This window comes from Pseudomonas sp. LBUM1679 (assembly GCF_059695565.1).
Map to the genome: position 1 here is coordinate 5,685,115 of NZ_CP166774.1, position 54,271 is coordinate 5,739,385.

Here is a 54,271-nt window from a genome sequence, read left to right on the forward strand (position 1 = left end):
CTCCCGGCGCAAAACCGGCCTCCGTTGCCCCGATCACAAAACGCAGTGCGTAGAACTGCCATTCGCTGTTGACGAAGACCATGGCCGCGGTGGCCAGGCCCCAGGACATCATGATCCGGGCGATCCAGCGTCGTGCGCCGACCTTGTAGAGCATCATGTTGCTTGGCACTTCGAAGATCACATACCCCACCACGAACAATCCGGCGCCGAGGCCGTAGGCGGTGTCGCTCAGGCTCAGGTCGGTCTGTAGCTGGAACTTGGCGAAGCTGATGTTGATGCGATCGAAAAACGCGAACAGGTAGCAGACCATGATCAGCGGCATCAGGCGCCAGGCGACTTTGCTGACCAGGGCTTTTTCTTCGTCGTGGCTAACGGACGGGCTCGCGCCCGCCTCCAGTACATTGAGGCTCATGGTGGTTCTCCAGGCGGACTTCCCGTGGGTGTCCGATTGTTTTTGTTGTCTGGTTGAGATGCTGCTTTCTGTAGGAGCCGGCTTGCTGGCGAAGGGGCCAGCACATTCAATATCGATGGCGACTGACCTACCGCTTCGCCAGCAAGCCGGCTCCTACAGGGTTTGTGATGGGCTCAGGAAGGCGTCGGATGCAGGTCGCAATTGCGTCCGGCCTTGGCCAGCTGACCAGGCACTTCATGGCCCAGCAGCGCTGGCAACCCTCGGGACAACTTCAGCAACAGCGGCAGATCAATGCCGGTATGAATGCCGATTTCATCGCACAGGTTGACCAGGTCTTCGGTGCAGATATTGCCCGACGCGCCCGGTGCAAATGGACAACCACCGAGACCACCCAGTGCCGCATCGAAGCGTCGGGCACCGGCCTCATAGGCGGCCAGCACGTTGCACAGGCCAAGGCCGCGGGTGTTGTGGAAATGCAGGGTCAGGTCCGCTGGCGAAACCCGTTGCAACACTCGTCGCACCAGCCGATCGACCTGCCGCGGGTTGGCCATGCCAGTGGTGTCGGCCAGGGTAATGCCCTGGATGCCGAGTTCCTGATAAGCCTCGACGATCTGCAGGACGCGGTCCTCATCGATCTTGCCTTCGAACGGGCAGCCGAAGGTGGTGGCGATGCTGCCATTGAGCCGCACCGTCGAGCCGCCCACGTATTGCACGATCTCGCCGAACGCCGCCAATGAGGCTTCGCAACGCATGCGCATGTTCGCCAGGTTGTGGGTCTGGCTGGCGGACATCACCAGGTTCAGCTCGTCGGCCTCGGCCTCGGCCGCCAGCGCCCGTTGCGCACCTTTGAGGTTGGGGATCAACGCGACGTAGATCACCCCCGGTTGCCGGGCAATCCCCTTGAACACCTGCTCACCATCGCGCAGCGCGGGAATTGCCTTGGGCGAGACGAACGAACCGGCCTCGATGCGGCTGAAACCGGCCCGTGACAGCTGATCGATCAGCGCAATCTTGTCGACGGTTTCGACCCAGGTCGGCTCGATTTGCAAGCCGTCGCGCGGGGAGACTTCCTGAACGATCAGGGTCTCGGAAAAATCAGTGATCATTGCACCACCCCTTCAGTTTTCAGCCGCTCGATATCCGATGCCGTCAGGCCCAGCCCTGCGAGAATGCCGTCGGTGTGCTGCCCCAGACTCGGTCCGGACCAGTTCACGCCGCCGGGGGTTTCCGACATTTTCGGCACGATTCCCGGCATCTTCACCCGGGTACCGCCAGGCAGCTCGGCACTGAGCAGCATGTCCCGCGCCTGGTAATGCGGATCGGCGACGATGTCGGCCACCGAGTAGATGCGCCCGGCAGGCACTTCGGCAGCCTCGAGCGCCGACAGGACTTCATCGATCGGCAGGCTGCTGGTCCAGTGGGTGATGGCCGCGTCGAGCAGGTTGCTCTTGGCGGCACGACCGTCGTTATGGGCGAACTCCGGCGCTTCGGCCAGGTCATTGCGACCGATGACGTGCATCAGGCGCTTGTAGATCGGGTCGCTGTTGCCGGCGATCACCACATAGGCGCCATCGGCCGTCAGGTAAGTGTTGGACGGTGCGATGCCCGGCAAGGCTCCGCCGCTGCGTTCACGCACATGGCCGAGCATGTCGTATTCCGGCACCAGGCTTTCCATGACGTTGAACACGCTTTCGGCCAGCGACACATCAACCACCTGTCCGCCGCCCTGCCCGGTCTTGACCCGCAGCAGCGACATCAAGGCACCGATCACCGCGTGCAGCGACGCCAGGGAATCGCCGAGGCTGACACCGACCCGGGCCGGTGGCGAACCGGGGGTGCCGGTGGTGTAGCGAATCCCGCCCATGGCCTCGCCGATCGCACCGAACCCCGGGCGATCGCGGTACGGCCCGGTCTGGCCGTAACCGGAAATCCGCACCAGGGTCAGGTTGGGATTGAGGGCATGCAACACATCCCAGCCCAGGCCGAGTTTTTCCAGGGCGCCGGGGCGCAGGTTTTCGATCAGCACGTCGGCACTGGTCGCCAGTTGCTTGACCAGTTCGATGCCTTCCGGGGATTTCAGGTTCAGCGCCAGGGATTTCTTGTTGCGCGATTGCAGGTACCACCACAACGAGGTGCCTTCGTGCAGCTTGCGCCATTTGCGCAGGGGATCGCCCTGGCCCATGGCTTCGATCTTGATCACCTCGGCGCCGAACTCGGCGAGCATGCGCGCGGCGAACGGCGCGGCGATCAGCGTGCCGATCTCGATCACCTTGATTGCACTTAAGGGGGCAGTCATCGCGGGGTACCTCGTGTTGTTCTTGGAATATGAGCCAAGGCTAGAGGACCGGGGGGCGATGAATCCAACCCTCAATGGGCAACGGGCGTTCGTGAAACGCGAACGCTCCCGGAGATTGTTGCGACCTCAGGTCAGTCATCGCGGGCAAGCCCGCTCCCACAGGATTAGTGAACGCCGCAGATCCGTGTGGGAGCGGCGGTGCGACGATTCGACTTGCCCGCGATGAGGCCGGCTCATTCAACAAAGAACTGTCAGACCGCCCCACGCAAATGCTCAAACAACATCCGACTCACCGGCGACAACGACGCTTCATCGCGCACCACCAGAATCAACGCCCGATCCGACCAGTCATCCGTCAACGGCACCGCATGCAAACCCAGCGCCCGGCCAAACAGTTCGTAAGCCTTGTGCGGCAGAATGCCAATGCCCATATTGGCCTGGACCATCCGGCACATGGCATCAAAACCCGGCACATGAATCCGCAGCCGCAGCACTTTGCCGGCCTTGCGCGCCGCGGCATGGGTGCGCATGTTGATCGAACTGGCGGCGTGCAGGCCGACGTAATCGCTGTCCAGGGTGTCGGCAAACGCCAGTGCGCAGCGGCTCGCCAACGGATGATCGGGCAGCATCAGCACCACCAGCTTGTCCTGTCGATACAGCACGCTGTGCAGGCCTTTGACGTCGCTATCACTGGAGCAGATCCCCAGGTCGGCCACACCATCGAGCACCCCCTGAATCACCCCGGCACTGGGGCGCTCCTCAAGGTCGGTCTTGACCTGGGGGTGCCGCTCGGAAAAATCCCGCAGCTCCTCCGGCAGAAACTGGATGATCGCCGACAGGTTGGCCAACATCCGCACATAGCCGCGAATCCCATGGCTATGTTCGCCCAGCTCAAGCCCCATTTTTTCGACGTTGAACAGCATCTGCCGCGCATGGTGCAACAGGGTTTCGCCAGCCGGCGTCAGGGTCATGCCCTTGGCCTGGCGCACGAATAGGCTGATGCCCAGCGCCTCCTCCAGCTCCATCAGCCGCTTGCTGGCCGCCGACACCGCAATCGCCTCGCGTGTGGCGGCACGGGTCAACGTACCTTCTTCGTGGACGGCGACAAACAGCTGGAGAGTGATCAGGTCGAGACGGCGGATCAGGCTTTTTTGCAGCATGGAGGGCTCGATGACTTCGGTTCGACTGAATCGGCAATATAGACCTGTTTTAGCCCGCAACATCACGAGTAAGCGTCCTACACATAAATCTCTCGTAACACTCAAGCTTCCCGGAAACGGCCGATTCAACGCCTCAGGCGTGTTCTGTAAAGTCTTGCACAAGGTAACGCCGCTATCAGAATCACTCTGCGTGCCGATATGGATCCGTCGCTTATCTGCCAATTCTGTGAACTCGTCATCGAGCTTTTACGCACACACGCCGGGAGCGTCAGCGACTGAAATCCAGGGAAGACTCCATGAATAACGGCACCACCCTCCTCGTCACCTGCAGCACGGTTTTTCTCGCCCAATTGGGCATGAGCATTTATCTGCCCGCGCTAACGGAGATGGCTCAAAGTCTCGGCGCCGACGCCTCGCAGCTTTCATGGGGACTGGCGGTGTACCTGATCGGCATGGCCCTGCCGATGCTGTTCTGGGGCAGCCTGAGCCAGCGCATTGGCCGAAAACCCGTGTTGCTCGCCGCACTCGGTATCTATGGAGCGGGCAATCTGGCGCTTCCACTGAGCCAGTCGCTTGAATCGTTCCTGATGTTGCGACTGGTTCAGGGGATCGGCCCAGCGGGATTTCGGTGATGGCGCGGGTGCTGATCCGCGACAGTTTCCGCGGTGACCTGCTGGCCAAAGCGCTGTCCTGGATTTCTATTTCCTTTGTGGTGGCATTGGGGATCGGTCAATACCTGGGGTCGATCATTCAAGTTGCGCTGGGCTGGTCGGCGATTTTCTACCTGCTGGGGGGTGCGAGTCTGTTGATGGCGGGGGTTGTAGTACGGGTTACATTCCCGAAACTGACCGAGGACAACGTCCGATCGTCGGCCTGGCCGAGCTACTGGCGCATTCTGGGTGATCGAGCCTTTCTGTTGCCGGCCCTCGCCGGCGGTCTCGGCTACGGTGTGATCATCGCGTTCAACACAGCCGCGCCGCTGATTCTGCAAGGACCGTTCAATTGGTCGGCCGTCGAGTACGGGTTGTTGGGCTGGCCCATCAGTGCGGCGTATTTTCTGGGGGCGCTGGGGGTCAATGCCTTTGTGCTTCGTACCGGTCAACGCAGGCTGATGACAGCTGGCGCAGGGCTGGTGCTGGCTGGCAGCGCAGCGATGTTGCTGGGGAGCATTGCGGGCACTTCAGTGGCCTCGCTGTTCTGGCTGCCGTATTGCCTTGCCGTATTCGGCCAGTCGTTGAATTACCCGATCAGTTTGTCGCTGGCCAACGCCGGTTCGCCGGTCGGCGGCGCTTATGCGATGGCGTTGAGCGGTTTCATTCACCAACTGATGGCTGCCGCCATCGGCGGGATCGCCAGCCTGATCGCCAGTCCGCAGGCCTGGTCACTGTCGCTGTTATGCACCTTGCTGGCGGTGGGCGCGATGCTCTGCGTGTTGCTCGCGCCCAGGGGTAATTCCATTTAGAACGCGCTGCGGAAAATCTCCTCGATCTGCCGCTGATCCGCCACCCGAGGATTGGTCAGGCCACAGGCATCTTTCAAGGTATTGCTGGCAAGCATTGGGATGTCGTTGAGTTTGGCACCGAGTTCACGCAAACCGGCGGGGATGCCCACGTCCCTGGACAGGCTGCGGATGGCCGCGATGGCGGCTTGAGCGCCCTTTTCCGGGCTGAATCCATGAGTGTCGGCGCCCATTGCCACGGCGACATCGGTCAGGCGATTGGCGCACTGCAGCGCGTTGAAGCTTTGCACATGAGGCAACAGCACGGCATTGCATACCCCATGGGGCAAGTCGTAGAACCCGCCCAGTTGATGCGCCATGGCGTGGACGTAGCCCAGCGACGCATTGTTGAACGCCATGCCGGCGAGGAACTGTGCATACGCCATGTTTTCCCGTGCCGCCAGGTCGCTGCCGTCGCTGACGGCCAGGCGCAGGTTGTTGCTGATCAAGGTGATGGCCTTGAGTGCGCAGGCATCGGTGATCGGGTTGGCGGCGGTGGAGACGTAGGCTTCGATCGCATGGGTCAACGCATCCATGCCGGTGGCCGCGGTCAGGCCTTTGGGCATGGCGACCATCAGCGCCGGGTCGTTCACCGACAGCAGCGGCGTGACGTTGCGGTCGACGATGGCCATTTTCACGTGACGGGATTCGTCGGTGATGATGCAGAAGCGGGTCATTTCGCTGGCCGTGCCGGCGGTGGTGTTGATGGCGATCAGCGGCAGTTGCGGTCGGGTGGACTGATCCACGCCTTCATAGTCGCGGATCTGCCCGCCGTTGGTCGCGCACAAGGCGATGCCTTTGGCGCAGTCATGGGGCGAACCGCCACCGAGGGACACCACGAAATCACAGCGGCTTTCCTTGAGCAGTCCCAGGCCCAGCTCGACGTTGGCGATGCTCGGGTTAGGCTTGGCGCCGTCATAGATCACCGAGTCGATGTCCAGCGTCGCCAGCTTCTGGGCAATCATCTTCGCCACGCCGGCTTTGGCCAGCCCGGTGTCGGTGACGATCAGTGCCTTGCGAAAGCCGTATTTGCCGATGGCGACCATGGCTTCGTCCAGGCAATCGATGCCCATGATGTTCACGGCGGGGATGAAAAACGTGCTGCTCATGAGCGAATTTCCAGTGTGGGGCCGAATCGGAGGGCCGATCCAGCGGATACCCACAGGATCGACCCTTCGGTTGCGCAGCAACTTGATCTGGCTCAAGTCCCGGTCGTGATAAAGTCGCCGCCCATCAGACCTTTTGCTTTGAGACGCCGACTGCAATGACCGATTTCCAGGATGTCGATGCCCAACTTGAAGACTGGAACGCCTTGCGCGCCACCGCCTCCTTCAGCGGCCTGCTGGTGGGCAATGGCGCCAGCCGCGCAGTGTGGGATGACTTCGGTTATGACTCGCTGTTTGAAAACGCCCGCACCGTCGAAGAAAAACCCCTGAGCCAGTCCGAGCTGAGCGTGTTCGACGCCCTGCAGACGCGCAGCTTCGAGCAGGTGCTCAGCGCGCTGAAAACCACCAGCCGAGTGAACAAGGCCCTCGCCGTCAGCTCCGCCGCACCGCGCAATCGCTACTACGCGATCAAGGAAGCGCTGATCAACACGGTGCACGCGGTGCACATCCCGTGGCGGCTGGTGGTGCCTTCGACCCTGGCCACGATCAATCAGGAACTGGGCCGCTACCGGACGGTGTTCACCACCAACTACGACTTGCTCAACTACTGGGCGACCCAACACCAGCCTGACTCGATCACAGATCTGTTCCAGGGTGCCGAGCCAAGCTTCGACCTGAGTACCACGGCCACCGATAAAACCCGGCTGCTGTACCTGCACGGTGGCCTGCATCTGGTGCGCAACCAGGACGGCACCGCGCGCAAGCTGATGTCGACCGAGGGTACCTTGCTCGGCAGTTTCGCCATCAACAACACGATCAAGACCCTCGACAATGTACCGCTGTTCGTCAACGAAGGGCCGGCTCAGGACAAGCTCAAGACCGTCCGCAGCTCGGATTATCTGTCGTTCTGCTATGACCAGTTACTGGGGCATGGCGAGGGGTTGTGCATCTTCGGTCATGCCTTGGGTGAGCAGGACAGCCATATCGTCCAGGCGTTGCGCCACGGGAAACCGACGGTGGTGGCGATCTCGATCAATCCACGCAACAAGGCGTTCATCCAGCATCAGAAGCGGCATTACGCGAAGGTGTTTGAGGGGACGGGGAGTGAGCTGCGGTTTTTTGACTCCAAGACCCATGCGCTCGGTAGCCCGAAGCTGAACGTGCCGGTCGAGGTTTAGCCTCGGTCTGTAGGAGCCGGCTCGCCGGCGAAGCGAACTCGAGCCTTTTACGGCCGCATTCGCTGCGGTGCGGCGATCCGACAAGCCAGCTCCCACAGGGGGTGCGATCAGAGCACCGGCAAGGTCTTGTCCTTGATCACCGTGGTCGGGCCATTGGCCTTGACACTGGCGATGCCTTTGTCCATCGCGGCATCGGAGGCGTAAGCCTCGCTGCTGCCAATCGTCTCGTGGTTACCGGCCTTGAGGTTGAAGTAAGGATGGCCATCCCGGGTGGTTTTCTTTTCGTAGCGTACATCCAGCGGGCTATTGGCCTGAACGGATGCGATGCCTTTGTCGGCGGCCGCACGGGTGGTGTACAGCTCGCTGGTCAGAATGGTTTCGGCGTTGGCGGCCTTCAGGACAAATTTGAACTGACCATTGCTGCTTTTGCTCACTTCGTACCATCCAGACATGTTCGTTCTCCTTGGCGATTGAGAGGTTTCGCGTTTCAGAGTAAAGACCACGCCGAGGTGTCTGTCGCCTGTTCGGCCCTCATCGCGGGCAAGCCCGCTCCCACAGGATTTGCGCAAATCCTGTGGGAGCGGGCTTGCCCGCGATGAGGCCTGCATGATCACCGCAAAACGAATCTACTTCACCACCGCCCGCACCACCGATAACGCCGGCATCTGCCCCCGTCGCTGACTCAGGTATCGCGTACAGCTCACCCGCAAAAACGAAGCGAAATTGACCACCTCACCGCGATAATCCATCACCTCTTCATACAGCTTGGCGATCAACTGATTGGTGGTCATGCCGTCGACTTCGGCGATTTCGCCGAGGATGTCCCAGAACTGATTTTCCAGGCGCAAGGTGGTGACCACCCCGCAGATACGCAGCGAGCGGGAGCGCGATTCGTAGAGAATCGGATCGGCCTTGACGTAGAGCTCGCACATGCACAGGTCCCTCGTTACAGCGTTATTTGGGTGCCCAGCAAGCCGAGGAAACCGGCCAGCCAGCTCGGATGGGCGGGCCAGGCCGGGGCAGTGGCCAGATTGCCTTGAACGTGACCTTGCGTCACCGGGATATCGATGAACGTACCGCCCGCCAGGCGCACTTCCGGGGCACACGCCGGGTAGGCGCTGCACTCGCGACCTTCCAGAATGCCCGCCGCCGCCAGCAATTGCGCGCCGTGACACACGGCAGCGATCGGTTTGCCGGCCTTGTCGAACGCTCGCACCAGCTCCAGGACTTTTTCGTTCAGGCGCAGGTACTCTGGCGCACGACCGCCCGGCACCAGCAGTGCGTCATAATCCGTTTCGGCAACCTTGGAAAAATCGAAGTTCAGGGCAAACAGGTGGCCGGGTTTTTCACTGTAGGTCTGGTCGCCTTCGAAGTCATGGATCGCCGTGCGCACGGTCTGGCCGGCGGTTTTGTCCGGGCAAACGGCGTGCACCGTATGACCGACCATCAGCAGTGCCTGGAAGGGCACCATCACTTCATAGTCCTCGACGTAATCGCCGACCAGCATCAAAATTTTCTTGGCAGCCATGGGGTGGACTCCTCTGGGGAACAGGTGGGCTCGCAGGAGTATTCAAGGTAGCCCTTAATCTGCATGGCAGGTAATACCCGACTACTACGCTGATCACCCTGTAGGAGCTGGCTTGCCAGCGAAAGCGGTGTGTCAGCCAGTAAAATGTTGGCTGGAAGGCCGCTTTCGCTGGCAAGCCAGCTCCTACGTTGGGGGGATTACCCCCAACTGTACGGATAACTCTGCACCTAGCTGTAACAGCGCAGACACCACGGTTTATGGCTAGATGAAGGCTCTTCCCGCCACCTTCGATTCCGGTTGCCATCATGTCCTCGCGCGAAAACACCGGCATGGCCCTCGGCCTGCTCGGCGTTGTGATCTTCAGCCTCACCCTGCCCTTCACACGGATCGTCGTGCAGGAACTCCATCCGTTGCTCAACGGCCTGGGCCGTGCGCTGTTCGCGGCGGTTCCGGCGGCGCTGTTGTTGCTGTGGCGCCGGGAACAATGGCCAACGTGGAAACAGGTCAGAGGCCTGAGCCTGGTGATTGCCGGGGTGATCCTCGGCTTCCCGGTACTCTCGGCCTGGGCCATGCAAACCTTGCCGGCGTCCCACGGTGCGCTGGTCAACGGCCTGCAACCGCTGTGCGTGGCGCTGTATGCCGCCTGGTTGTCCCATGAACGACCGTCGAAAGCCTTCTGGGCCTGTGCCGCACTGGGCAGCGCGCTGGTGCTCGGGTATGCGTTGATCAGCGGTGCCGGCAGCATTCAGACCGGTGATTTGCTGATGCTTGGGGCGATCGCCGCAGGCGGCCTGGGTTACGCCGAAGGCGGCCGGCTGGCCAGGGAAATGGGCGGCTGGCAGGTCATCTGCTGGGCGCTGGTGCTGTCGACCCCGCTGCTGATCGGACCGGTGCTGTATCTGGCGCTGCAACATCAAGGCGAGATTTCGGCCAAGACCTGGTGGGCGTTCGGTTATGTCTCGCTGTTTTCGCAGTTCATCGGCTTCTTTGCCTGGTACGCCGGGCTGGCCATGGGCGGCATTGCCCGGGTCAGTCAGATCCAGCTGTTGCAGATCTTCTTCACCATCGCGTTTTCGGCATTGTTCTTCGGTGAACACGTCGAGCCGATCACCTGGCTGTTTGCCGCCGGCGTGATTGTGACGGTGATGTTGGGGCGCAAGACGGCGGTCAACCCCGCACGGATTGCCACCGCATGATCCTGTAGGAGCCGGCTTGCCGGCGAAGGCGTCCTCGCGATCGCCTTCGCCGGCAAGCCGGCTCCTACAGGGTTAGAGGTAACCGTCAGCCCGCAGCAAGGTTTCGAGGCAGTGTTCCGTGATGTGGTAGAAATCCTTCAGCTCCTGAATCTTCACCAACAGCTGAGCCGGGTCCACCGGTTCGGCGCGCTTGACCGCGAGGATCATCTTGTTCTTGTTGGTGTGCTCCAGTGAAATGAACTCGAAGACCTTGGTCTCGTAGCCGCAGGCTTCCAGAAACAAAGCGCGCAAACTGTCGGTGACCATTTCCGCCTGTTGGCCCAGGTGCAGGCCGTATTGCAGCATCGGCTTGAGCAGCGCCGGGCTCTGGATCTGCAGGCGGATCTGCTTGTGGCAGCACGGCGAGCACATGATTATCGAGGCCCCGGAACGAATGCCGGTGTGAATCGCATAGTCGGTAGCGATGTCGCAGGCATGCAGCGCGATCATCACGTCCAGTTCACTCGGCGCGACGCTGCGCACATCACCGCATTTGAACACCAGCCCCGGATGCTCCAGCGTTGCCGCCGCGGTGTTGCACAGGGTGACCATGTCTTCACGCAGCTCGACCCCGGTCACCTCGCCTTCGGCTTTCAAGGTATTGCGCAGATAGTCGTGGATCGCGAACGTCAAATAACCCTTGCCCGAACCGAAATCCGCGACGCGCACCGGCTTGTCCAGCGCCAGGGGCGACGAGGTCAACGCGTGGCTGAAGACTTCGATGAACTTGTTGATCTGCTTCCACTTGCGCGACATCGCCGGGATCAGTTCATGTTGCCGATTGGTCACGCCGAGGTCGGCGAGGAATGGCCGGCTCAGGTCGAGAAAGCGGTTTTTCTCGCGGTTGTGTTCGGCGGACGGCACTTCGCGTAATTGCTGAGGTTTGCTCTTGAACAGCGAAGACTTGCCCTTTTTGCTGTATTCGAGCTGGACTTCGTCAGTCAACGCCAGCAAATGCGCATTTTTGAACGAGGCCGGCAGCAACCCGGCGATGGTCGCGATGCCCTCGGCAAGCGACAGATTCTTGGTGATGTCGCGGGTCTTGTAACGGTAGACGAAGGACAGGCAGGGCTGATCCTTGACCGTCAGTAGCTTGATGATCAGCCGTTGCAGCTCGGTCTCGGTGCCAACGTACTTGGCCAGCACCAGCTTGATGAAAGCGTTCTGCTTCAGACTGGTCGTCAACAGGTCGATAAACTGCGCGTGATGATCCGGCGTGAGGCTGGCGGTAACGGACATGTAGAAAACGTCTCGGCGTGGAAATTTGGGGAATGACCGCCATTTTAAGGGGGATAGGGCGTTTCGGCACGGGGTTATTTTTCGACAGGTCCCGGCCACGCCGCCAAGACCTGAATACACCCGTTGAAACCTCAGGGTTCCACCAACCGCAGTTTACGGTGGATGGGCGAGTTGATGACGTATTTGACAATCAACCCCACCGGCACCGCCCAGGTCAGGCCGTTGGCCGGATCAGTGACCACGGCGACGGTTTCGGAGCTGGCCGAGATATCCAGACGCCGGCGATCCTGGCTGGACTTGAGCGCTCCATAGGCATGGCTGACCAGTCTTTCCGCCAGATGCATCGGCACATCGATACTCTCCAGGTGCTTCACCGCACGACAGAACAGCACCTGATCATCGATCAATCCGTCGCCCTCATGGCGGGCCAGAAATGCCTGGGCGACGGCCAGCAACTCCTCATTCAATGCCTGGCGTTCATCGCCGTCCTTCATGCCAACGACTCCTGTGGCGTTTCCGCCAACGAGGGCGTCACCGCAACGGGCCGGGCCGCGCGACGCAGGTCGGGCCCCGCACAGGGCAAGTGCACGGCCGGATTGGGCATGCCACTGGGCGAAAGCTCATGGGTCATTTCGAACTCGGCCCGAACCGACCAGCCGCACGCCTCCGACGTACATTGCAGATACGCCACCCGCAGGAAAATATGACGACCCTCGCTGGTACGAATACGCATCCGGTTCAGGCAGTGCGGACACACCATTTTGTAAGTACTCATGCTTGACTCCTGGCGGTGATCTGGTGGCAATCAACAGGATCAAACGCAATACTGCTTGAAACATTGATCACCCCGGGCCGGTTTTGCAAATAGCGTCTGCCAGACAAAGGGAAGTGCAATGGGTAGCTCCGTAATATGCACGAGTCAAGCTCGTAGGAAATCACCCTGATACCATTAGGAAGTTTCGACATCGTAGTGTCCTGATTCATAGTTGACGATTGATCACTCACAAGAAAAAAATACGCACTTCGCGTAATTTAGGCACTCAAAATGCATATGTCAAAAGGAAGAGGCTCAAATTGAGTAGCAAAAAATCACAAGATGTTCTGACTCGCCTAAAGCTGATAACAGGCACTAAAACCGATGCTTCGTTATCAACCGCGCTGCAGATCAGCCCTCAAACACTGAGCAGCTGGAAAGGACGCGACAGCACGCCATACTCATTATGCGTAGAAATAGCGCAGACACGGGGCATCTCGCTCGACTGGCTACTACTGGGTGAAGGACCTGTCCTGCGCCATACACTGGCCGCGCCCCCTGCTGACACTCAAGAAAGCAACTTACGGGAAAACACCATTCTCGCGCTCTGGCGACTGCTCAGCGAAGATGATCGCTGTGCCATACAACACGCACTGGAAGAAAAATGGCGACTGCGCGATATGGAACTCAAGCTGTCGGAAATGGCCTCTACCCTCGCGGCACTGCAACATTCAGACGACAGATAAAGTTCATCTAAGCCGACATTCCGTTACTTCAAGGCATGCCACAACAGCATGATGTTGCCGCTGCCAACGCCATCATTTCACCCCCCATCATCCCCGCCCCCGCAGGTGCCGAATGATTTCGCCGATACCGGCACCGTCAATCCACTGCATCAGCTTGATGCTGATGGGAATGACGATCAGTGCGCAGAAAAAGGCCGTCACGCCCCCGGTCAGGAACGGGGCCAACCCCAACGCAACGGGAGTGAACAGATAGCCGACACCCGCCGACAGCAACCAGGAACCGATACGCTGCCAGGCCTTGAAATTGCTCCCGGTCGTGGTCACGAGCCACGCGCCCAGCGCCGCACCGAACAAGGCCTCGCCATCGATCGAGGGCAGCGTCGCGATGCCCAGGCCCAACATGAGCCCACTGAGGCTGTTGTAGATCGAGTCAGTCAGGCTCATGTGTGCCTCGCGGATCGATCATTTCGACAGCAATGAGGCCCGTCTCAATGGCCTTGAGCAAAGCAACACGGCGCGAGCTGACGGCAAACTTGCGGCGGATATTGGAGAAGTGGAAATTGATCGTGGAGACCGAGCAATTCTGAATCCTGGCGATCTCCCAGGAGGTTTTCCCTTGGTAGCACCAGCTCAGAGCTTGTTTTTCTTTCTCCGTCAGTCGGGCCGGCGGGGCATTTCCTGCGCCACCGGGCACTGCATAAGCAAAAGAGTCGAGCGGTTGATGCATTGACATGACAAGAACTCCCTCTATGTCAGAACACCCTTGACCGGGCGCTCACTGTTAGAGAGAGATGTTGAAGACAGGCCTGCACTCAGACAACGCGCGGAGGTTGTAGCGTCGCGAGCTACATAAACAGATTAAAGTCCTCAGCCAAGCACCACCAACCGGTTGGGCAACTCATTGCGCACATGGGTCACCGGCACATGCACCTTGAGCAATTCGCCGCAGGCTTCGACGCAGGTGACAAACCCCTGCAAGGTCTGCCCCTGTTTCACCTGCTGGGTGAACGCGGTCACGATCGCGTCCCAGTTCTCGTTACCCAGGCGCTGCGAAATCCCCTCATCCACCAGGATTTCCACATAGCGCTCGGCTTCCGAGACGAAAATCAACATGCCGGTGCTGCCCATGGTGTGGTGCAGGTTTTGCTCCAGGAACTGCCGACGGGCCAGGTTCGAGGCGCGCCAGTGACGCACCGAGCGCGGGATCAGGTGCGTGGTGACTTGCGGAATCCGGAACACCAGGCACAGCACGATGAAGCTGACCCATTGCACCAAAAGCAGGCTGTGCAGGGTCAGCCAGCCGGTCAGGTAATGCACGACACCCGGCACCACCAGCGCCAGCAGACTGGCCCAGAGCAACGGGATGTAGGCATAGTCGTCGGCACGGGCCGCGAGCACTGTCACCAGTTCGGCGTCGGTATCGCGCTCGACCCGGGCAATCGCCTCGGCGACTTTGCGTTGTTCGTGTTCAGTCAGTAATGCCATGTTCAAAGATGCCTGTTCGCTATTGTTTTACCGCTGTCATCACCAGCCGCCCGACGAACCGCCGCCCCCGAAACTGCCGCCGCCGCCACTGAACCCCCCGCCGCCTCCGCCGCCAAAACCACCACCGCCAAACCCGCCTCCCGAGCTGCCCCGGCCGCCGCCGCCACCGCCACCGCTTGGCAGGATACCGAGCACCTGGCAGACGAACATCGTCAGGATGAACAGCATCACCAGAAACACCAACAACCCCGGATGCCGCGAAACGAAGTCGCTTTGCTGATCGCCTTGGGACTCGTACACCGTGGACGGCTCATCCAGCGGGTTCCCGCCCAGCACCACCAGCATCGCCGCGACCCCGTCGCTGATGCCCTTGCTGAAGTTGCCGGCCTTGAACGCCGGGGTGATCACCTGATTGATGATCACCGAACTCTGCGCATCGGTCAGGCGCTCTTCCAGGCCATAACCGACTTCGATGCGCAACCTGCGCTCATCGCGGGCGACGATCAGCAACGCGCCGTTGTTCTTGTCCTTCTGGCCGATGCCCCAGTGGCGCCCGAGCTGATAACCGAAGTCCGCGATGTCAGCGCCCTGCAAATCCGGCAACGTGACCACCACCAACTGCTCACCGGTGGCCTTTTCATGGGCGTTGAGCTGTTGTGTGAGCTGCTCGCGCACCGACGGCTCGATCATCCCGGCGTTGTCCACCACCCGCCCGGTCAGTTCCGGGAACTTCAATTCGGCCTGGGCCGTCAGGGCCAACACCCAGAGCAACAGCACCAGGCCAACTTTCAACACGCGCATTGGCAACCTCATCCATGGTGACGCATCTAACCTGAACCGGCGCTTACTTGAACTTCACTTCAGGCGCTTTTTGCGCATCGGGGCTGGTGGCCTCGAAGGTCTCGCGCACAGGCAGATCGCTGTACATCACCGTGTGCCACAGGCGACCGGGGAAGGTGCGGATTTCGGTGTTGTACTTTTGCACCGCAAGAATGAAATCCCGGCGCGCCACGGCGATGCGGTTCTCGGTGCCTTCAAGCTGCGATTGCAATGCGAGGAAGTTCTGGTTGGCCTTGAGGTCCGGATAGCGCTCGGAGACCACCATCAACCGGCTCAATGCACCGGTCAGCTGATCCTGGGCCTGCTGGAACTGTTTGAGTTTCTCCGGGTTATCCAGGGTGCTGGCATCGACCTGGATCGACGTGGCTTTGGCCCGCGCTTCGATCACCGCGGTCAGGGTCTCCTGCTCATGCTGCGCGTAGCCCTTGACGGTTTCCACCAGGTTGGGGATCAGGTCGGCGCGGCGCTGGTACTGGTTCTGCACCTGGCCCCAGGCGGCCTTGGCCTGTTCGTCGAGGGTCGGAATGTTGTTGATGCCGCAGCCGGCCAGCAAGCTGGTCAGCAACATCATGGCTGCGACCCGCAGACTGTATCGATAGTGGTGTCGTACGTTCATCTGGTTGACGCTCCCTTGCACATTCCGTTGAAAAACAACCTGCGAACTTTGAAGACGGCTCTTGGGGCATAATTTGCGCCGCCACTGGATTGCATCGAGCCAATGGGCTAAAAGATGCCCCAGCGCAAAAAACACTACCGAAGTGTGCCTGTATTTACCTGAACAACAATAGTCGCTCCCTAAATTTTGGCTGACCGGCGCGTATTCACTGCCGTTTAGGCTTTAGAGAAAACCATTCATGAAGAAGCTGTGTTTGCTGGGCCTGTTCGTCAGCCTGGCCAGTCATACCGTATTGGCCGCCACGACGCCCGCACCTCTGGAGAACAAGGACGCTTTCATCGGCAACCTGATGAAGCAAATGACCCTCGATGAGAAAATCGGCCAGCTGCGCCTGATCAGCATCGGCCCGGAAATGCCTCGGGAACTGATCCGCCAGGAAATCGCCGCCGGCAACATCGGCGGCACGTTCAACTCGATCACCCGCCCGGAAAACCGGCCGATGCAGGACGCGGCCATGCGCAGCCGGTTGAAGATCCCGATGTTCTTCGCCTATGACGTGATCCACGGCCACCGCACCATTTTCCCGATCCCGCTGGCCCTGGCTTCGAGCTGGGACATGGACGCCATCGGTTTGTCCGGGCGCGTCGCCGCCAGGGAAGCCGCGGCAGACAGTCTCGACATCACCTTTGCGCCGATGGTCGATATTTCCCGCGACCCACGCTGGGGTCGCACATCCGAAGGCTTCGGCGAAGACACTTATCTGGTGTCGCGCATCGCCGGTGTCATGGTCAAGGCCTTGCAGGGCAGTGGCGCGAACGCGGCCGACAGCATCATGGCCAGCGTCAAGCACTTTGCCTTGTATGGCGCGGTCGAGGGCGGTCGCGACTACAACATCGTCGACATGAGCCCGGTCAAGATGTACCAGGACTACCTGCCGCCGTACCGCGCGGCGATCGACGCCGGTGCCGGCGGCGTGATGGTTGCACTGAACTCGATCAACGGCGTGCCGGCCACCGCCGACACCTGGCTGATGAATGACCTGTTGCGCAAGCAATGGGGCTTCAAGGGCCTGGCCGTCAGCGACCACGGGGCGATTTTCGAACTGATCAAGCACGGCGTCGCCCGTGACGGTCGCGAAGCCGCGAAGCTCGCCATCAAGGCCGGCATCCACATGAGCATGAACGACACGCTCTATGGCAAGGAACTGCCAGGATTGCTGAAGGCCGGCGAGATCCAGCAGAGCGACATCGACAATGCCGTGCGTGCCGTGCTGGACGCCAAGTACGACATGGGCCTGTTCAAGGACCCGTACCTGCGCATCGGCAAGGCAGAGGATGACCCGGCCGACACCTACGCCGACAGCCGCCTGCACCGCACCGAGGCCCGCGATGTCGCGCGCCGCAGCCTGGTATTGCTGAAGAACCAGGGTGAAACCCTGCCGCTGAAGAAAACCGCGAAAATCGCCCTGGTCGGCCCGCTGGCCAAGGCGCCGATCGACATGATGGGCAGCTGGGCCGCGGCTGGCCGCCCGGCCCAATCGGTGACCCTGTTCGACGGCATGACCCATGCGCTGGGCGCACAGTCGACGCTGATCTACGCCCGTGGCGCCAACATCACTGGCGACAGGAAAGTCCTCGATTACCTGAACTTCCTCAACTTCGATGCCCCGGAAGTGGTGGACGACCCGCGTGCGGCCCAAGTGCTTATCGATGAGGCCGTGAAAGCCGCCAGGGACGCCGATGTGGTGGTGGCAGCCGTGGGCGAGTCCCGTGGCATGTCCCATGAGTCGTCGAGCCGTACCGACCTGAATATTCCGGTCAATCAGCGCGAGTTGATCAAGGCACTGAAAGCCACCGGCAAACCGCTGGTATTGGTGTTGATGAACGGCCGCCCACTGTCGATTCTCGAAGAGAAGGAACAGGCTGACGCGATCCTGGAAACCTGGTTCAGCGGTACCGAAGGCGGCAACGCCATCGCCGACGTGCTGTTCGGCGACTACAACCCGTCGGGCAAACTGCCGATCACCTTCCCGCGCTCGGTGGGGCAGATTCCAACCTACTACAACCACCTGAGCATCGGCCGGCCGTTCACGCCAGGCAAACCGGGCAACTACACCTCGCAGTATTTCGATGACACCACAGGTCCCCTGTTCCCGTTCGGTTTTGGCTTGAGCTACACCGATTTCAGCCTGACCGACATGGCCTTGTCCTCGACCACGCTGAACAAGACCGGCAAGCTCGATGCCAGCGTCATGCTGAAAAACACCGGCAAGCGCGACGGCGAAACCGTGGTGCAGTTGTACATCCAGGACGTGACCGGCTCGATGATCCGACCGGTCAAGGAGCTGAAGAACTTCCAGAAAATCATGCTCAAGGCCGGTGAACAAAAAGTCGTGCACTTCACCATCACCGAGGACGATCTGAAGTTCTTCAACGCCCAGCTCAAGTACGTGGCGGAACCGGGCAAGTTCAATGTGCAGATCGGCCTGGATTCCCAGGATGTGACGCAGCAGAGCTTCGAACTGCTGTAATCCTAGAAACAACACCAAACCCTGTGGGAGCGGGCTTGCCCGCGATGAGGCCATAACATCCAACATCTATGTTGACTGTTACACCGCCATCGCGGGCAAGCCCGCTCCCACAGAGCTCTTCGGTGTGACGACTACCCTCGTCGATCCAGCAGATTCACCACCAGTCGATCCACCCATCCCCACACCCTCTGCTTGACCCGCCGCCATAATGGCCGGCGTTGCCACGCCTCGAGGCTGACCTCCTGGCTCAGGGCAAAGTCCTTCTCGAAACTCGCCGTCACCGCACGTGTCAGCCCTGCATCCAGCGCTTCAAGGTTGGCTTCGAGGTTGAAACGCAAATTCCAGTGATCGAAGTTGCATGAGCCGATACTCACCCAGTCGTCGACCAGCACCATTTTCAGGTGCAGGAAACAGGGCTGGTATTCGAAGATTTTCACCCCCGACTTGAGCAATCGCGGGTAATAGCGATGCCCGGCGTAGCGCACCGATGGGTGATCGGTGCGAGGCCCGGTCAGCAGCAGGCGCACATCGATGCCGCGGGAAGCCGCCCGGCGCAATGAGCGCCGCACTTTCCAGGTCGGCAAGAAATACGGGGTGGCCAGCCAGATCCGCCGCTGGCCACTGTTCAGTGCGCGAATCAGCGATTGCAGGATGTCCCGGTGCTGACGGGCGTCGGCATACGCGACCCGGCCCATGCCCTCGCCCATGGACGGCATGCGCGGCAGACGCGGCAAGCCGAAGTTCGACGCCGGTTTCCAGGCACGGCGATGGCGGTTGGCGATCCATTGGCGATCGAACAGCAACTGCCAGTCGATGACCAGCGGGCCGCTGATTTCCACCATCACTTCGTGCCATTCGCTGATGTCTTCTCCCGGCGTCCAGAATTCATCGGTCACGCCCGTGCCGCCGACCACTGCCAGACACTGGTCGACCAGCAACAGCTTGCGGTGATCGCGGTAGAAGTTGCCCACCCAGCGTCGCCAGCTCAGGCGATTGTAGAATCGCAGCTCGACACCCGCGGTTATCAGCCGCTGTCGCAGGGTCAGCGTGAACGCCAGACTGCCGTAATCGTCAAACAGGCAACGGACCCGCACACCGCGCTCGGCGGCCTGGACCAGCGCCTGGACCATGGCCTCGGCACAGGCACCCGCCTCCACCAGGTACAGCTCCAGCTCCACCTGTTCTTCGGCGCGGGCAATCGCGACCAGCATCCGCGGAAAAAACTGCGGGCCGTCGATCAGCAGTTCAAAAGCATTGCCTTCACGCCAGGGGAAAATTGCGCCGGCCATGTCAGCGCGCCGTGAAAATCAGTACCGCACCCACCGGTACCGACAGACTGATGGCCGACAAGCCGGCGACCTTGCGCAAGCTTTCCAGGCCGGGTGCCAGGTCGAAATCCTCGGCATTGATCACCAGCGGTTCGAGGGTCACGACCTGAAAGCGTCGATCATCGAGGCGGGTCGCCAGCAGTTCGGCATTGTAGTGGTGTTGCTTGCCATGCAGGTCGACCGTCAACGGCAAACGCAATTCCAATTGTGCACCCGGCGCGAGGTCATTGATCGGGCGCAGATCGATTTGCGTGGTGATCAACGCTTCGGGGAATGTCTGGATCTGGAACAGCTCCTTGCGCATGCGTTCATCGCGCAAGGGAATGCCGCTGTTCACCGACTCCAGCTCGACTTCCACCTCGGCCAGGCCCGTGGGGCTGACCTTGCCGTGCAGTACCAGAAAGCGTTGCACTTCGGAAATGTTGGCGTTTTTGGTGCTGATGAAGGACAGCCGCGAGGACTCGCCGTCCAGGTACCAATTGGCCTGAGCCGACAATGCAGTGCCGGCCAGCAGCAGGGACGCGAGGGTTTTGAAGAGGGGGCGGTTGAACATAGAGACTCGTGGGGGCAAATAAACCTGAGCGAACCTTAACCGTCCGTGAGCCAGATGCAAACTGTCCGTCACCGCAACCCAGCCTTTGTGGCGAGGGAGCTTGCTCCCGCTCGGCTGCGCAGCAGTCGCAAAACCTGACCATGCGTACAGCCTGAAGAAATCTGTCGCCTGATTTTGGGAGTGCTTCGCACTCCAGCGGGAGCAAGCTCCCTCGCCACAGAAACATCACCGCACTTATGGAGACAGGCGGCAGCCCTGCCGCTCACCAACCCACACCGCGCTATTGCTGCGCCCCATGCCGCTGACCGTTACGCGCTTGCTCGCCGCGTCATCGGTAAACCCGCTGACGGGCACCCACTGCTTCACATAGCCATGGCAATACTCGGCGTCGTTGGCCATCACGTACCGGCATGAGCAATACTCCTTGGCGGTGTAGGCGCTGATGATGTCCGGGAACGCCCACAGCGCCACCCGCTCGTGCCAGATCCAGCCGAGCACGACGATCGACAGGATCAACCACAACGTGTTGAACGGATGGCGCCGGACAAAACCCTGGCCCTTCATGGCTGCCCCTTCGCGACAAAGGCCTTGAGCGCGAGCTTGAGCAATTCGTTGTGTCGGTAACTGCCGTCGCGATCATCGGCGTAGCGAACGATCACCAGGTTTTCGCCCGGAATCACGTACATCGCCTGTCCCCAATGGCCCAATGCAGCGAAAGTGTCGGCGGGGGCGGCGGGCCAGGGTTTTGCGGCACCATTCATTGAGCGATTGAGCCACCAATGGCCGCCAGGCACCGCTTCGTCCTGATTGGCCTGATAGCGGGCGAAAGGTTCGCGATTGAAGGCGACCCACTCCTTGGGCAACACTTGTCGATCGCCCCAGCGTCCGTCGCGGGCCATCAACAGGCCGACGCGTGCAAGGTCCCGGGCGGTGAGGTAGGCATAGGACGAGGCGACAAACGTGCCTGTGGCGTCGGTTTCCCAGACGGCGTGGTGAATCCCCAAGGGATTGAACAGTGCAGTCCATGGATAGTCCGGGTATCGGGGCGGACCGACGATGGTTTTCAGTGCCGCCGACAGCAGATTGGTGTCACCGCTGGAATAACGGAAGGCCTGGCCGGGCTGGGCGTAGTCGTCGTGGTCAGCGGTGAACGCGGCGATATCCTGGTGGCCACGGGTGTAGAGCATGGCCACCACCGACGACTTCAACGGTGCGTATTCATAGTCTTCCTGCCAGTCCAGCCCCGACGCCCAGTGCAGCAGATCGGCCATGGTCATGGTGGGATGCCTGTGCAACGGCGGATAAAACTTCAACACCGGATCCTGCAGGCTGAACAGGCCCTCGCCATAGGCCACGCCGAGAACCGTGGCCATCAGGCTTTTGCTGATGGACCAGGTCAGGTGCGGGGTATCGGCAGTGGTCGGACCGGCGTAGCGTTCGTAGATCAGTTGACCGTCGCGGATCACCAGCAAGGCATCGGTGCGGATGCCTTGGCGGGTGCTGTCGTTGCGAGGTGGGAAGGCGTAGTTCTCCAAGGCTTGAAGCGCCGGACCGGAGACTGTCGGGCCGGTTGTCCATTGTTCGGCGGGCCAGTCTTCGGCGTGGGCCGTGAGGCTGAGCAGTAGCAGGAACAGCAGGGGCAAGCCTTTGAACATGGTGGGGGCTCGGGGGATGAAAATGCTGAGCCTAGTAGAGCTTGATGACAGTTCCGGGGTTTGTGTTGCCAGTGAGGCCGTCATCGCGGGCAAGTCGAATCGTCGCACCGCCGCTCCCACAAGGATCTGCGGTGCACAAAAATATTGTGTACGACGAAGACCATGTGGGAGCGGGCTTGCCCGCGATGAGGCCGGTCAATTTAATGAAGATCCAGCCAATGCCTTGGCCAACCGTTTACCTCTGGCCTGCGCCGCCAAATCCATCACCGCCTGATCCCGCTGCCACATTGCCGCCCAATGCGGTGGGCCATCGGCCAGTGCCTGGCCCACTTCAGCCTTGAGCCCATCGAACTGCGCAAATAAACCACCGAGCAACACATGCCCCGCCGGATTGTTCGGTGCCTGCCGGCAAGCTTCCGCGCACCCGGCCAGCAGCGCCAGCAAGCGCAGTTGCAGCGATTGCGGCCAGTCGCTGTCGTGGCCGACGCCATACAGCCAGGCCGTCATCGCGCTCAATACGTAGATGTCTTCGAGGGTGCGGAACGGTTTGACGTAAGCCTCCCAGCCATCCCCCGCCAGCAATTCGCAGGACGCGCCATCGAGAGTCAACCGGCTGTGGCTGATGTCGGGCATCAGCGCAATCGCCGGCAGTTTTTCCAGGCGCACCCCCGGTTCATCGGGATAGACCACCGCCAGACTCAGGCGCGGGGTTTCGCCGGGGTCTTCACTGCGGGCCGCGACCAGCAACCAGTCGGCCGCGTCGCCGGCGGTGACAAAATCCTTGCGCCCGCTCACGCGCAATCCGGCCAGGCGGGTCTGCATGTCCGCCACCCGCAGGCTGCGCTGTTCCGTCGCGCATAACGCGCCGAGGCTCGGCGGCGCGCTGGGCCAGAGCATGCGCAACGCTGCCTGATACCCCACCAGAAATGCCAGCCCCGGCGTTGCCATCAGGCGCCCGCCAAGCACTGCCAACTCAAACGGCGTCACCGTGCCCAGGCTGTCCTGCAAGTGCGCGAATCCTTCGCCCAGGTCCGGGTTGGCGAGCAAGCGATCGCGGCGGTGCAACAGGGTTTGCCAGGGCATAAGGGGCTCCTTGTGGGCTGTCATATAAGCATCACCAAAGCTTCATGGCGATGACACCGGGGCTACATAGCCTGACTTTGCACAACACGGCTGCATAAAGAAAGTCGATCGGCTGCAACCCACGACGGGTGAACAGCCCGTACGGAGACTCGCAATGACTCAGATCGCCCGCATCAGCGACACCGGCAATGAACGCCGCCTGCAAGCCGAACGCCTGGTGGGCGTCGAGGCCATGCAGGAAGCCCAGGCCTTGCGCTTCAACGTGTTCAGCGGCGAATTCAACGCCAAACTCAAAGGCGCGGAGCTGGGACTGGACATGGATGACTATGATGTTCACTGCGCCCACATCGGTGTGCGTGACCTGAACAGCGGGCGCCTGGTGGCGACCACCCGCTTGCTCGACCATACGGCCGCCAGCAGCCTCGGCAAGTTCTACAGCGAAGAAGAATTCAGCCTGCATGGCCTGGTCCAGTTGAAAGGCCCGATCCTGGAAATCGGCCGTACCTGCGTCGACCCGGCTTATCGCAACGGCGGCACCATCGCCGTGCTCTGGGGCGAACTGGCCGAAGTGCTGAACCAGGGCGGCTACAGCTATTTGATGGGTTGCGCGAGCATCCCGATGCAGGACGGTGGCATCCAGGCTCACGCAATCATGCAGCGCCTGCGCGAACGCTATCTGTGCACCGAACACCTGCGGGCCGAACCGAAGAAACCGCTACCGGCCCTGGACATCCCATCCAACGTCATCGCCGAAATGCCGCCATTGCTCAAGGCCTACATGCGCCTGGGCGCGAAGATCTGCGGTGAGCCGTGCTGGGACGAAGACTTCCAGGTCGCCGACGTGTTCATCCTGCTCAAGCGCGACGAACTCTGCCCGCGTTACGCCAAGCACTTCAAGGCGGCCGTGTGATGAGCCGGTTGCGGGTGTACGCGCGGATCGCGCGAGTGTTGGTGGTGGTGGCACTGGGGTTGACCATGGCCGGTGTATTCGGCTTGTTCGAACGCCTGGGGATCGCCCATTCGATGGTCCGCCGCCAGCGTTGGTCGCGGTTCTTCATGGCGCGCCTGGCTAACGCCCTGCCCTTTCGCGTGACCGTGCACGGGGAATTGCCTAAAGCGCCGATGCTCTGGGTCAGCAACCATGTGTCCTGGACCGACATCCCGCTGCTGGGCATGCTCACGCCGCTGTCGTTCCTGTCCAAGGCCGAAGTGCGCACCTGGCCCGTGGCGGGCTGGTTGGCGGCCAAGGCCGGCAGCCTGTTCATCCGTCGCGGGTCGGGCGACAGCCAGTTGATCCGCAAACAGATGACCCGCCATCTGGAGCAGGAGCATCCGCTGCTGATGTTCCCGGAAGGCACCACCACCGATGGCCGTTCGTTGCGCACCTTCCACGGTCGATTGTTGTCGGCGGCGATCGATTCCGAAGTGAAACTGCAACCGGTGGCGATTCGTTATCTGCGTGACGGTGAGCTCGATTCACTGGCACCGTTCATTGGCGATGATGATTTGCTCTCGCACTTGATGCGTTTGTTTGCCAATGATCGGGGTGAGGTGGAGATTCATCTGCTCAAGCCAATCGCCTGTGAAGGCCGCGAGCGTGCCGCGCTGGCGTTTGAAGCGCAGCAGGCGGTGCAGAAGGCGTTGTTTGGGGCGGTTCCGCAAACCCACCAAGTGCCAATGCGCCCTGCGATTGCGGCCTGACACACTTCTCTGATTCAGCAGAGAAACCTGTGGGAGCGAGCTTGCTCGCGATAGCTATCGAACAGTCAACATCAATGCTGACTGTTATGGCCTCATCGCGAGCAAGCTCGCTCCCACATTGGTTCGTGCGAAATCCTGAAGTTGCGGATAAAACAACCTGAAGTCCTCGCTCAACGGCTCATACAACAGCCGCAACTCCTGCATCGCCCCGGCTAGCTCCTCCGGCCGTGTCAGCCTCCGTGAAATCCCTCGCAACACCTGCTCCAACACCGCGAACTCTCGGTAAGAACCCAACCAGTCATGGGCCACCATATGCGGCGCAATCATCGCCAGGCGCTCCGGCAATTGCGGCTCGGTGGACAACACCCGGTACACGTCCGACGTGAATTGCTCCAGAGACTGGTCGGCATACAGCGTCCAGTCCCGGGCCAGGCAATGGTCGAAAAACACGTCGAGCACGATCCCGGCATAACGCCGGCGGGTGATGGAAAACCGCGACAGCGAGATATCCACCAACGGATGGCGGTCAGTAAACACGTCGATGCGCCGATGCAACTGGATGGCGGCCTCGATCTCCGGATCGAACTGCCCTTGCAGCCGTCCTTTGACGAAATCGCCATACAGGCTGCCGAGCAATTGACCGGGGCGCTGGCCACCGAGGTGCAGATGTGCGAGATAATTCATGGACGCAGCTTAGCACTGCGGCTTTACATCTGGACAACCAACATATCGTTATAACTCGATATACCGATTTATGCGCTCATCAGAGCAAAATCATATTTGTATATCGCGAAGTACCGATTTAAAGTTCGCCTCATCGCGATATAGCGTTTTACTCATCACGAGCCCAAACCCATGACCATCGACCTCGACGAAATAATAAAAGCGCTGGCACACCCAGTACGCCGAGACATCCTCATCTGGCTGAAAGACCCCAAGACGCAGTTCCCGGAACAGCTGCACAACCACGAGTACGGCATTTGCGCCGGACAGATCGACCAACGCTGCGGCCTGTCGCAGTCGACCGTGTCCGCTCATTTGGCGAACTTGCAGCGTGCGGGGCTGATCAGCAGCCAGAAAGCCGGTCAATGGCACTTCTTCAAACGCAACGAGGACGTGATCCAGGCGTTCCTCGACGCCATCGTCAAAGAGCTCAGTGCTCCGACAAGGAACTGAAACAATGCCCCTCTCGCTACTCATCCTGGCCTTGAGCGCCTTCGCCATCGGCACCACCGAGTTCGTCATCATGGGCCTGCTGCCCGATGTGGCGGCCGACCTTGGTGTGTCGATCCCCGGCGCCGGCTGGCTGGTGACCGGTTACGCCCTGGGCGTGGCCATCGGTGCGCCGTTCATGGCACTGGCCACCTCCCGGCTGCCACGCAAGGCTGCCCTGGTAGCGTTGATGGGCATTTTCATTATCGGCAATCTGCTGTGTGCAGTGGCCAGTGACTACAACGTGCTGATGTTCGCCCGGGTGGTCACTGCCCTGTGTCACGGTGCGTTCTTCGGCATCGGTTCGGTGGTGGCGGCAGGTCTGGTGCCGGCGAACAAGCGTGCGTCGGCCGTGGCCTTGATGTTTACCGGCCTGACCCTGGCCAACGTGCTGGGCGTGCCACTGGGCACCGCGCTCGGTCAGGAAGCCGGCTGGCGCTCGACGTTCTGGGCCGTGACCGTGATCGGTGTGATTGCGCTGATCGGCTTGATCCGCTTCCTGCCGGCCAAGCGCGATGAAGAGAAACTCGACATGCGCGCCGAACTGCGCGCCCTCAAGGGTGCCGGGATCTGGCTGTCCCTGAGCATGACAGCGTTGTTCGCGGCGTCCGTATTCACCCTGTTCACCTACGTCGCCCCGCTGCTCGGCGATGTCACCGGCGTCTCGCCCAAAGGCGTGACCTGGACCCTGATGCTCATCGGCCTTGGCCTGACCGTCGGCAACATCATCGGCGGCAAGCTGGCTGACAAAAGCATGGCTGCAACGCTGATTGGCGTCTTCATCTCGATGGCCGTGATCTCTACCGTGCTGACTTGGACCAGCGTCGCGCTGATCCCGACCGAAATCACCCTGTTCCTCTGGGCCACCGCGTGCTTTGCCGCCGTACCCGCCCTGCAAGTGAACGTCGTGACCTATGGCAAGGCGGCACCGAACCTGGTGTCGACCCTGAACATCGGCGCTTTCAACGTCGGCAACGCATTGGGTGCCTGGGTTGGCGGCAGCGTCATCGCCCACGGCTTCGGCCTGACCAGCGTGCCTCTCGCGGCAGCCGCACTGGCTGTACTCGCCTTGCTGGTGACCCTGATTACGTTCCGTCAGCGCGGCAATCCCGAACTGGCCCCTGCTACCAACTGATCTCTACAAGAGAGCTATTTCATGACGACTATTTTCGATCCGATCAAACTGGGCGACCTCGAGTTGGCCAACCGCATCATCATGGCGCCGCTGACCCGCTGCCGTGCCGACGAAGGCCGAGTGCCGAACGCGCTGATGGCCGAGTACTACGTGCAACGCGCCTCGGCCGGCCTGATCCTCAGCGAGGCCACTTCCGTCACGCCGATGGGCGTCGGCTATCCGGACACCCCGGGCATCTGGTCCAACGACCAGGTACGTGGCTGGACCAACGTGACCAAAGCGATCCACGGCGCGGGCGGCAAGATCTTCCTGCAACTGTGGCACGTCGGCCGGGTTTCCCACGCCTCGTACCTGGACGGCGAAGCGCCGGTCGCACCGAGTGCCATCCAGCCCAAAGGTCACGTCAGCCTGGTTCGTCCATTGGCCGACTACCCGACACCGCGCGCCCTGGAAACCGCTGAAATCGCCGACATCGTCGACGCCTACCGTGTGGGTGCCGAAAATGCCAAGGCCGCCGGTTTCGACGGCGTGGAAATCCACGGCGCCAACGGTTACCTGCTCGACCAGTTCCTGCAAAGCAGCACCAACCAGCGCACCGACCACTACGGTGGCTCCCTGGAAAACCGGGCGCGTCTGTTGCTGGAAGTGACGGATGCCGCGATCGAAGTCTGGGGCGCCGGCCGCGTCGGTGTGCACCTGGCACCGCGCGCCGACTCCCACGACATGGGCGATGACAACCTGGCCGAAACCTTCACCTACGTCGCTCGCGAACTGGGCAAGCGGGGTATCGCCTTCATCTGCTCGCGCGAAAAAGAAGCCGGCGACAGCCTCGGTCCACGACTCAAGGAAGCCTTCGGCGGCCCGTACATCGTCAACGAACGCTTCACCAAAGACAGCGCCAACGCCTGGCTGGCCAGCGGCAAGGCCGATGCGGTCGCCTTCGGTGTGCCGTTCATTGCCAACCCCGACTTGCCAGCTCGCCTGAAAGCTGATGCGCCGCTGAACGAAGCGCGCCCTGAACTGTTCTACGCCAAGGGGCCGGTCGGTTACATTGACTACCCGACATTGTAAGTTCCCCCCGTTATAAAAAAGGAAAAGCCCCGACTCGAAAGAGCCGGGGCTTTTTATATCTCAGCGAATGCTTCATAGGCGCAATAAACCATTACATATCGACCCAGCACATCAGCGCAGTACTGTTATTATGGAAAACCCCAACCCACCCGTAAGAAGCCGACATCATGGATGATACTGAAAACAACAACGACTCGACCACGGAACATACGTATACAGATATCGAGGAAGTAACGTTTGAAAAAAAACCACTCACCTCCAGCCTTTCAAGCGCAATTGGCACAATCAACCCGTTAATGGGCAGCCTGCTCAACATTGCACTTTCCGGCATGACAGACGACCTATTGGTTAAAGCCAGTGAAGATTCAAAAACAAAAAAAGAATTTGAGGAACTCGTCAAAGAAATCCGACAAGATGAAGCACAATCCTGGTCTGCCATTAGCCGCATCGCCGATCACACCAGTGTGCTTATCTATATCTACAATGGCACCAATGAAACGTTCAGACTCCTCTCTTCCAGCTGGGACAATAGTGTAGTGCCAGCGGCAGATTATAATATCGAGCCTTGGGACTATACGTCATTCATATTGCGTTGCGAGCCACCAAAATTTTCAAGTGGGCGATCGAATCGTTCAACCCAGGCAAAACATGGCTTTATTTATAAAAGTGGTAATTTGGCATTTGATTTTACAACCCTTGTAAAGCTGACAAGACCCTATGACGCATTCAGTTTTGCACCAAAAATAATCCCTCACAGGGAACATAAAATCAACTCCGTCGGAAGCGCTTCGCTAAAATGCAGCTCCCGAATTACCCAAACCGTGCCTGCAAAACCTTATAGTTACAGTGTTGTCATTAATGTTGGCTGAGGCTACTTGAGATCTCTTCCGAAAGCGTCTTGAAACGGCGCTTTTTTGTTGACTCAGTCAGAACTCCAACAGCATCTCATGCCACGCCATCCCGCCATGGTCGGAGGCGGAAGGCTTGATGTAGGCGAAGCCAAAACCCGCGTAGAGCGCAATATGTCGCTCCTTGCACATCAGGTGGATGCTGGCCTTGTTCAACGCGCGCATCCGCTCGATGAACTCAGCCATCAAACGTTTGGCCAGGCCTTGTCCCTGATAATCCGGATGCACCACCACCGACATGATCACCACGTGCGGGCCGGCCGGGTCGTGGCCGATCAGTTCCTTGAACGCCTCGTCCGACATTTCCACCTGAAACGCCGCTCCGGAGTTGATGAAACCGGCGACGACGCCGTCCACTTCGGCCACGATAAACCCCTCGGGCCAGGTGGCGATGCGGGTCGCTATTTTTTCGCGGGTCGCGGCTTCGTCACCTTCGTAGGCAAGGGTTTCGATGGCGTAGCAGCGGTCCAGGTCAGCGGGGGTGACGTGACGAATGACGGTGTTCATGTCGGCTCGAATCAGCGGGGGAAAGACAGAGGATCATAAAGCAGCGTCTGCTCGACATCGAGAGGCGAATCGCTGATCCGCCTCTCGATCCAGCCATTACGCCTTGAGCGGCAACCAGATTTCCAGCACGCCGGTATTGAGCTTCGGGTTGAAGTCTTCGCTGTAGCGTTCGAACTCCGGGGCGTCCGCCGCGTGATAACCGGACTGCGGCAGCCAGGTTTTCCAGATGTACTGAAAGGTCTGGGGCAAGGCATCCAGAGCGCCCTTGTGTTCGAATACGGCGTAGTGCTGAGGTTGGACCTCCACCCAACGATATTTGTCAGGCAGGTCGTCGAGTTTGCTGATTTCAACGCCGGCGATATATTCAAAACCGCCCTTGCCATCCGGGTTGCAACAAATGCCGTAGGTCACTTCGCTTTTTTGACCGGGAATGTTGCCAATCTCGGGAATGAATTTCTCCCAGAGGTCGGGGATCGCTTTAGTGGTTTGCGCAGTAAATCGTCCGCCCAGCCCTGCAATGAGCAGGAAGTGGCCGTTTTCAAAGCGTGGCCCGGCCGGTTTGACGCCTGTTTGCTCATCCATGACTCGACTCCTGGTACGAAAAAGTGGGTTCGGCTGGGAGTATAGAAGCCAATCCCGATTCGCCCAATTACAGTGCGTGAAGCTGCTCGACGGTGCCAGAGCCGATGAACTCGTTATACCCCGATAGGATCACGTAGACCGCGAAATAACAGAAGATCGCCGCCGATGCCAGGTATGAATAACGCAGCAGTTTGTCGCCCAGCAACTTGCCGCCATGGCTCGCCGCGAAACACAGGCCAACACACCAGAGCACCCCGGCGCACAGAAAGCCGCCGAGAAACAGTGCAGAACCGAGCGCGCCACTGCCGCCGGAACGCGCGATCAGCGTGCCGCCCACCGCTGCGAACCAGAGAATCGCGCTGGGTGACGACATGGCGAGGAAAATTCCGCGGAAAAACTCCCTGCGATATGAGTTCTGCCCCACCTCCCCAGCCTGGGCCAGCACCGCCTCATGGTGAATCGCCGAATAGATCATCTTCGCCGCGAAATACACCAGTAACGCCGAGCCACCGATCCACAGCACCCAGCGAACAGTCTCGTACTGCAGCAAAACGGTCATGCCCGCCAGTGCCAGCACTGCATAGATCAGGTCACCGACACAGGTTCCCAACCCCAGGGCAAAGCCTTGGAAATAGCCACGCTGCATCGCCAGGGTGATCATCGCGATATTGGCCACGCCTATGTCCAGGCACAGCGAAAGGCTCAGCAAAAAGCCACTGCTAAATTCCATCGACCCGCTTCCTTCGGAAAATTTGTTTACTCAAGTGGCTGGACAGTTTGCCACAACAGCCCTTACATTCCGCCCCAGGCCACCGCAGTGGCCAGCGTCGCTCGGACGGTTCCGGGCGCTCACGTTATTCCGAGGCAACAATGGCCAACCCTGGTTCGCCGCGCCGCTTTGCGCGCATAGATCGACTCCCCCCTTACGTATTCAACATCACTGCCGAGCTGAAGATGGCTGCCCGTCGTCGTGGCGAAGACATCATCGACTTCAGCATGGGCAACCCCGACGGCGCGACACCGCCGCACATCGTCGACAAACTCGTCACCGTCGCCCAGCGCGAAGATACCCACGGCTATTCCACGTCCAAGGGCATTCCGCGTCTGCGCCGGGCGATTTCCAACTGGTACAAGGATCGCTACGCGGTCGACATCGACCCGGAAAGCGAAGCCATTGTCACCATCGGCTCCAAGGAAGGCCTGGCGCATTTGATGCTGGCGACCCTCGACCAGGGCGATACCGTGCTGGTGCCGAACCCGAGCTACCCGATTCATATCTACGGTGCCGTGATTGCCGGCGCCCAGGTGCGGTCGGTGCCGCTGATACCGGGCGTGGACTTTTTCGCCGAGCTGGAAAGCGCGATTCGCGGTTCGATCCCGAAACCGAAAATGATGATCCTCGGCTTCCCGTCCAACCCCACCGCCCAATGCGTCGAGCTGGATTTCTTCGAGCGGGTGATCGCTCTCGCCAAGCAGTACGACGTTCTGGTGGTGCACGACCTGGCCTACGCCGACATCGTCTACGACGGCTGGAAAGCCCCGTCAATCATGCAAGTGCCCGGCGCCAAGGACATCGCGGTGGAGTTTTTCACCCTGTCCAAGAGCTACAACATGGCCGGCTGGCGCATCGGCTTCATGGTCGGTAACGCCGAACTGGTCAACGCCCTGGCGCGGATCAAGAGCTACCACGACTACGGCACCTTCACCCCGCTGCAAGTCGCGGCGATTGCTGCACTGGAAGGCGATCAGCAGTGTGTCAAAGACATCGCCGAGCAATACCGGCAGCGCCGCAACGTGCTGGTCAAAGGCCTGCATGAATTGGGATGGATGGTCGAAAACCCGAAGGCATCGATGTACGTCTGGGCCAAGATTCCCGAGGCTTATGCGCACCTGGGCTCGCTGGAGTTCGCCAAAAAAATGCTCGCCGAGGCCAAGGTCTGCGTCTCGCCGGGTGTGGGGTTTGGGGAGTATGGGGATGATCACGTGCGCTTCGCGCTGATCGAAAACCAGGACCGGATTCGTCAGGCTGTACGCGGGATTCGCGGGATGTTCCGGGCGGATGGGTTAGCCACCAAATCCAACGCCTGACACAATTCACTGCAGGAGCTGCCGAAGGCTGCGATCTTTTGATCTTGTTTTTAAGATCAAGATCAAAAGATCGCAGCCTCGTTTCACTCGACAGCTCCTACAGGGGTTTTGATTCGCTCACAAAAAAACCGCATCGCGGTTTTTTTGCGTCTTGCGAAACACTTAAACGAACATCGACAACAGCAGGATAAAGCCCAGCGCCACGATGGACAGGATGGTTTCCATCGCCGTCCAGGTCTTGAAGGTTTGCGCCACGGTCATGTTGAAGTATTGCTTGAGAACTGGCAGTTCTGCCAGTTACCGGCTCTGGGTCAACATGCAACCATGCAAGTGCAGCCTTCGAAGAAGACCTCCTATGCCTCCACAAAATTCCTTTGCTCCCACGACCCCGACCTGGCACCGGACCGCGCTGTTGGCGACTGACTGCAATAATTCAGTGCTTTGCGAAATCGTCAACGCAAAAGCCAACCCTATCGCTTACTCCCCCTATGGCCAGCACTCCTCCCAACAGGAGCCCATGATAAATCTGGGTTTCAATGGCGAGCTGCGCGAGCCAACAGTGGGTTGGTACATTTTGGGTAATGGATACCGCGCCTACAACCCGCGATTGATGCGATTCCAAAGCCCGGACACATTAAGTCCGTTTGGGGAGGGAGGGCTCAATGCGTATGGGTACTGTGGTGGTGAGCCGGTGATGAATGTCGATCCGACGGGGCATTCTTTCTGGAGCAATGTACTCAAAGTTCTGGATTTTTTCAGTCTGTCCAATACATCAAGTGGCGCGAGAAATAATTCGTTGGGACCACAATCCAGATCAGGGAACGGTGGGTTATGGAGAGTTGCAGGGACCGGAGCTGAGAATATTATGATCAATCAACCTACGCCGGTTAAACCATCTGGGGGGAAAAGTCGAAAACACCTCGCGCCCTCCTGGAAGGGTAGTCAAGGCCGTCATAACTCCACCGAAACGCGCGTTCACTGGGCTCCGGAGACCAATATTCCTAGGACCTCGAGACCGCCTTCAACAACGACGGCTGCGCAAAGTGGGTCCATATCTCGCAGCAGCTCGCATGCCAGCTTCTCCAGCAACTCCAGCTCTGTTTCCACCCCCAGCACTGTCAGTACTGTTTCGAGCCTTAGCCTTCGCAGTAGTGATTCGGGTTATGCGAGCTCTCATCCAGACTCTATCAGGAGTGGCTCTTCCGATATTCGTAACCTACAAGAGCGTCATGAAAACCTGAGGCAAAACTAACACCCCGGGGGGAGGTGGGCAGGAATGCAAAACCAGCACCCGACATAAAACTCTGTAGGAGCTGGCTTGCCAGCGAAAGCGGACGAACAGTCAACATCAATGTTGAATGTCAGGCCCTCTTCGCTGGCAAGCCAGCTCCTACAATTGGTTTGCGGTGTTGCTTAGACGAACATCGACAGCAGCAGGATAAAGCCCAGTGCAACAATGGACAGGATGGTTTCCATCGCGGTCCAGGTCTTGAAGGTTTCCGCAACGGTCATGTTGAAGTACTGCTTCACCAGCCAGAAACCGGCGTCGTTGACGTGGGACAGGATCAACGAACCGGCACCGGTCGCCAGCACCAGCAGCTCACGGTTCACACCCGGAATCATCCCTACCACCGGCACCACGATGCCCGCGCCGGTGATGGTCGCCACGGTCGCCGAACCGGTCGCAATGCGGATCACCGCCGCCACCAGCCAGGCCAGCAGGATCGGCGAGATCTGTGCATTCACCGCCATATGGCCGATCACGTCACCCACACCGCTGGTCACCAGCATCTGCTTGAAGCCACCACCGGCACCGATGATCAGAATGATCGCGGCGGTCGGCGCAAGGCTGGCGTCGAGCAACTTCAGAATCTTGTTCGAACCCATGCCCTGACGGTGGCCGAAGGTGTACAGCGACAGCAGCAATGCCAGCAACAGCGCGGAGATCGGGTGACCGACCAGGTCCATGAAGGAGCGCGCGAAATTGCCTTCCGGCAGCACCACGTCGGCAAAGGTCTTGAGCAACATCAGGAACACCGGCAGCAGCACCGTGATCAAGGTGATGCTGAAGCTCGGCAACTCGGCCGAGTCTGGTTCGCGCGCCAGTTGATCCACCAATTCCTGGTTAGGATGGCCGGGGATGTATTTGGCAATGAAGGTGCCGTAGATCGGGCCGGCGATGATGGCCGTCGGCAGCGCAACGATCAGACCGTACAGAATGGTTTTACCAATGTCGGCGCCGAACACGCCGATCGCCAGCAGCGGCCCCGGGTGTGGCGGAACCAGGCCGTGTACCGCAGACAGACCGGCCAGCAACGGGATACCGATCTTGATGATCGACACGCCGGTACGCCGGGCAACGATGAACACCAACGGGATCAGCAATACGAAGCCGATTTCGAAGAACAGCGGAATGCCGACCAGGAAGGCGGCGAACATCATCGCCCACTGCACCTTGTCCTTGCCGAACGCGCGAATCAGGGTCTGGGCGATCTGATCCGCCCCGCCGGACTCGGCCATCATTTTGCCAAGCATGGTCCCCAGCGCCAGGATGATCCCGACGAAACCGAGCACGCCACCGAAGCCGTCCTGGAACGCCTTGATAATGGTGCCGATCGGCATGCCGGAGGTCAGCCCGAGAAAGGCGGCGGCGATGATCAGGGCAATGAAGGGGTGAAATTTGAATTTGGTGATCAGGACGATAAGTCCAATCACCGTTACCACCGCATCGAGCAGCAGGAACGTCTCGTGGGACATGCCAAACATTAGGGGTGTCTCCTGGTTGTTGTTGTTATTAAAGCGGGTAATTCGCGAGCCATCAGGACAGCGCTACCTTTTCGAGGCAAATTCATACCGCGCGCTTCAGGCCATGTTCCAGCCACCAGGCATGCGCCTGCTTTGCCAGTTGTTCGACGCTGTGGTTCGAAGCGTCCAGAGCCAGGGTCAAGGGCTCGCCAACGGGCGATTCGAGTGTGGCGAACTGGCTGTCGATCAAAGTCGAGGGCATGAAGTGGCCCGGCCGATGAGACACACGATCGGCGGCGACTTCAGGGGTCAGCTCCAGGAAAACGAAGCCCAGGCCAGGCAAGGCGCTGCGCAGACGTTCGCGGTAAATGTGTTTGAGGGCCGAACAGGTCAGCACCGGGCGTTGACCCGTGGCGTCGATGCGGCGCAGTTCATCGCACAGGCTGTCGAGCCAGCCGGCACGGTCTTCGTCGTTCAGGGGGATACCTGCGCTCATCTTTTCGATATTGGCGGCAGGGTGAAAGGAGTCGCCTTCAATGGCGGTCGCGCCGCTGAGTTGGCACAAGGCCTCGCTGACGCACGTCTTGCCGCAACCGGCAACGCCCATGATGACCAGGGCGGTGATGGAATGATTCATGTAACACCTCAGCGCGCAGACAGCGCTACCTTTGCTGGTTATGACACTGGAGCAAAAGCAGAAGTTGCCGACGCCTTCTTGTCATTTTTGTGGGTTGCAGCATGTTCGTTCCCAATACCAAAAAGCGGGAATCAGGCAGACCCCGCTCACGCATTTGCAGCTGCATCGAGACAGCGCTACCTTAGTGCCTTGAATTTTGTTTGGCAAGCCGCCCGATGACCTCTCCTAAAAACGATAAGAATACTCGCACCACTGGCCGCCCTACCCTCAATGAAGTAGCGCGCCTGGCCGGTGTCAGCCCGATCACCGCGTCCCGCGCCTTGCGCGGCGTCAGCACGGTGGCCACCGAACTGGTGGAAAAAGTCCAGAAAGCCGCCCTCGAGCTCAACTACGTGGTCAACCCCGCTGCCCGCGCATTAGCCTCGGCCCAGAGCCATTCCGTGGTGGTTTTGGTGCCGTCGCTGTCCAATTTGCTGTTCATCGACACATTGGAAGCCATTCATCAGGTTTTACGCCCCAAGGGCTTCGAAGTGCTGATCGGCAACTTCCACTACTCGCGCGATGAAGAAGAAAACCTGCTGCGCAATTACATGGCCTATCAACCTCGCGGCTTGCTGCTGACCGGTTTCGACCGCACCGAAAGTTCGCGCCGGATGATCGAGGCGAGCAACATTCCGTGCGTATACATGATGGAACTGGACAGTGCCGCCGGGCTCAACTGCGTGGGTTTTTCGCAACTTGCCGCCGGTGAAACGGCGGCGGAACACTTGCTCTCCCGCGGCCGCAAGCGCCTGGCCTACATCGGCGCGCAGCTGGATCAACGCACATTGCTGCGCGGCGAAGGTTTTCGCAAAGCGCTGCAAAAGGCCGGTTTGTATGACCCGGACCTGGAAGTCCTGACCCCGCGCGCCTCCTCCGTCGGTCTGGGCGGTGAACTGTTCCTGCAACTGATGGCCAGTCACCCTGATGTCGATGCGATCTTCTTCGGCAACGACGACCTGGCCCAGGGCGCCCTGCTCGAAGCCATGCGCTGCGGCATCAAGATTCCCCAGCAGGTAGCCATCCTCGGCTTCAACGATCTGCCGGCCTCGGCCCACATGGTCCCGCGACTGAGCAGCATCAGCACCCCGCGCGAAGCCATCGGCCGGCGTTCGGCGGAGTTGATGCTGACCTTGCTGGCGGGTAACTCCGTAGCCAAACCGGTGCAGGACATGGGGTTTGAGTTGAAGGTGCGGGAGAGTAGCTGACCGTTTTCTGACTTGATGTCTCCCGTTGACAGGCACACTATTAAATTCCGAGGCCTGATCCGCTAACGGAGTAGCTCAATGGAACATTCGCTGAAAATCCTGGGTAAAGCTTCATCAATCAACGTCAGAAAGGTCCTGTGGACCTGCGAAGAACTGGGCGTTGCCTACGAACGCGAGGATTGGGGCGGCGGTTATGCGTCGACTCACACGCCGGAGTTTCTCCGGCTCAACCCCAACGCCCTGGTGCCCGTGATCATCGATGAGGCCGGCGTGCTGTGGGAATCCAACACCATCTGCCGTTATCTGGCCAGTAAACACCAGAACACCGATCTGCTGCCGCACGAACCGGCTGCCCGCGCTCGGGTGGAGCAGTGGATGGATTGGCAAGCCACCGAACTCAACGCGGCCTGGAGCTATGCCTTCACGGCATTGGTGCGCAAGGATCCGGAGTTCCAGGACCCGCATCACATTGCCGCCGGTGTGCGTGGCTGGAATCAGAAGATGGGCCTCCTCGAGCATCAGCTCGCGGCCACCAAGGCTTATGTCGCCGGGCCACGGTTCACCCTGGCCGATATTGTCATCGGGCTGTCGGTCAATCGTTGGCTGATGACGCCCATGGAACGGCCAGACTTCCCAGCTATCGACGAGTATTTTCAGCGCCTGGCACAACGCCCGGGGTTCTTGAAACATGGCTGCAACGGCCTGCCTTGAAAGAATCGGCAGGGCAAGAGGGTCGTGCAGGAGCTGGCTTGCTCCTACCTCAGTTGCAAGATCGAGTTGAACTGGCTGATCGCTTCCCTGCGGAGTTGATGCAGGGCTGGAGACCATTCGCGAGCAGGCTCGCTCCCACAGGGGATGTATGTCGGCCCAACCTGGTGTGACCGACACCTACCCAATGTGGGAGCGAGCCTGCTCGCGAAAGCGGTGGTTCAAGCACCGCAAAACATCAGGTGAAATTACAAACTCGCACTCACCTTGGTAGCCACCTCCCCCGGCACCCAACCCTTCCAGATCTGCGGCTGATTGCGCAAGAACGCTTCGGCGACTTCACGCGGGTTTTGCCTTTTCTCGCTCATTTGCCCGAGGGTCTTGTTGAGCAGATCGATCGGCAAGTCGACCTTTTCGAAAAACGCCACCAAGTCCGGATACTGCGCCTTGAACGGTGCGGACACGCCGATCGCCAGGCTGGCCGGCATCGAGCGGGTGCCTTTGGGATTGGGGTTGTTGGCATCGGCCAGGGTCTTCCAGGCTTCGGCGTCGAATGGCGGTTCGTCGAGCTTCACCAGTTTGAAGCGACCCAACAGTGGCGTCGGCGACCAGTAGTAGAACAGCACCGGCTTGCCGCGACGGATCGACGAGGCCACCTCGGCATCCAGCGCCGCGCCGGAGCCGGTGCGGAAGTTGACGAAGCTGTCAGTCAGCTCATAAGCCTTGAGTTTTTGACTGTTGACGATTTCCGAGGTCCAGCCGGTCGGGCTGTTGAGAAAGCGACCGCGGCCTGGGTCTTCGGGGTCGCGGAATACGTCCTTGTAGCGCGCCAGGTCGGCGACGGATTTCAACTCCGCAGCCATTGGTTTGATCCCGCGCTCCGGGTCGCCCTTGATCACGTATTCCGGTACCCACCAACCTTCGGTGGCGCCTTTGACCGTGTCGCCCAGGCCGAATACCTTGCCTTCCGATTCGGCTTTGACCCAGGCCGGACTGCGCCCCGCCCACTCTTCACCGATCACTTGAATGTCGTTTTTGGCCAGCGCTGCTTCGAGGCTGACGGTGCTACCGGGCAAGGTATCGGTCGGGTAACCGTAACCCTTTTCGACGATCAACCGCAGGATCTCGGTGATCAGGCTGCCGCTTTCCCAGGTGATGTCGCCGAAGTGGATGGGGGCGGTTTTTTCCGCGGCGGGAACCTGGGTAGCCACCAGGCTCAGGGCCAGCAGCGAACTGCCAAGCAGGGTTTTGATCGATCTCATGCGGACCTCCAGTTCAGGGAATTCGAGGATTCATTGGCGCTGTGCCGGGCGCACAGTGCCTGGGAGCGGGTCATGTAGACGCTGACCGAGCGCTGGGAAATGCCCAGTTCGACGGCGATCTGCGGGTAGGTCAGCCCCTCGAGTCGCGACAACAGGAAAGTGGCCCGGACCTTGCCCGGCAAGCGTTCAAGCGTGCGGTCGAGGCCATGCAGTGCCTGGGTCAGCTGCAGCAGTTCCTCGGGCGACGCCGCTTGACGCTGATCGAGGTGTTGCAACTGTTCGAGGTGTTGGCGTTCCAGGTCGCGGCGGCGCCAGAGTTGATAGATCAACCGGCGGGCGATGGTGGTGAGCAAGGCGCGAGGCTCGCGGATCGGGGTCAGCCCCGGGGATTCGAGCAATTGCACGAAGGTTTCGGCGGCGATGTCTTCGACGCTCGGGCCGGGCCCCAGATGTCGCCGCAAACGTGCGCAGAGCCAGGCGTAATGAGCGCGGAACAATCCGCCCACGTCGTTGCGATGGGATAGGTCGGTGCCGGACATAGAGGCTCCAAGGGGTTAGGGGTCGCTGAATGTCCGGTGATCCGGTGACGCGAATCCTAGCAAGGAGCCTTATTCATTAATAATACTTAAAATTCATTTTTATATTCCAAAATAGAATTTAATTGTTTGATAAATTGCTATCGCGGGCAAGCCCGCTCCCACAGGTTCACCGAAATCCTGTGGGAGCGTGGCTTGCCCGCGAAAAAAGCTCGGTCGACGCGATTCTCAGCGCTCACCGCAAACGCCCGTACCCCAACGCCTCGCCCTCCTGCTGATAGTCGAGCACGATTTGATAATCGCTTTCTCTGGCCGGCAGCACCTCTTGTAAACCGAGGATTTCACCCACCTCAGGCAACTCCCGCAACGTCTCGTTCATCACCCGCCTCAGCTCTTCAGCCTGTTTATCAGTCGCGGTCGCCGCAGTGATGTAGGGCAAGGTCGGACTGAAGGCACTGCGAGCGATAACCCGCAGGCCCGCCACTTCTGCTTCGGCGTGCCGCGCCAGGTAGGCAAAGGTCACGCTGTCGATGGCCGCCAGGTCGGCTTTATCTTCACGCAGCCAGCGCAGGCTCTCGCGGTGGCTGCCGCTGATGCCTACACGGGAAAAGAACTGTCCGTCGCGATGCCACGGCGCCAGACGGTGGCGCAGCAGGTTCATGCCGCTGTTGGAGTCTTCGCCGTTGATCACACCGCGGCTGCCGCGAAAGGCCGGCAAGGTCCTGCGCAGATCATCGGCGCGACACAGCAACAGGCTGCAATGGTTGCCGCCGCTGCTGTCTGGCAGTTCATAGCGAGGGCGTCCGAGGACCCGGACTTTACCGCGCAGTTGCGTCATCAACGGATAACCGCAGGTTTGGGTCAGTAGCAGGTTCGGGGACAGCCACAGGGCCATCAGCGACAACCCTTCGGCATCGCGGCGCTGGGTGCCGAGTCGCTCGAAGATTCGCATCAGCCAACGTTCGTTGGCCTGGCGGATCGGTTCGGGGGCGACGTACATCAGTAATTCAGCGATGTCTTGAGTCATCAAAATTTCCCCACGCATCAAGTAACCCTGTGGGAGCGGCGGTGCGGCGATCCGACTTGCCCGCGATAGCGTTGGACCAGTCGCCACAGGTGTTGGATGTGAATCAGCAATCGCGGGCAAGCCCGCTCCCACAGGAATCAGGTGTCGATCATAGAAATCAGTGAAACGGATGCCGCGGACTGTCGATGGCCTTCACCCCATTCTCACGCCACAACTGCCCATAACCCTGCACCAGAAACCCGCCACTGCGCGCCAGCCATTGCTCACGGCGCGCCCGATAGGCGCGGGGCAAGTCGTACCAGGGCAGGCCTGGCAGGTCGTGATGCACCAGGTGCAAGTTGAGGTTCAGGAACAACCAGCGCCACGGCCAGGCGGCTTCATTGATCACGGTGCGTTGCTCGGGTGCGGCATGGGGACGGTGTTCATAGTAGGAGCGAATCATCGCTATCGACAGCGCCGGCACACTGATCAGCAACAGGTAATGCCACACCGGCAGCACACTGTAGCGGGCAATGAATGCCAGCATCAGCAAGGTCAGCATGCCGTGACTCAGCCACATCAACCAGGCCTGTCGTTCACCCGCTTGCAGACGTTGCAGCTGTTCCCGGGCCAGCGCCAACAAGGTCAGTGGCGCACCCAGGGCGAAACGGCCGAGCACGGTTTTGTTCAGCCAGTGCAAACCTTGTTCGAACTTCGATCTGCCCTGCCACTGCGCGGCGCTCAGGTAACGGCTTTCCGGATCGCGGCCGGGGATCGTCAGGTCTTCGTCACGGTGATGCAGCAAATGGCTGTCGCGATAGAGGGTGTAGGGGTACCAGACGGCGAACGGCGCGTAGCCGAGGATTCTGTTCAGCGCAGGGGAACGGGTGGGATGCCCGTGCAGCAATTCGTGCTGCACCGATAACCAGAGCACCACCAGCGGAATCAGCAACACGGTGCTCCACCACAGGCCCAGCCGATCGCTGGCCAGGACAATGCTGAACCAGGCGACGTACACGCCGATCAGCAGCAACCAGGTCGGCCACTCGGTGCGAGCGGTCAGGCGTTGGCGCAGGGTGTCGATTTCTTCACGGTGGGCGTTATCGAAGTAATGGGCCATGGCGTTGCTCAGATCGGGGACCAGTCCCCTTCTGTGCAATGGCGCAGGGAAATCTTGCAGATTATTTTGTCAGGTCATCGCCCCCCGTGTAGGAGCTGGCTTACCAGCGAAGGCGGCATAACAGGCAACATTGATGTTGAATGTGTTGGCCTCTTCGCTGGCAAGCCAGCTCCTACACGGGGACGACGGGGTGCCAGGACCATCGGGTTACCTGTGTGGCTTACATCAGTGCCCGAACACATCCACCTTCTTGGCCTTCTTGTCTGCGCGCTTTTCATCGGCGGTTTTCGCCGGTTTCTTCTTTGCCGCTTTTTTTGAATCCATGCCTTTGGCCATGATACGTACTCCACTCATACGGGATGTGAGATCAGGTATACACCTATCCCCGCGCCCGCGTTCTTTTATAATCGCCCGCTTTGCACACCGACAGTCGAAGACCATGCCCAACACCCAGTACACCTTGCTCGCCGAGCCATTATGGCCATTGATGAACAAGTTCTATCGCGCCCATCAATCGTCGATGAAAGCGGTCCGCGATGCTCAGCTCTGGGTCGCCAGGCGCGACGAGATCATTGGCGCGCTGTGCTTGCGCCCGGTGGCGGATGGGCATTGGCTGACGGGTTTGTTTGTCGACCCGGCTTGCCGCGAACAGGGAATCGCGGCGGCATTGATCGCTGAGGCCATCAAGGATCTCGAAGGCCCGGTGTGGCTATTTTGTCATCCGGACTTGCGCGTTTTTTATGAACGTCGCGGTTTTACCTTCGACCCGCCCCTGCCCTACTCAATGGCTGAACGCTTGAGCCGCTACGCCCGCAGTAAGCCAATGATCGCCATGGGCTTAGAACCGTTGGTGAGGTCGACCGTCGATAATGTGTGATCGGCCGGTGATTGCTGCGTGCTAGCCTCGGGGTCGACTTCGACTTCTCAGGGACGCTCCATGAAACCCGCCCTTCTGGCTTTGACGCTTACCGCCCTCCTCGCCCCAGCCTTCGGCCACGCTGCTGAGGCCCAACCCGTGTCCGCCGAGCAATATGCCAAAGTGCAGGCCGGCCCTTGGCGCGCCCCGGAGAACGTGGCGCGCGATGGTTATCGTCATCCGCAGCAGAGCCTGCAGTTCTTTGGTCTGGCACCGGACCAGACGGTCATTGAAATCACCCCCGGCAACGGTTGGTACAGCGAACTGCTGGCGCCACTGCTCAAAGATCACGGGCAATATATCGCCGCCGTCCAGGCGCCGACGGTCAGTGACTACGCGCGCAAGAACGAGGAGAAGTTGAAGCAAAAATTCGCGGCCCATCCTGCGCAATACGCCAAGGCCCAGGTGCTGGAGTTCGATCCGAAGGCTCCGGTATTCGGCAAACCCGGTTCCGCGGACACCGTGCTGACCTTTCGCAACGTGCACAACTGGGTGCTGGCCAATACCGCACCGCAGACATTCGAGGGTTTTTTCAAAGTACTGAAACCGGGCGGCGTGCTCGGCGTGGTCGATCATCGGGCCAAGGACGATGCATCCCTGGAAGACATCAAGCACAGCGGTTACCTGCCCACTGCCTACGTGGTGAAGCTGGCCACCGATGCGGGTTTCAAGCTTGAGGGGCAGAGCGAGGTCAATGCCAATCCGAAGGACACCAAGGATTACCCGGAAGGGGTCTGGACATTGCCGCCGGCGTTGACGCTGGGGGATAAGGATCGGGCGAAGTATGTGGCAATCGGTGAGTCGGACCGGATGACGCTGCGGTTCGTTAAACCCGCGAAATAACAGCGAAGATCGAAAGATCGTCCGAAGGCTCGGGCCGCGTTCGGACGATCTTTTAGCGGTTAATCGTCCGCAGCGGGATCAAGCTCCGGAAACATCACTTCGGTAAACCCGAACTTGCTGAAATCGCTAATGCGCGACGGATACAACCGACCGATCAGGTGATCGCATTCATGCTGCACCACCCGCGCATGGAAGCCCTCGGCGATGCGCAAGATCGGCTGCCCCTTGGGATCGACACCCTCGTAGCGAATCTGCCGATAACGATCCACCGCGCCGCGCAGGCCGGGTACCGACAGGCAGCCTTCGAATCCCTCTTCGAGGAGTGGGCTCAACGGCGTGATCAGCGGATTGATCAGAATGGTCTGCGGCACCGCTTCGGCGTCCGGGTAGCGCTCGCTGTGCTCGAAACCGAAGATCACCAGTTGCAGGTCGACGCCGATCTGCGGTGCCGCCAGGCCGACGCCGCCGACGCTTTCCATGGTCTGGAACATGTCGTCGATCAGTTGCCACAACTCGGGGCTGTCGAACATTTCTGCCGGTACCGGCGGGGCGATGCGCAGCAGGCGCTCGTCGCCCATTTTCAGGATTTCACGGATCATTTGGTGACTTCGTCAGTGGTTGGCTTGATCGAATGGTCCCGACCCAGTCCGGAAACATGGTGTTTGTGCTCGTGGTCATGCTCGCCGGGGACCTTTTTGCCAGGGTCCTTGCCTTCGGTCGACATGTGTTCGATCACCGCATTCATTTCAGCACCCAGCAGCAGCACCGCGGCGGAAATATAGAAATACAGCAATAGCACGATGATTGCGCCGATACTGCCATACATGGCGTTGTAGTCGGCGAATGTTTTGACATACAGGCCGAAGCCCACCGAGGCGAGGATCCACACCACCACCGCCAGTACCGAACCCGGCGTGATAAAGCGAAACTCCTGTTTAACGTCTGGCATGACGTAATAAATCAGCGCCACCGCCACCATCAGCAGGATCACGACCACCGGCCAACGGACAATGGTCCACACCGTGACGATGAATTCCTCCACGCCGACTTGCGCAGCAATCCAGCCCATCACCTGCGGCCCGAGCACCATCAATGCGGCAGCGATCAACAGCATGCCGGCGATGCCGATGGTGTAGATAATCGACAGCGGGAAACGCTTCCACGCCGGCCGACCTTCAACCACATCGTAGGCAGCGTTCATCGCACTCATCATCAGCCGTACGCCCGCAGACGCAGTCCACAGCGCGATCACGATACCGATCGACAGCAAACCACCCGTGGACTGCTGGAGTTGATCGATCACCGGGTTCACCTGCTCCAGTGCCTGGGGCGGCAGCACCAGTTCCGATTGCAGGCGCAGCCAGGAGAAAAAGTCCGGCAGGTGCAGGAAACCGATCAGGGCGATCAGAAACAGGATGAAGGGGAACAGCGAGAACAGCATTTGATAGGCCAGCGCCGAGGCATAGGTCGACATCTCGTCGTCGACGAACTCGGTGATCGTGCGCACCATCACACGGTGGATGGGCAGACCTTTCATGTCCGGGAAAATCATAAGCGTCTCCTTTCGCCGCTAATTGGTGAAGTCGTGGCGACTCAGGGGCCGTTTTCTACATCAAAGTAGCCTAATTGGCGACTTTGAAACAATTTTCAGGCGCAAGTTCAGGCTGACACAAAAACGGCCATCCGTGGATGGCCGTTCCTGATCATCGTCAAAGGCCCAATCAAGCCTTGTCGATACCTTTCTTGACCGCGTCTTTGGCTTTGCCCACGGCTTGCTGCACTTCGCCTTTCTTTTCCTGCACCACGCCTTCGGCGCGCATTTTGTCGTTACCGGTGGCCTTGCCGACGCCTTGCTTGACGTTGCCGGCGGCTTCGTTGGCCATGCCTTTTACTTTATCGCCAGTGCTGCTCATGGTATTTCTCCTGTGAACAATTGAACGGGGAAAGTAGTTACACAAGGATTGACCGGGGGCGTTTGCGCGGAGTTTCATTTATTTTCACCGCGACATTTCATCGTTCAGTGCAGGTTGGGCTTTATGTTTGCCGATCAACCCCCGAGAATGCGCAACGTATTCAGGCCTTGGCGCTGAAGATCCAATCCCGTAGGAATGTTATGAAACTCGATAAAAAGCAGGCCATTGCCCGCAGAAACCAGGAACTCGGCGGTGCTGTGCTTGGCGTCAACAACTGCCACTTCACCGAATTGAACCGCAATCGCAACATCTGGTGGTTCGATATCCCGGTGGCGCGCCTGGCCGTTGGTCAGTACGAATGGATTCACCTGCTGATGCACACCCCGGAGACCGACGAACTGCTGCATTTGAAAGTGCCGACGGTGTTCCTGCGCGAGAAGCTCGAAGGCCTGGTGGTGCGCAATCAGGGCAAGCGCAAGGCCGCCCTGAGCCTGGAGTTGAGTGCAGACAAGGATTCGTACTTGCAGGACATGCGCCCGGCGGGCACCAACGTCAATTTCGCGCAGTTCCGCCTGTAAAAGCAAAGATCTTGCTTCACGCTCTTCAAAAAAAAAGCCCCGCATCCGCGGGGCTTTTTGTTTGTTACGCGCTGACCTTCTTCGCCGCCAGCTTCTTCAGCTCTTCATCGCGCAACTCGCGACGCAGGATCTTGCCGACGTTGGTGGTCGGCAGCGCATCGCGGAACTCGACAGACCGTGGAACCTTGTAGCCAGTGACGTTGGCGCGCATGTGCTCCATCACCTGTTCCTTGGTCAGGGTCACGCCCGGCTTGGCGACGATGAAAATCTTGATCGCCTCGCCCGACTTCTCGTCCGGCACGCCGATAGCCGCGCATTGCAGCACACCCGGCAGGGTCGCCAGCACGTCTTCGAGCTCGTTCGGGTACACGTTGAAACCGGACACCAGGATCATGTCTTTCTTGCGATCGACGATGCGCATGTAGCCATCAGGCTGGATCACCGCGATGTCACCGGTCTTCAACCAGCCTTCGCTGTCGAGGATTTCATCGGTGGCTTCCTGGCGCTGCCAGTAGCCTTTCATGACCTGCGGACCTTTCACGCACAGTTCGCCGATTTCGCCCAACGGCTGTTCAACGCCAGCGTCGTCGATGACTTTGCACAAGGTCGACGGCACCGGGATGCCAATGGTGCCGATCTGGATGTGCTGGATCGGATTGACCGTGGCCACCGGGCTGGTTTCGGTCATGCCGTAACCTTCGCAGATGGCACAACCGGTGACCGCTTTCCAGCGCTCGGCCGCCGCCAGCTGCAGGGCCATGCCGCCCGACAGGGTGATCTTCAGCGCCGAGAAATCCAGCTTGCGGAAGCCTTCGTTGTTGCACAGGGCGACGAACAGGGTGTTCAGGCCGACGAAGCCGCTGAATTTCCACTTCGACAGTTCCTTGACCATCGCCGTCAGGTCGCGCGGGTTGCTGATCAGGATGTTGTGGTTGCCGATCAGCATCATTGCCATGCAATGAAAGGTGAAGGCATAGATGTGGTACAGCGGCAGCGGCGTGATCAGGATCTCGCAGCCTTCATTGAGGTTGGACCCCATTAGCGCCTTGCACTGCAGCATGTTCGCCACCAGGTTGCGATGGGTCAGCATCGCGCCCTTGGCGATGCCGGTGGTGCCGCCGGTGTATTGCAGCACCGCAACGTCGCTGCTGGCCGGGTTGGCTTCAGCCACTGGCTGGCCGTGGCCCTTGCTCAGCACGTCGTTGAACTTGATGGCCTTGGGCAAGTGATACGCCGGCACCATCTTCTTCACGTACTTGATGACGCTGTTGACCAGCAGGCGCTTGAGTGGCGGCAGCAGGTCGGCTACTTCGGTGACGATCACGTGCCTGACGCCGGTTTTCGGCACGACGGCCTGGGCCAGGTGCGCCATGTTGGCCAGGCAGACCAGGGCCTTGGCACCGGAGTCGTTGAATTGGTGCTCCATCTCCCGCGCGGTGTACAGCGGGTTGGTATTGACCACGATCAGCCCGGCGCGGATGGCGCCGAAGACCGCGACCGGGTACTGCAGGACGTTGGGCAATTGCACGGCGATTCGATCGCCAGGCTGCAAGTCGGTATGCTGTTGCAGGTAAGCGGCAAAGGCACCGGACAGTTCGTACAGTTCACCGTAGGTGATTGTCTTGCCCAGGTTGCTGAACGCCGGTTTGTCGGCAAAGCGTTGGCAGGACCGCTTCAATACCGCCTGAATATTCGGATACTCGTCTGGATTGATCTCGACAGCAATCCCGGCAGGGTACTTATCCTTCCAAAAGTCTTCGATCATGGAAGCCCACTCCTCAGCAACGCGAATTCATCACCGCATTTGATGCGATTATTATTGGTGTGTGTTTTTGGTGTCTATTGTGTTGGTGAGTCTGGCTTTTTACTTAGGCCCAGAGGTCACAAAGCGGGCCGAGAGTAGCAGCTTTGCCAGGGGTCGACTAGAGCCAAAAGAGGGCTCTACGGTCACATTAGTGACTCAAGATCAACAACCAGTCATTTTAGAGCAAAAAACCTATAAGTCGCTGAAAGCCCCGGAAATCCGGGACTTTGTCCTCCGCCGAAAAGCATCGCGGGCAAGCCCGCTCCCACAAGGTTCATTTCGTTCACATCCGTTGTGTACGACACTGAACCTTGTGGGAGCGTGGCTTGCCCGCGATCCGCGCGAAGCGCGGCCATTCAACGCCTACGCAATATCGCGCAACTCCCGCCGCAGGATCTTGCCCACCGGCGTCATCGGCAACGACTCACGCAACACAATGTGCTTGGGCACTTTGTACGCCGTGAAGTTTTCCTTGCAGTAGGCCTTGAGCTCTTCAAGGCTGACACCCGACTCCCGGGCGACCACAAACAGCTTCACCGCCTCCCCCGACCGCTCGTCCGGCACGCCGATCACCGCGCAGTTGGCGACTTTCGGGTGGGCCATCATCACGTCCTCGATCTCGTTGGGGTACACGTTGAAACCCGAGACGATGATCATGTCTTTCTTGCGGTCGACGATGCGCACGAAACCATCCGGGTCGATCACCGCGATGTCACCCGACTTGAACCAGCCTTCGGCATCCAGCACTTCGGCGGTGGCTTCGGGTTTCTGCCAATAACCCTTCATGATCTGCGGGCCCTTGATACACAGTTCGCCGCGCTCGCCCAAGGCTTGCTCGACGCCGTCATCGTTGATCACCTTCAGCGTGGTACCCGGCACCGGCAGGCCGACCGTGCCAATGCGCGACTGGTCGCCGTACGGATTGGTGCAGGCCACCGGCGAGGTTTCGGTCAGGCCGTAACCTTCGGTGATGCGGCAACCGGTCAGTTGCTCCCAGCGCTCGGCGGTGGCCTTGACCAGCGCGGTACCGCCGGAGTTGGTGAGCTTGAGGCTGGAGAAATCCAGGGTCTTGAAGTCGGGATGGTCCATCAGCGCGACAAACAGCGTGTTGAGCCCCAGCAGCGCCGAAAACCGCCAGTTCTTCAACTCCTTGATGAAGCCGCCGATGTCCCGCGGATTGGTGATCAGCACGTTATGGTTGCCGGTCACCATCATGCACATGCAGTTCGCCGTGAAGGCATAGATATGGTACAGCGGCAATGGCGCGATCATCACCTCCTGCCCTTCGCGCAGCAGGGGCTGACCATCGGTGCCGAACTGCCCCAGGCAGGCCCGCGCCTGCTGCATGTTGGCGACCAGGTTGCCATGGGTCAGCATCGCGCCCTTGGCCAGGCCAGTGGTGCCGCCGGTGTATTGCAGCACGGCGATGTCGTCCAGACCGGCATTCAGCGGCTTGATGCCCAGGCCCCGGCCCAGGCGCAGCGCGCTCTTGAAGGAAACGACCTGGGGCAAGGAATAGGCCGGGACCATTTTCTTCACCTTGCTCACCAGGGTATTGACCAGCCAGCCCTTGGCGGCGGGCATCAGGTCGCCCATCTTCGCTTCGATCAGGTACTGGATGTCGGTGTCGGCCAGCACTTCCTGGACCTTCTGCCCGAACATGTTCAGGTACACCAGCGCCCGGGCGCCGGAGTCCTTGAATTGATGACGCATCTCCCGCGCGGTGTACAGCGGGTTGGTGTTGACCACGATGAGCCCGGCACGCAAGGCGCCGAACACGGCAATCGGGTAATGCAGGACATTGGGCATCTGCACCGCGATGCGATCCCCCGGCACCAGGTCGGTGTGGGCTTGCAGGTAACCGGCGAACGCTGCGCTGTAGCGTTCCAGTTCGGCGTAGGTCAGGGTGATGCCCATATTGCTGAAGGCCGGGCGGTCAGCAAATTTCTTGCAGGAACGCTCGAACACCTCGATCACCGACTTATAGGCCCCTTGGTCGATGTCCAGGGGCACGCCGGCCGGGCGTTTGTCATTCCAGAAATCAGGTTGCATTTTTCTTGTCCTCTTTACCTGAGCCTATCCGGGACCGCTTTTCTGTCCTTCCTGTAAAACAGAAGCGAAAAACAAAAAGCGAAGCTTCACGGACACTAGCAGCTATGACGAATCAGGCAAATATGCCAACAGCCGACATTGACCGTATGAATCTTCCACCCGTGGTGTGGGCTGTTCTCAGACGGCAAGCTACGGATGCGCTATACAATGCAGCGACGCCCACGCCACCTGCAGCGCAAAGGAATCGCCATGATCCACGACACATTCTGGCTGACCGCGAGTGACCGCAGCCGCCTCTTCGTCAACCAGTGGCTGCCCGCTGCGCCTTTGAACGCAGTGATCCTGCTGGCCCACGGCATGGCGGAACACAGTGCTCGCTATGCCCGCCTGGCGGAAAAATGCTGTGAGCAGGGCTATGGCGTGTATGCACCGGACCTGCGTGGACATGGCAAAACTGCCGAAAACGGGACCCTGGGGCATTTCGCCGACGACGATGGCTGGTGCAAGGTGGTCGGCGACCTGGCCAGCCTCAACCAGCACATCGGTCAACACCATCCTGGCGTGCCGATCGTCTTGCTGGGTCATAGCATGGGCAGCTACATCGCCCAGGCGTATCTGCTGCACCACAGTGCCAGCCTGCACGGCGCCATACTCAGCGGTTCGAACTTCCAGCCGGTGGCGCTGTATCGAGCAGCCCGCCAGATCGCCCGACTCGAACGGTTGCGCCAGGGCCCCAAGGGCCGCAGTGCCCTGATCGAATGGTTGTCATTCGGCTCGTTCAACAAGAAATTCAAACCGGTGCGCACACCGTTCGACTGGCTCAGTCGCGATCCGGCCGAGGTCGACAAGTACGCCAGCGACCCGCTCTGCGGCTTTCGCTGCACAAACCAGTTCTGGATCGATTTGCTTGGCGGCTTGCAGCAAATCAGCAAAGCGTCCAATCTCGCCCAGATCGATCCTGGCCTGCCGCTGCTGGTGATGGGCGGCGAATGTGATCCGGTGAGTGAAGGCAAGCGTCTCAAGGATCTGTCTCACGCGTTGCGCGCCGCCGGTAGCCAGAACCTGCAACTGAACATTTACCCGCAGGCACGGCATGAACTGTTCAACGAGAGCAACCGTGATGAAGTGATTGCCGATGTACTGAACTGGATCGCCCAGGCGCTGAGCCATCGACGGCCACCCCGATCCGAATAGTTTTTTGTGGATTTTTTAATTTGTCACAGGAATTGAAACAGATGACCCAGGTTACCAACACCCCTTACGAAGCCCTCGAAGTCGGCCAGACCGCCAGCTACAGCAAGACGGTCGAAGAGCGCGACATTCAGTTGTTCGCCGCGATGTCCGGCGATCACAACCCGGTACACCTGGACGCTGAATACGCCGCCGGCACCATGTTCAAGGAGCGCATCGCCCACGGCATGTTCAGCGGCGCGCTGATCAGCGCGGCCGTGGCTTGCGAGCTGCCTGGGCCGGGGACTATTTATATCGGCCAGCAGATGAGCTTTCAGAAGCCGGTGAAGATTGGCGATACCTTGACCGTACGCCTGGAGATTCTCGAGAAACTGCCGAAGTTTCGAGTGCGGATTGCCACTCGCGTGTTCAACCAGCGCGATGAGCTGGTAGTGGACGGCGAGGCGGAGATCCTGGCGCCACGCAAGCAGCAGACCGTGACGTTGCCGACCCTGCCGGCAATCAGCATCGGCTAGGATCGCCGGTCTGTAGGAGCCAGGCTTGCCGGCGAAGGCGTCCTTGAGATCGCCTTCGCCGGCAAGCCTGGCTCCTACGGGCGTACACAAAACCCTGTTGGAGCTGCCGCAGGCTGCGATCTTTTGATCTTACGGCCCTTCCTGCACCTGCACACTCGCCGTCATCCCCGAACTCAGATTGATCCCCTGCGGCACCTTGTCCAGCTTGATCCGCACCGGAATCCGCTGGGCCAGCCTGACCCAGTTGAACGTCGGCTCCACCTCCGCCAGCAACTGCCCATCCGGCGTGGTGTTGCGGTCGGTAATCCCGCGACTGATGCTTTCCACGTGTCCCTCCAGCGCCTCCCCCGCGCTCATCAACCAAACCTTCACCGGGTCGCCGATGCGAATCCGCGGCAGTTTGGTTTCCTCGAAATACGCCTGCACATAAAACGTCGAGTCGTCGATCAGCGCCATCACCGGTTGTCCGGCGTTCACATAGTTGCCCTGGGCCAGACGCAGGTTGGTGATGTGGCCGCTGCGCGGCGCATGGACCTGGCTGCGGTCCAGGTTGAGTTGCGCCACCTTGGCTTCGGCCTGGGCTTCACGCAGTTCGCCACGGGCGATACCCGCGTTGATTTGCGCATTCTCCCGCAGCTCGGCACTGATCGCTTGCGGCCCGAGGCTGGCGCGGCGGCTGGCTTCGCGCTCACGCAGATTGAGTTGCTGCTGGCGGGTCTGGACCACCGCTTGCGCTTTCTCCAGCGCGGCTTCGAAGCGGTCGCGGTCGATGCTCAGCAACAGATCGCCGGCCTTGACCTGCTGATTGTCGAACGCCTTGAGTTCACGCACCCAGCCCGACACGTCGGGGGCGATGACCACCACGTCGGCCCGGATCCGCGCGTCACGGGTCCAGGGTGTCAACATGTAGTACTGCCACAAATGGAAACCGGCAAAGATCGCCACCACCACCAGGCACAGGGTGACGGCTACACGTACGGATGTACGCATGTTCAACTCCTTATAAAGGTCCGAGGACGACGGTGATCAGGGTCAATACACAGACGTACACGGCGCAATCGAATAATGCTTCGTGCCAGATCCAGCGGCCGACCGGCGTCAGGCGCAACAACAGGCGCAAGCCGCCGGTCACCAGCAGCGCCAGCAGCACGTAAATCAGAAACGGGCTGAGCAGCACACCACCCATCGACCACTCACGCAAGCCCATGACTCTCCTCCTGCTGACGGCACCAGGCACGCCAGCTGTTCTGCAACTGCAGCACTGCGCCCTGGGCCAATTTCACCGCATCGCTGGGGGGCAACGCGTACAAGGTGTTCAAGAATTCTGCGCTGGGTTGTTCCAGCACATCGGCGCGACTGCTAGCCGGGCCTTGCTCGAGGACTTTTTCCAATTGATCGAGGTAACGCCGTTGCGCCGCACTGACCGGTGCCTGCGCCACCGCCAGGCTCAAGCGCAAATGCAGCAGTTCGTCGCCGATGTCCAGTCCCAGCAGCCCGTCATCCCAGCGGCTGCGCGCCGGTTCCGGCAATTCGGGATAGTGTCGCGCCAGTTGCAACAAACGATCGGCCATGCGTCCACCGAACCAGCTTTCGGCCCCGCGCAGATTGCGCCGGGTCAGGCGCACCAGATCGTGAAGCGTCGCCACCAGCAGGCGGCGGCCATGCCACGTCGGATTGCGCAGGATCAACAGCCGGAAAGCCAGCACCGCCGCGCCGACACCGATCACCATTGCCTGCGCACTGTTGAAGAACGTCGCGACATCGAACTTCATCGCGTTGAGCGGCGAGATAAGAACAATGAAGTGCAGGCAGAACGAGGTCGCCGTGGCACCGATCTGCGGTTTGGCCATGCCCAGCGCACCGAAGAATAACGGCACGCCCATCCCGAGACAGAGCATGGCAAAGCTGCTCCATTGCGGCAGCAGAATCTGCCCGACGAAAAACGCCGCCGGAATGGCCAGGAAAATCCCGCGCATGAAACTCATGCCGATCTGCGCGCCGTTTTCGCGGCTGGCAAACAGGCTGCACACCACACAGGTCAGCAACAACGCACCCGAGGCGGCGGGCCAGGCGGTCGCCAGCCAGAAGCATGACACCACCAGAAACGCCAAGGCGCTGCGGGCACCGAATACCAGCGCCAATGACAGGTCGCGATGCGGGGCCAGGGTTCGCGGCGGATCGACCGTTTCCTTGCCCTCCTCCACCGCTTTCAGCGCCGCGCTTGCCGCCAGCGCGGTATCGAGCAGCAAGGTGAAACGAGCCAGGCAGAAACTTTGCGCAGAACTGATCAGCGGGTCATGGGTGGCATCGAGCAACCTCGGGCGCAAGGCTTGCAGGGTTGCATCATCCGCACGGGCGAGCGCCTCCTGGACTTCGCTCATCCACGGCATCAGTTGCCCGGCCTCTTGCGGTTCCAGCTGCTTCCACTGCCGGCGCACCGAACGGGCGATGCGCAGCAACATCAACAGCTTCTGGCTCAAGCCACTGATCGAGCGCGCGCGCTGACGGCCAAGACTGCCTTCGAACCAGGCATGTTCGCGCTGGGCATCCACCGCTACGATCCTGCCGAGGATCTCCAGCAGACCTTTGCGCGCCTGGCCGTCGCCGGCCAGGGTCGCCCGAGCGGCAGTCATCCCGCTCTGCCATGCCGCCCGCGCCTGGTCTGCCAGCTGCTGTTCCACCCGCATCGGCCACAGCAGCGCACTGGTGGCGGTGGCGCACAGAATGCCCAGGCAGATTTCCGTACAGCGAG

General features: G+C 60.1%; 58 protein-coding genes and 2 pseudogenes (2 of these 60 running past the window's edge). 20 read left to right on the forward strand and 40 right to left on the reverse strand.

Annotated features, from left to right (window positions below):
- The 4 genes from ACA062_RS25875 to ACA062_RS25890 all read right to left on the reverse strand — a co-directional run.
- Positions 1 to 412, reverse strand: the 5' end (the start) of a protein-coding gene (locus ACA062_RS25875) for an MFS transporter (protein ID WP_497453590.1). The gene continues 920 nt to the left of window position 1, outside the view; 412 of the gene's 1,332 nt are visible here — the first part of the coding sequence; it begins with the start codon at positions 410 to 412; the stop codon falls past the left edge of the window.
- Positions 413 to 585: 173 nt separating this feature from the next.
- The gene (locus ACA062_RS25880) at positions 586 to 1,518 is read right to left on the reverse strand and encodes a hydroxymethylglutaryl-CoA lyase (RefSeq protein ID WP_497453591.1); all 933 of its coding nucleotides are present in this window, start codon (positions 1,516 to 1,518) and stop codon (positions 586 to 588) included.
- Complete coding sequence (locus ACA062_RS25885; protein ID WP_497453592.1) at positions 1,515 to 2,708, reverse strand: CaiB/BaiF CoA transferase family protein; 1,194 nt, start codon at positions 2,706 to 2,708, stop codon at positions 1,515 to 1,517. The genes ACA062_RS25880 and ACA062_RS25885 overlap by 4 nt, the downstream gene beginning before the upstream one ends.
- Before the next feature lie 251 nt (positions 2,709 to 2,959).
- On the reverse strand, positions 2,960 to 3,868 hold the full coding sequence (locus ACA062_RS25890; RefSeq protein WP_497453593.1) for a LysR family transcriptional regulator: 909 nt from the start codon (positions 3,866 to 3,868) through the stop codon (positions 2,960 to 2,962).
- Between the two features lie 296 nt (positions 3,869 to 4,164).
- On the opposite strand from ACA062_RS25890, the pseudogene ACA062_RS25895 reads away from it, so the two are divergent.
- Positions 4,165 to 5,330: pseudogene (locus ACA062_RS25895) on the forward strand (MFS transporter).
- Here the strand turns inward: ACA062_RS25895 and yiaY are convergent.
- A complete protein-coding gene (gene yiaY, locus ACA062_RS25900; RefSeq protein ID WP_497453594.1) occupies positions 5,327 to 6,475 on the reverse strand; it encodes an L-threonine dehydrogenase in 1,149 nt (382 codons plus the stop codon). The pseudogene ACA062_RS25895 and the gene yiaY sit on opposite strands and share 4 nt — an antisense overlap.
- Positions 6,476 to 6,630: 155 nt before the next feature.
- Between yiaY and ACA062_RS25905 the strand changes: the two genes are divergently transcribed.
- Positions 6,631 to 7,650: a DUF4917 family protein gene (locus ACA062_RS25905; RefSeq protein WP_497453595.1), complete on the forward strand. Its 1,020-nt coding sequence runs from the start codon at positions 6,631 to 6,633 to the stop codon at positions 7,648 to 7,650.
- Positions 7,651 to 7,757: 107 nt separating this feature from the next.
- Here the strand turns inward: ACA062_RS25905 and ACA062_RS25910 are convergent, their stop codons facing one another.
- The 3 genes from ACA062_RS25910 to ACA062_RS25920 form a co-directional block, all read right to left on the reverse strand.
- On the reverse strand, positions 7,758 to 8,102 hold the full coding sequence (locus ACA062_RS25910; protein WP_497453596.1) for a YegP family protein: 345 nt from the start codon (positions 8,100 to 8,102) through the stop codon (positions 7,758 to 7,760).
- Between the two features lie 174 nt (positions 8,103 to 8,276).
- Positions 8,277 to 8,582: a ribbon-helix-helix domain-containing protein gene (locus ACA062_RS25915; protein ID WP_497453597.1), complete on the reverse strand. Its 306-nt coding sequence runs from the start codon at positions 8,580 to 8,582 to the stop codon at positions 8,277 to 8,279.
- A gap of 14 nt (positions 8,583 to 8,596) precedes the next feature.
- Positions 8,597 to 9,178, reverse strand: coding sequence for a DJ-1/PfpI family protein (locus ACA062_RS25920; protein ID WP_497453598.1), 582 nt, complete (start codon positions 9,176 to 9,178; stop codon positions 8,597 to 8,599).
- Positions 9,179 to 9,483: 305 nt separating this feature from the next.
- Between ACA062_RS25920 and ACA062_RS25925 the strand changes: the two genes are divergently transcribed.
- Complete coding sequence (locus tag ACA062_RS25925; protein WP_497453599.1) at positions 9,484 to 10,374, forward strand: DMT family transporter; 891 nt, start codon at positions 9,484 to 9,486, stop codon at positions 10,372 to 10,374.
- Positions 10,375 to 10,446: 72 nt separating this feature from the next.
- Here ACA062_RS25925 and ACA062_RS25930 read toward each other — a convergent pair whose 3' ends face one another.
- The 3 genes from ACA062_RS25930 to ACA062_RS25940 all read right to left on the reverse strand — a co-directional run bounded on the left by ACA062_RS25930 (position 10,447) and on the right by ACA062_RS25940 (position 12,427).
- Positions 10,447 to 11,652 carry a class I SAM-dependent methyltransferase gene (locus tag ACA062_RS25930; protein ID WP_497453600.1) on the reverse strand — a complete coding sequence of 402 codons (1,206 nt, stop codon included), beginning with the start codon at positions 11,650 to 11,652 and terminating at the stop codon, positions 10,447 to 10,449.
- 131 nt (positions 11,653 to 11,783) lie between these two features.
- Positions 11,784 to 12,146 (reverse strand): hypothetical protein, encoded by a 363-nt coding sequence (locus tag ACA062_RS25935; protein WP_497453601.1) that lies wholly within the window; start codon positions 12,144 to 12,146, stop codon positions 11,784 to 11,786.
- Complete coding sequence (locus tag ACA062_RS25940) at positions 12,143 to 12,427, reverse strand: Ogr/Delta-like zinc finger protein (RefSeq protein ID WP_497453602.1); 285 nt, start codon at positions 12,425 to 12,427, stop codon at positions 12,143 to 12,145. The genes ACA062_RS25935 and ACA062_RS25940 overlap by 4 nt, the downstream gene beginning before the upstream one ends.
- Before the next feature lie 299 nt (positions 12,428 to 12,726).
- Between ACA062_RS25940 and ACA062_RS25945 the strand changes: the two genes are divergently transcribed.
- On the forward strand, positions 12,727 to 13,152 hold the full coding sequence (locus ACA062_RS25945) for a helix-turn-helix domain-containing protein (RefSeq protein WP_497453603.1): 426 nt from the start codon (positions 12,727 to 12,729) through the stop codon (positions 13,150 to 13,152).
- An 87-nt stretch (positions 13,153 to 13,239) separates the two neighbouring features.
- Here the strand turns inward: ACA062_RS25945 and ACA062_RS25950 are convergent, their stop codons facing one another.
- The 5 genes from ACA062_RS25950 to ACA062_RS25970 all read right to left on the reverse strand — a co-directional run bounded on the left by ACA062_RS25950 (position 13,240) and on the right by ACA062_RS25970 (position 16,093).
- Positions 13,240 to 13,596 carry a putative holin gene (locus tag ACA062_RS25950; protein WP_497453604.1) on the reverse strand — a complete coding sequence of 119 codons (357 nt, stop codon included), beginning with the start codon at positions 13,594 to 13,596 and terminating at the stop codon, positions 13,240 to 13,242.
- Positions 13,583 to 13,885, reverse strand: a complete 303-nt coding sequence (locus ACA062_RS25955) for a helix-turn-helix domain-containing protein (protein ID WP_497453605.1) — start codon at positions 13,883 to 13,885, stop codon at positions 13,583 to 13,585. The genes ACA062_RS25950 and ACA062_RS25955 overlap by 14 nt, the downstream gene beginning before the upstream one ends.
- 134 nt (positions 13,886 to 14,019) lie before the next feature.
- Positions 14,020 to 14,637 carry a TPM domain-containing protein gene (locus ACA062_RS25960; protein WP_497453606.1) on the reverse strand — a complete coding sequence of 206 codons (618 nt, stop codon included), beginning with the start codon at positions 14,635 to 14,637 and terminating at the stop codon, positions 14,020 to 14,022.
- 39 nt (positions 14,638 to 14,676) lie between these two features.
- On the reverse strand, positions 14,677 to 15,438 hold the full coding sequence (locus ACA062_RS25965; RefSeq protein WP_497453607.1) for a TPM domain-containing protein: 762 nt from the start codon (positions 15,436 to 15,438) through the stop codon (positions 14,677 to 14,679).
- 43 nt (positions 15,439 to 15,481) lie between these two features.
- Complete coding sequence (locus ACA062_RS25970; RefSeq protein ID WP_497453608.1) at positions 15,482 to 16,093, reverse strand: LemA family protein; 612 nt, start codon at positions 16,091 to 16,093, stop codon at positions 15,482 to 15,484.
- 238 nt (positions 16,094 to 16,331) lie between these two features.
- Here ACA062_RS25970 and bglX point away from each other — a divergent pair, with 238 nt between their 5' ends.
- On the forward strand, positions 16,332 to 18,623 hold the full coding sequence (gene bglX, locus ACA062_RS25975; protein WP_497453609.1) for a beta-glucosidase BglX: 2,292 nt from the start codon (positions 16,332 to 16,334) through the stop codon (positions 18,621 to 18,623).
- Between the two features lie 131 nt (positions 18,624 to 18,754).
- On the opposite strand, the gene ACA062_RS25980 is transcribed toward bglX, so the two are convergent.
- From ACA062_RS25980 to ACA062_RS26000, 5 genes are all read right to left on the reverse strand, one after another.
- Positions 18,755 to 19,912, reverse strand: a complete 1,158-nt coding sequence (locus tag ACA062_RS25980) for a phospholipase D-like domain-containing protein (protein ID WP_497453610.1) — start codon at positions 19,910 to 19,912, stop codon at positions 18,755 to 18,757.
- 1 nt (position 19,913) lies between these two features.
- A complete protein-coding gene (locus tag ACA062_RS25985; protein WP_497453611.1) occupies positions 19,914 to 20,504 on the reverse strand; it encodes a YceI family protein in 591 nt (196 codons plus the stop codon).
- 234 nt (positions 20,505 to 20,738) lie between these two features.
- Positions 20,739 to 21,068, reverse strand: a complete 330-nt coding sequence (locus ACA062_RS25990) for an amidase (RefSeq protein ID WP_497453612.1) — start codon at positions 21,066 to 21,068, stop codon at positions 20,739 to 20,741.
- Positions 21,065 to 22,159: a serine hydrolase domain-containing protein gene (locus tag ACA062_RS25995; RefSeq protein WP_497453613.1), complete on the reverse strand. Its 1,095-nt coding sequence runs from the start codon at positions 22,157 to 22,159 to the stop codon at positions 21,065 to 21,067. The genes ACA062_RS25990 and ACA062_RS25995 overlap by 4 nt, the downstream gene beginning before the upstream one ends.
- Before the next feature lie 195 nt (positions 22,160 to 22,354).
- Positions 22,355 to 23,242: an acyl-CoA dehydrogenase middle domain-containing protein gene (locus ACA062_RS26000; RefSeq protein WP_497453614.1), complete on the reverse strand. Its 888-nt coding sequence runs from the start codon at positions 23,240 to 23,242 to the stop codon at positions 22,355 to 22,357.
- A gap of 154 nt (positions 23,243 to 23,396) precedes the next feature.
- Here ACA062_RS26000 and olsB point away from each other — a divergent pair, with 154 nt between their 5' ends.
- Positions 23,397 to 24,152: an L-ornithine N(alpha)-acyltransferase gene (gene olsB, locus ACA062_RS26005; protein WP_497453615.1), complete on the forward strand. Its 756-nt coding sequence runs from the start codon at positions 23,397 to 23,399 to the stop codon at positions 24,150 to 24,152.
- Positions 24,152 to 24,943 carry a lysophospholipid acyltransferase family protein gene (locus ACA062_RS26010; RefSeq protein WP_497453616.1) on the forward strand — a complete coding sequence of 264 codons (792 nt, stop codon included), beginning with the start codon at positions 24,152 to 24,154 and terminating at the stop codon, positions 24,941 to 24,943. Before olsB ends, ACA062_RS26010 begins: the two co-directional genes overlap by 1 nt.
- A gap of 84 nt (positions 24,944 to 25,027) precedes the next feature.
- On the opposite strand, the gene ACA062_RS26015 is transcribed toward ACA062_RS26010, so the two are convergent.
- A complete protein-coding gene (locus ACA062_RS26015) occupies positions 25,028 to 25,627 on the reverse strand; it encodes an acyl carrier protein phosphodiesterase (protein WP_497453617.1) in 600 nt (199 codons plus the stop codon).
- 171 nt (positions 25,628 to 25,798) lie between these two features.
- Between ACA062_RS26015 and ACA062_RS26020 the strand changes: the two genes are divergently transcribed.
- The 4 genes from ACA062_RS26020 (at position 25,799) to ACA062_RS26035 (ending at position 29,230) form a co-directional block, all read left to right on the forward strand.
- Positions 25,799 to 26,119: an ArsR/SmtB family transcription factor gene (locus ACA062_RS26020; RefSeq protein WP_150798084.1), complete on the forward strand. Its 321-nt coding sequence runs from the start codon at positions 25,799 to 25,801 to the stop codon at positions 26,117 to 26,119.
- Positions 26,120 to 26,123: 4 nt separating this feature from the next.
- Entirely contained in the window at positions 26,124 to 27,290 is a 1,167-nt protein-coding gene (locus ACA062_RS26025; RefSeq protein ID WP_497453618.1) for an MFS transporter, read from the forward strand.
- 21 nt (positions 27,291 to 27,311) lie between these two features.
- Complete coding sequence (locus tag ACA062_RS26030) at positions 27,312 to 28,361, forward strand: alkene reductase (RefSeq protein ID WP_497453619.1); 1,050 nt, start codon at positions 27,312 to 27,314, stop codon at positions 28,359 to 28,361.
- A gap of 167 nt (positions 28,362 to 28,528) precedes the next feature.
- Positions 28,529 to 29,230 (forward strand): hypothetical protein, encoded by a 702-nt coding sequence (locus ACA062_RS26035; RefSeq protein WP_497453620.1) that lies wholly within the window; start codon positions 28,529 to 28,531, stop codon positions 29,228 to 29,230.
- A 57-nt stretch (positions 29,231 to 29,287) separates the two neighbouring features.
- On the opposite strand, the gene ACA062_RS26040 is transcribed toward ACA062_RS26035, so the two are convergent.
- The 3 genes from ACA062_RS26040 to ACA062_RS26050 all read right to left on the reverse strand — a co-directional run bounded on the left by ACA062_RS26040 (position 29,288) and on the right by ACA062_RS26050 (position 31,088).
- Complete coding sequence (locus ACA062_RS26040; protein ID WP_497453621.1) at positions 29,288 to 29,776, reverse strand: GNAT family N-acetyltransferase; 489 nt, start codon at positions 29,774 to 29,776, stop codon at positions 29,288 to 29,290.
- A gap of 96 nt (positions 29,777 to 29,872) precedes the next feature.
- On the reverse strand, positions 29,873 to 30,358 hold the full coding sequence (locus tag ACA062_RS26045) for a GyrI-like domain-containing protein (RefSeq protein ID WP_128870200.1): 486 nt from the start codon (positions 30,356 to 30,358) through the stop codon (positions 29,873 to 29,875).
- Positions 30,359 to 30,425: 67 nt separating this feature from the next.
- The gene (locus ACA062_RS26050) at positions 30,426 to 31,088 is read right to left on the reverse strand and encodes a LysE family translocator (protein ID WP_497453622.1); all 663 of its coding nucleotides are present in this window, start codon (positions 31,086 to 31,088) and stop codon (positions 30,426 to 30,428) included.
- 140 nt (positions 31,089 to 31,228) lie between these two features.
- On the opposite strand from ACA062_RS26050, the gene alaC reads away from it, so the two are divergent.
- Complete coding sequence (gene alaC / locus ACA062_RS26055) at positions 31,229 to 32,446, forward strand: alanine transaminase (RefSeq protein WP_497453623.1); 1,218 nt, start codon at positions 31,229 to 31,231, stop codon at positions 32,444 to 32,446.
- Between the two features lie 162 nt (positions 32,447 to 32,608).
- Here the strand turns inward: alaC and ACA062_RS26060 are convergent.
- Positions 32,609 to 32,728: pseudogene (locus ACA062_RS26060) on the reverse strand (GntT/GntP/DsdX family permease); the annotation flags it as partial.
- 73 nt (positions 32,729 to 32,801) lie between these two features.
- Between ACA062_RS26060 and ACA062_RS26065 the strand changes: the two are divergent.
- On the forward strand, positions 32,802 to 33,698 hold the full coding sequence (locus ACA062_RS26065) for an RHS repeat-associated core domain-containing protein (protein WP_497453624.1): 897 nt from the start codon (positions 32,802 to 32,804) through the stop codon (positions 33,696 to 33,698).
- A 161-nt stretch (positions 33,699 to 33,859) separates the two neighbouring features.
- On the opposite strand, the gene ACA062_RS26070 is transcribed toward ACA062_RS26065, so the two are convergent.
- Both ACA062_RS26070 and ACA062_RS26075 read right to left on the reverse strand, forming a co-directional pair.
- Entirely contained in the window at positions 33,860 to 35,212 is a 1,353-nt protein-coding gene (locus ACA062_RS26070) for a GntP family permease (RefSeq protein ID WP_497453625.1), read from the reverse strand.
- 82 nt (positions 35,213 to 35,294) lie between these two features.
- Complete coding sequence (locus ACA062_RS26075) at positions 35,295 to 35,828, reverse strand: gluconokinase (RefSeq protein WP_497453626.1); 534 nt, start codon at positions 35,826 to 35,828, stop codon at positions 35,295 to 35,297.
- A 215-nt stretch (positions 35,829 to 36,043) separates the two neighbouring features.
- Here ACA062_RS26075 and gntR point away from each other — a divergent pair, with 215 nt between their 5' ends.
- Positions 36,044 to 37,075: an HTH-type transcriptional regulator GntR gene (gene gntR / locus ACA062_RS26080; RefSeq protein ID WP_497453627.1), complete on the forward strand. Its 1,032-nt coding sequence runs from the start codon at positions 36,044 to 36,046 to the stop codon at positions 37,073 to 37,075.
- A gap of 78 nt (positions 37,076 to 37,153) precedes the next feature.
- A complete protein-coding gene (locus tag ACA062_RS26085) occupies positions 37,154 to 37,786 on the forward strand; it encodes a glutathione S-transferase family protein (RefSeq protein ID WP_497453628.1) in 633 nt (210 codons plus the stop codon).
- 245 nt (positions 37,787 to 38,031) lie between these two features.
- On the opposite strand, the gene ACA062_RS26090 is transcribed toward ACA062_RS26085, so the two are convergent.
- The 4 genes from ACA062_RS26090 to ACA062_RS26105 form a co-directional block, all read right to left on the reverse strand.
- Complete coding sequence (locus ACA062_RS26090; protein ID WP_497453629.1) at positions 38,032 to 39,045, reverse strand: ABC transporter substrate-binding protein; 1,014 nt, start codon at positions 39,043 to 39,045, stop codon at positions 38,032 to 38,034.
- The gene (locus tag ACA062_RS26095; protein WP_497453630.1) at positions 39,042 to 39,584 is read right to left on the reverse strand and encodes a sigma-70 family RNA polymerase sigma factor; all 543 of its coding nucleotides are present in this window, start codon (positions 39,582 to 39,584) and stop codon (positions 39,042 to 39,044) included. The genes ACA062_RS26090 and ACA062_RS26095 overlap by 4 nt, the downstream gene beginning before the upstream one ends.
- Positions 39,585 to 39,816: 232 nt before the next feature.
- Positions 39,817 to 40,740 (reverse strand): phosphate/phosphite/phosphonate ABC transporter substrate-binding protein, encoded by a 924-nt coding sequence (locus ACA062_RS26100; protein WP_497453631.1) that lies wholly within the window; start codon positions 40,738 to 40,740, stop codon positions 39,817 to 39,819.
- Between the two features lie 25 nt (positions 40,741 to 40,765).
- Positions 40,766 to 41,707 carry a fatty acid desaturase gene (locus tag ACA062_RS26105; RefSeq protein ID WP_497453632.1) on the reverse strand — a complete coding sequence of 314 codons (942 nt, stop codon included), beginning with the start codon at positions 41,705 to 41,707 and terminating at the stop codon, positions 40,766 to 40,768.
- Between the two features lie 439 nt (positions 41,708 to 42,146).
- Here ACA062_RS26105 and ACA062_RS26110 point away from each other — a divergent pair, with 439 nt between their 5' ends.
- Both ACA062_RS26110 and ACA062_RS26115 read left to right on the forward strand, forming a co-directional pair.
- Positions 42,147 to 42,584: a GNAT family N-acetyltransferase gene (locus ACA062_RS26110; protein ID WP_497453633.1), complete on the forward strand. Its 438-nt coding sequence runs from the start codon at positions 42,147 to 42,149 to the stop codon at positions 42,582 to 42,584.
- 60 nt (positions 42,585 to 42,644) lie between these two features.
- Positions 42,645 to 43,466 (forward strand): class I SAM-dependent methyltransferase, encoded by an 822-nt coding sequence (locus ACA062_RS26115; RefSeq protein WP_497453634.1) that lies wholly within the window; start codon positions 42,645 to 42,647, stop codon positions 43,464 to 43,466.
- Positions 43,467 to 43,525: 59 nt separating this feature from the next.
- Here the strand turns inward: ACA062_RS26115 and def are convergent, their stop codons facing one another.
- From def to ACA062_RS26130, 3 genes are all read right to left on the reverse strand, one after another.
- Positions 43,526 to 44,065, reverse strand: a complete 540-nt coding sequence (gene def, locus ACA062_RS26120) for a peptide deformylase (RefSeq protein WP_497453635.1) — start codon at positions 44,063 to 44,065, stop codon at positions 43,526 to 43,528.
- Positions 44,062 to 45,018, reverse strand: a complete 957-nt coding sequence (locus ACA062_RS26125; RefSeq protein ID WP_497453636.1) for a YihY/virulence factor BrkB family protein — start codon at positions 45,016 to 45,018, stop codon at positions 44,062 to 44,064. The genes def and ACA062_RS26125 overlap by 4 nt, the downstream gene beginning before the upstream one ends.
- 169 nt (positions 45,019 to 45,187) lie before the next feature.
- The gene (locus ACA062_RS26130; protein ID WP_497453637.1) at positions 45,188 to 45,379 is read right to left on the reverse strand and encodes a CsbD family protein; all 192 of its coding nucleotides are present in this window, start codon (positions 45,377 to 45,379) and stop codon (positions 45,188 to 45,190) included.
- 200 nt (positions 45,380 to 45,579) lie between these two features.
- On the opposite strand from ACA062_RS26130, the gene ACA062_RS26135 reads away from it, so the two are divergent.
- Entirely contained in the window at positions 45,580 to 45,957 is a 378-nt protein-coding gene (locus ACA062_RS26135; protein WP_497453638.1) for a hypothetical protein, read from the forward strand.
- 64 nt (positions 45,958 to 46,021) lie between these two features.
- On the opposite strand, the gene fadD1 is transcribed toward ACA062_RS26135, so the two are convergent.
- A complete protein-coding gene (gene fadD1 / locus ACA062_RS26140; RefSeq protein WP_497453639.1) occupies positions 46,022 to 47,722 on the reverse strand; it encodes a long-chain-fatty-acid--CoA ligase FadD1 in 1,701 nt (566 codons plus the stop codon).
- 402 nt (positions 47,723 to 48,124) lie between these two features.
- Positions 48,125 to 49,813, reverse strand: coding sequence for a long-chain-fatty-acid--CoA ligase FadD2 (fadD2, locus tag ACA062_RS26145; RefSeq protein ID WP_497453640.1), 1,689 nt, complete (start codon positions 49,811 to 49,813; stop codon positions 48,125 to 48,127).
- A 249-nt stretch (positions 49,814 to 50,062) separates the two neighbouring features.
- Here fadD2 and ACA062_RS26150 point away from each other — a divergent pair, with 249 nt between their 5' ends.
- Together ACA062_RS26150 and ACA062_RS26155 are read left to right on the forward strand one after the other, a co-directional pair.
- Positions 50,063 to 51,007: an alpha/beta hydrolase gene (locus ACA062_RS26150; protein WP_497453641.1), complete on the forward strand. Its 945-nt coding sequence runs from the start codon at positions 50,063 to 50,065 to the stop codon at positions 51,005 to 51,007.
- Between the two features lie 41 nt (positions 51,008 to 51,048).
- Complete coding sequence (locus ACA062_RS26155; protein ID WP_128870215.1) at positions 51,049 to 51,519, forward strand: MaoC family dehydratase; 471 nt, start codon at positions 51,049 to 51,051, stop codon at positions 51,517 to 51,519.
- 129 nt (positions 51,520 to 51,648) lie between these two features.
- Here ACA062_RS26155 and ACA062_RS26160 read toward each other — a convergent pair whose 3' ends face one another.
- The 3 genes in view from ACA062_RS26160 to ACA062_RS26170 are tightly spaced (at most 10 nt apart) and all read right to left on the reverse strand, a layout consistent with a single transcriptional unit that may run on beyond the window.
- Complete coding sequence (locus ACA062_RS26160) at positions 51,649 to 52,509, reverse strand: efflux RND transporter periplasmic adaptor subunit (protein WP_497453642.1); 861 nt, start codon at positions 52,507 to 52,509, stop codon at positions 51,649 to 51,651.
- A gap of 10 nt (positions 52,510 to 52,519) precedes the next feature.
- The gene (locus ACA062_RS26165) at positions 52,520 to 52,726 is read right to left on the reverse strand and encodes a DUF1656 domain-containing protein (protein ID WP_497453643.1); all 207 of its coding nucleotides are present in this window, start codon (positions 52,724 to 52,726) and stop codon (positions 52,520 to 52,522) included.
- Positions 52,713 to 54,271, reverse strand: the 3' portion of a protein-coding gene (locus tag ACA062_RS26170) for an FUSC family protein (RefSeq protein ID WP_497453644.1). It continues 430 nt past the right edge of the window; only the last 1,559 of its 1,989 coding nucleotides appear in the window; its start codon lies beyond the right edge, outside the window — the gene reads right to left on this strand; the stop codon is at positions 52,713 to 52,715. Before ACA062_RS26170 ends, ACA062_RS26165 begins: the two co-directional genes overlap by 14 nt.

Excerpts from the sequence above, each read along its gene's own strand:
- ACA062_RS25880 (WP_497453591.1), bottom strand. The coding sequence starts at position 1,518 with ATGATCACTGATTTTTCCGAGACCCTGATCGTTCAGGAAGTCTCCCCG.
- ACA062_RS25885 (WP_497453592.1), bottom strand. The coding sequence starts at position 2,708 with ATGACTGCCCCCTTAAGTGCAATCAAGGTGATCGAGATCGGCACGCTG.
- ACA062_RS25890 (WP_497453593.1), bottom strand. The coding sequence starts at position 3,868 with ATGCTGCAAAAAAGCCTGATCCGCCGTCTCGACCTGATCACTCTCCAG.
- yiaY (WP_497453594.1), bottom strand. The coding sequence starts at position 6,475 with ATGAGCAGCACGTTTTTCATCCCCGCCGTGAACATCATGGGCATCGAT.
- ACA062_RS25905 (WP_497453595.1), top strand. The coding sequence starts at position 6,631 with ATGACCGATTTCCAGGATGTCGATGCCCAACTTGAAGACTGGAACGCC.
- ACA062_RS25910 (WP_497453596.1), bottom strand. The coding sequence starts at position 8,102 with ATGTCTGGATGGTACGAAGTGAGCAAAAGCAGCAATGGTCAGTTCAAA.
- ACA062_RS25915 (WP_497453597.1), bottom strand. The coding sequence starts at position 8,582 with ATGTGCGAGCTCTACGTCAAGGCCGATCCGATTCTCTACGAATCGCGC.
- ACA062_RS25920 (WP_497453598.1), bottom strand. The coding sequence starts at position 9,178 with ATGGCTGCCAAGAAAATTTTGATGCTGGTCGGCGATTACGTCGAGGAC.
- ACA062_RS25925 (WP_497453599.1), top strand. The coding sequence starts at position 9,484 with ATGTCCTCGCGCGAAAACACCGGCATGGCCCTCGGCCTGCTCGGCGTT.
- ACA062_RS25930 (WP_497453600.1), bottom strand. The coding sequence starts at position 11,652 with ATGTCCGTTACCGCCAGCCTCACGCCGGATCATCACGCGCAGTTTATC.
- ACA062_RS25935 (WP_497453601.1), bottom strand. The coding sequence starts at position 12,146 with ATGAAGGACGGCGATGAACGCCAGGCATTGAATGAGGAGTTGCTGGCC.
- ACA062_RS25940 (WP_497453602.1), bottom strand. The coding sequence starts at position 12,427 with ATGAGTACTTACAAAATGGTGTGTCCGCACTGCCTGAACCGGATGCGT.
- ACA062_RS25950 (WP_497453604.1), bottom strand. The coding sequence starts at position 13,596 with ATGAGCCTGACTGACTCGATCTACAACAGCCTCAGTGGGCTCATGTTG.
- ACA062_RS25955 (WP_497453605.1), bottom strand. The coding sequence starts at position 13,885 with ATGTCAATGCATCAACCGCTCGACTCTTTTGCTTATGCAGTGCCCGGT.
- ACA062_RS25960 (WP_497453606.1), bottom strand. The coding sequence starts at position 14,637 with ATGGCATTACTGACTGAACACGAACAACGCAAAGTCGCCGAGGCGATT.
- ACA062_RS25965 (WP_497453607.1), bottom strand. The coding sequence starts at position 15,438 with ATGCGCGTGTTGAAAGTTGGCCTGGTGCTGTTGCTCTGGGTGTTGGCC.
- ACA062_RS25970 (WP_497453608.1), bottom strand. The coding sequence starts at position 16,093 with ATGAACGTACGACACCACTATCGATACAGTCTGCGGGTCGCAGCCATG.
- bglX (WP_497453609.1), top strand. The coding sequence starts at position 16,332 with ATGAAGAAGCTGTGTTTGCTGGGCCTGTTCGTCAGCCTGGCCAGTCAT.
- ACA062_RS25980 (WP_497453610.1), bottom strand. The coding sequence starts at position 19,912 with ATGGCCGGCGCAATTTTCCCCTGGCGTGAAGGCAATGCTTTTGAACTG.
- ACA062_RS25985 (WP_497453611.1), bottom strand. The coding sequence starts at position 20,504 with ATGTTCAACCGCCCCCTCTTCAAAACCCTCGCGTCCCTGCTGCTGGCC.
- ACA062_RS25990 (WP_497453612.1), bottom strand. The coding sequence starts at position 21,068 with ATGAAGGGCCAGGGTTTTGTCCGGCGCCATCCGTTCAACACGTTGTGG.
- ACA062_RS25995 (WP_497453613.1), bottom strand. The coding sequence starts at position 22,159 with ATGTTCAAAGGCTTGCCCCTGCTGTTCCTGCTACTGCTCAGCCTCACG.
- ACA062_RS26000 (WP_497453614.1), bottom strand. The coding sequence starts at position 23,242 with ATGCCCTGGCAAACCCTGTTGCACCGCCGCGATCGCTTGCTCGCCAAC.
- olsB (WP_497453615.1), top strand. The coding sequence starts at position 23,397 with ATGACTCAGATCGCCCGCATCAGCGACACCGGCAATGAACGCCGCCTG.
- ACA062_RS26010 (WP_497453616.1), top strand. The coding sequence starts at position 24,152 with ATGAGCCGGTTGCGGGTGTACGCGCGGATCGCGCGAGTGTTGGTGGTG.
- ACA062_RS26015 (WP_497453617.1), bottom strand. The coding sequence starts at position 25,627 with ATGAATTATCTCGCACATCTGCACCTCGGTGGCCAGCGCCCCGGTCAA.
- ACA062_RS26020 (WP_150798084.1), top strand. The coding sequence starts at position 25,799 with ATGACCATCGACCTCGACGAAATAATAAAAGCGCTGGCACACCCAGTA.
- ACA062_RS26025 (WP_497453618.1), top strand. The coding sequence starts at position 26,124 with ATGCCCCTCTCGCTACTCATCCTGGCCTTGAGCGCCTTCGCCATCGGC.
- ACA062_RS26030 (WP_497453619.1), top strand. The coding sequence starts at position 27,312 with ATGACGACTATTTTCGATCCGATCAAACTGGGCGACCTCGAGTTGGCC.
- ACA062_RS26035 (WP_497453620.1), top strand. The coding sequence starts at position 28,529 with ATGGATGATACTGAAAACAACAACGACTCGACCACGGAACATACGTAT.
- ACA062_RS26040 (WP_497453621.1), bottom strand. The coding sequence starts at position 29,776 with ATGAACACCGTCATTCGTCACGTCACCCCCGCTGACCTGGACCGCTGC.
- ACA062_RS26045 (WP_128870200.1), bottom strand. The coding sequence starts at position 30,358 with ATGGATGAGCAAACAGGCGTCAAACCGGCCGGGCCACGCTTTGAAAAC.
- ACA062_RS26050 (WP_497453622.1), bottom strand. The coding sequence starts at position 31,088 with ATGGAATTTAGCAGTGGCTTTTTGCTGAGCCTTTCGCTGTGCCTGGAC.
- alaC (WP_497453623.1), top strand. The coding sequence starts at position 31,229 with ATGGCCAACCCTGGTTCGCCGCGCCGCTTTGCGCGCATAGATCGACTC.
- ACA062_RS26065 (WP_497453624.1), top strand. The coding sequence starts at position 32,802 with ATGCCTCCACAAAATTCCTTTGCTCCCACGACCCCGACCTGGCACCGG.
- ACA062_RS26070 (WP_497453625.1), bottom strand. The coding sequence starts at position 35,212 with ATGTTTGGCATGTCCCACGAGACGTTCCTGCTGCTCGATGCGGTGGTA.
- ACA062_RS26075 (WP_497453626.1), bottom strand. The coding sequence starts at position 35,828 with ATGAATCATTCCATCACCGCCCTGGTCATCATGGGCGTTGCCGGTTGC.
- gntR (WP_497453627.1), top strand. The coding sequence starts at position 36,044 with ATGACCTCTCCTAAAAACGATAAGAATACTCGCACCACTGGCCGCCCT.
- ACA062_RS26085 (WP_497453628.1), top strand. The coding sequence starts at position 37,154 with ATGGAACATTCGCTGAAAATCCTGGGTAAAGCTTCATCAATCAACGTC.
- ACA062_RS26090 (WP_497453629.1), bottom strand. The coding sequence starts at position 39,045 with ATGAGATCGATCAAAACCCTGCTTGGCAGTTCGCTGCTGGCCCTGAGC.
- ACA062_RS26095 (WP_497453630.1), bottom strand. The coding sequence starts at position 39,584 with ATGTCCGGCACCGACCTATCCCATCGCAACGACGTGGGCGGATTGTTC.
- ACA062_RS26105 (WP_497453632.1), bottom strand. The coding sequence starts at position 41,707 with ATGGCCCATTACTTCGATAACGCCCACCGTGAAGAAATCGACACCCTG.
- ACA062_RS26110 (WP_497453633.1), top strand. The coding sequence starts at position 42,147 with ATGCCCAACACCCAGTACACCTTGCTCGCCGAGCCATTATGGCCATTG.
- ACA062_RS26115 (WP_497453634.1), top strand. The coding sequence starts at position 42,645 with ATGAAACCCGCCCTTCTGGCTTTGACGCTTACCGCCCTCCTCGCCCCA.
- def (WP_497453635.1), bottom strand. The coding sequence starts at position 44,065 with ATGATCCGTGAAATCCTGAAAATGGGCGACGAGCGCCTGCTGCGCATC.
- ACA062_RS26125 (WP_497453636.1), bottom strand. The coding sequence starts at position 45,018 with ATGATTTTCCCGGACATGAAAGGTCTGCCCATCCACCGTGTGATGGTG.
- ACA062_RS26130 (WP_497453637.1), bottom strand. The coding sequence starts at position 45,379 with ATGAGCAGCACTGGCGATAAAGTAAAAGGCATGGCCAACGAAGCCGCC.
- ACA062_RS26135 (WP_497453638.1), top strand. The coding sequence starts at position 45,580 with ATGAAACTCGATAAAAAGCAGGCCATTGCCCGCAGAAACCAGGAACTC.
- fadD1 (WP_497453639.1), bottom strand. The coding sequence starts at position 47,722 with ATGATCGAAGACTTTTGGAAGGATAAGTACCCTGCCGGGATTGCTGTC.
- fadD2 (WP_497453640.1), bottom strand. The coding sequence starts at position 49,813 with ATGCAACCTGATTTCTGGAATGACAAACGCCCGGCCGGCGTGCCCCTG.
- ACA062_RS26150 (WP_497453641.1), top strand. The coding sequence starts at position 50,063 with ATGATCCACGACACATTCTGGCTGACCGCGAGTGACCGCAGCCGCCTC.
- ACA062_RS26155 (WP_128870215.1), top strand. The coding sequence starts at position 51,049 with ATGACCCAGGTTACCAACACCCCTTACGAAGCCCTCGAAGTCGGCCAG.
- ACA062_RS26160 (WP_497453642.1), bottom strand. The coding sequence starts at position 52,509 with ATGCGTACATCCGTACGTGTAGCCGTCACCCTGTGCCTGGTGGTGGTG.
- ACA062_RS26165 (WP_497453643.1), bottom strand. The coding sequence starts at position 52,726 with ATGGGCTTGCGTGAGTGGTCGATGGGTGGTGTGCTGCTCAGCCCGTTT.